Genomic DNA, 54,983 nt, shown 5'->3' with positions numbered 1-54,983 from the left:
CGGCGCGCGCCTGCGTGTAGTAGAACTGCACGGCGGTGGAGTCCTTGAAGGGCTTGGAGAGCTCCATGTCCACACGCTGATCACCGTCGGTGGTGATCACCTTGGTCACGGTCGTGCCCTCGAGCAGCTTCAAGCCCTCTTGGGTGGTGATCGTCTGCGGTGCACTGAGGTTCGAGATCAGCAGGAAGCCGCCGAACAGCAGCAGGCCGATCAGCGCCACGTAGATCAGCGGGTTCCGGGAGACCTTCTTGACATCCATGATCGGATCAGCGTACCGCCCGAACCTGTGGCATCCGCTGGGATTCGCCGTGGGCGGACAGCTCAGCTGTAGACGTGCGGGGCGAGGACGGCGACGTCGCGCAGATTGCGGTAGCGCTCGGCGTAGTCGAGGCCGTAGCCGACCACGAACTCGGTCGGGATGTCGAAGCCGACGTACTTGCAGTCGATGTGCACCTTCGCCGCCTCGGGCTTGCGCAGCAGCGCGAGCACCTCGATCGACTCCGCACCGCGGGACTCGAAGTTCTCCAGCAGCCAGCTGAGGGTGAGGCCGGAGTCGATGATGTCCTCGACGATCAGCACGTGCTTGCCGTGCAGGTCGGTGTCGAGGTCCTTGCGGATCTGCACCACACCACTGGACTTGGTGCTGGCGCCGTAGCTGGACACCGCCATGAAGTCGATCGGCGCGTGCATCGGAAGGGCGCGCGCGAAGTCCGCCATCACGACGAAAGCGCCCTTGAGCACACCGACCAGCAGGAGATCCTTGCCCGCATAGTCGGCGGCGACTCGCGCCGCCAGCTCGTCGAGCTTCTCTCGGATCTGCTCCTCGGTGACGAGGATCTCTGAAAGGTCGTCCTGGATCTCAGCGGCGCGCATGGATCGATTTTAGGCGACGGATGCCGGGCATCCGCACTACTGTGAGCGGTGATGCGGGCGCCCGTCCCGCAAGGGGAGCAGGATATGGACATCAACGACATCCTCAAGCAGGTGCCGATCGACGACATCGCCCAGAAGTTCGGGGTCAGCCCGGATGTGGCCGCGCAGGCCGTGAAGGAGGGCGGCGCAGCGCTGCTCGGCGGACTCGCGAAGAACGCCGAGACCGACGAGGGCTCTGCCGCGATCGAGAAGGCGCTGAGCCGGCACGAGGGCTTCTCCGGGGCATCCTCGGTCGACGACGTCGATCAGGCCGACGGCGAGAAGATCGTGAAGCACGTGTTCGGCGAGAAGGAGACGGATGTCGCGCAGGCGCTGAACGCCTCTGAGAAGACGGCCGGCGGCATCGACTTCGGCAAGCTGCTTCCGGTGCTCGCACCGATCGTGCTCGGGCTCATCGCGAACGCGAACAAGGGCAAGGCCGCGGGCGGCGGTGGCGGCATCGGCGACGTCATCGGCGGTCTGCTCGGGGGCGGAGAGGGCGGCGCTCAGCAGGGCGGCGGCCTCGGCGACATCCTCGGCAACCTCGGGGGTCTGCTCGGCGGCGGCTCGCAGGGCGGCTCCGCCGGCGGCGGTCTCGGCGACATCCTGGGCGGCCTCTTCGGCGGTAAGAAGTAACGAGTTCCCAGCGGCGGTCGGGGCGGATGCTCCGGCCGCCGCTTCGTTCTGCGAGCTCCCGTCGCAATCGAGCACAGTCCGCGGCCGAAACACCGTGCCGAATCGCGACGGGAACAGCGAGCGCGGGCCCCGCGAGACGCTCCCGTCGCAAATAAGCACAGTCCGGGCGCGAAACACTGTGCCGGAATGCGACGGGAACAGCGAGCGCCCGGCCCGCGAGCGCTCCGGTCGCAAACGAGCACAGTCCGGGCGCACAACACTGTGCCGGAATGCGACCGGAACACGGGCGGCGGCTCGCGCGACTCGACTCAACGATTCGCGCTGCGCGGTCAGCGGGCGGTGAAGACGATGCGCCCGCCGGTACGGCGGGCGGCGCAGCCCGGCAGGTCGATCGGGCCCTGCCCGGACCAGTCGGTGACCAGGCGCGCGACCTCGAGGGTCTGGATGCGAGTCAGGCTGACCCCGAACTCGCTGCCGACGACGAGCCGGATGATGCGGTTGCGCAGCGCGGCCGGATTGGCCGCGAGCGCGGCGACGCTCACCGAGATGCCCGCCTCGGCGTGCTCGACGATGTCCTCGATGGTCTCGTGGATCATCTCGTCGAACGCCTCAGCGTCCTCGCGGAGCTGTTCGGCGGTGCGGGCGAGGGCCTCCGCGATCCCCGGTCCGAGTTCGGTCTCGAGCACGGGCAGCACCCGCTCGCGTACGCGTACGCGGGTGAAGCGCGGGTCGACGTTGTGCGGATCGTCCCAGAATTCCAGACCGGATGCCGCGCACGCGGCGCGGGTGGTCTGACGCCGGACGCCCAGCAGCGGGCGCAGCCACACCGTGCCGTCCTCGTCCTCCCGACGCGGCGCCATGCCCTGCAGGCTGGTGGCACCGGAGCCGCGCACCAGTCCCAGCAGCACGGTCTCAGCCTGATCGTCGAGGGTGTGGCCGACGAGCACAGGAGCGTTCTCAAACGCCGCGGCCGCGCGCAGCGCCGCGTGCCGGGCATCCCGTGCCGCGGCCTCCGGTCCGCCGGCGGACTCGACATCGACGCGCACGACCTGCGCCCGGATCCCGAGGCTCTCAGCTGTGGCGGCGGCCCGCGCTGCAGCATCCGCCGATCCTTCCTGTAGACCGTGGTCGACCGTGACGCTGACCACGTCGAGCCCGCGCGAGCGGGCCTCGAAGGCGGTCGCGGCGGCGAGCGCCAGCGAGTCGGCGCCGCCGGAGAGGGCGACGATCACGGTGCCGCTCTCCGGGAGCGTCGCACGCACGGCCCGGCGCACTTCGGCGACGGCGGGGTCGAGGGATCCTTCTGCCACATCCCCACGGTAGTGGCCCGGTCGCCCGGAGTAGGCTTGTGGGCGGCATCCCACCGTCTTCCGGCATCCGCAGATGCCGTCAAAACAAGGAGAGAACGCATGGGCGCACACGACGCCGTCATCGAGATCCCGCGCGGCAGCCGCGTGAAGTACGAGGTCGACCACGAGACCGGTCGGGTGCACCTCGACCGCGTGCTCTACACGACCTTCGGGTACCCGGCCGACTACGGCTACTTCGACGACACCCTCGGCGAGGACGGCGACCCGCTCGACGTGCTGGTCCTGCTCGACCACCCGATCTACCCGGGCGTCGTCGTGAACGTGCGCCCCGTGGCCGTGCTGAAGATGAGCGACGAGGCCGGTGGCGACGACAAGCTCGTGGCAGTGCTGTCGAAGGACCCGCGCTGGGCGCACATCCACGACGTGGACGACCTGCCGCAGCACACCAAGGACGAGATCTCGCACTTCTTCGAGCACTACAAGGACCTCGAGCCCAGCAAGTGGGTCAAGGTCGACGAGTGGGGCAACGCCGCCGAGGCGGAGCGGATCCTGAACGAGGCGATCCAGCGCTTCGCCAACGAGGGTCACTGACCTCTCGCCAGATACGAGAATCCCGCGGACCTCAGGTCCGCGGGATTCTCGTTTGTGCCGGGCGCTCAGACCGAGACGCCGCGCGCCGCCATGAAGGTGATCGGATTGATGGTGCCGCCGTTCTTGTACACCTCGAAGTGCAGGTGGCAGCCGTTGGATGAGCCGGTCGTCCCCGCGTAGGCGATGACCTGACCGGCACGGACCGACTGTCCATAGCGCACGGCCAACCCGCCCGGGCGGATGTGCCCGTAGCCGGTGCCGATGCCGCCGCCGTGGTCGATCTTGACGTAGTAGCCGTAGCCGGAGTGCAACGTGCCGTTCAGCCCCGAGTACACGACTCGACCCGACGAGGCTGCGTAGATCGGAGCGCCGCAGCCGTTCGCGAGGTCGACGCCGCGGTGGAAGCTGGAGCAGCCCGAGCACGGGCTGGGGCGCGGGCCGTAGCCCGAACTGCGGTGTCCGCCGTGCGGACGCACCCAGCCGCTGGAGCTGGGCTTTCCGCCACCGCCACCACCGCCGCCACCGCCGCCCTGAGCGGCGAGACGGGCGGCTTCTTCGCGACGACGCTTCTCCTCCGCTGCCTTGCGGACCCGCTCGCCCTCTTGGTAGGCGGCGACGGTCTTCGTGGTCTGGTCCTGGAGCGCGGCGAGCTGCGCCTGCAACGTGGCGAGGTTCGCTTCGCTCTCTTCGAGCGCGGCCTGAGCGGCGTCCGCTGCCTGCTGCGCCGCGACCATCTTCTGCTCGGCGACCTTCTGCAGGCGGTCGCGCTCGTCGCGCGCGACGCGTGCCCTGTCGCTCAGCGCCTGCGCGGAGTTGCGTGCCGCGACGGCGTTGTCGTACACCGACTGGTTGTACTCGAGGAGCTTGTCCATCGTGCCGAGGCGCGACAGCAGCCCGTCGGCGTTCGCGGCCGATCCGCTGAAGAAGAGCTCGAGGGTGGAGTCTTCACCGCCGTTGCGGTAGAGCTGCGTGGCGACCTGTCCTGCCTTCGCCGACGTCTCCTCGGCGAGCTTGGCCTGCTCCTCGGCCTGAGTCTGCAGATCATCCGCCTGCTGCGCGGCGTCGAAGAAGCTCTGCTGGGCGACGTAGAACTCCTCGCCCGCCTTCTCGGCAGCGGCCCTGGTCTGCGCGACCTTGGTCGTGAGGCCCTGGATCAGGCCCTGGATGCGGGTGACCTCGCCGGCCTTCGCCGCCTGGTTCGCCTTGGCCCTCTGCACGTCGTCCCAGCTCGGGTAGCCGGCAGCGTGTGCTGCGGTCACGCCGGCACCGGCGCCGAAGATGCCGAGCGCGGCGACACTGAGCGCACCGATGGTCAGCGCATTGCGGCGGGTCACGCCGTTCTGCGTCCAGAGGCTGCGTCGCTCGCCAGGAGTCGGAGCGCACCCGCAGTCGGCGTCTGCTGACGCATCGGCGGGGTATCTCTCGTCGTTCACACGGCTCCTTTCGCCGGTTTCACAGCTGCAACACTAACAACATCCGTCACAACTGCAACAGGCGTGCGTGGGCGTCGCGCTCGCTGACAAGTGCCGTCGGGCACGGCTCACCACCTCCTATGGTGCCTCGAAACACGCCCGAGCGACAGAGGGCACGCCCTCGATTCGCGTTTTGGGAAGATCTTCGCTTATGCTTGAGCGTCGGCAAGGAACGCCCCCAAGGCAGACCTTCGGCCCCATCGTTTAGCGGCCTAGGACGCCGCCCTTTCACGGCGGTAGCACGGGTTCGAATCCCGTTGGGGTCACTCATCCGATACAATTGAATAGTTATGGCCCTGTAGCGCAGTTGGTTAGCGTGCCGCCCTGTCACGGCGGAGGTCGCGGGTTCAAGTCCCGTCAGGGTCGCTCCTAGCGATGAGCCTTCTTTCGAGGAGGCTCTTCGTCTAAGACGCGGCAGATCATGATGTGCCGTGAGGCTCTGTAGCTCAGTTGGTAGAGCGTTCGACTGAAAATCGAAAGGTCACCGGATCGATGCCGGTCGGAGCCACAAGGACCGTCGTTACAACGGTCCCAGAAACCCTCGCGTAGCTTCTACATCGCGGGGGTTTTGCTTTCCCCTGGTGAGGAGCGGTTTCTGAGGCGTCCTCCCGGGCTGATCCGGCCCGGCTGCTGAGCAGTCGAAGCCCCGGTCGTTGAGCGAGCGCAGCGAGACGGAACGCGCCGCTGCCAGAGCTTGTGCCGGGATTGTGCCGGGAACTCGGGAAGTGGCCCTTGGTCTCAAGCAATTCTCCAACGGGTCGTTGGCCAATCAGATGTCCAACGAGCCGTTGGACTATTTGTGCAACGACCCATTGCACACGAGCCACTGGCACCGACGGCCGGCGATCTGCGTCGACGCAGGTCAGGACCTGATCTGCGCAGCAAGCTGCTGGACATGGGGCAACGCGCCGGGCAATGCGAAGGCCAGCGGGCTCGCAGGAACACACCCGGCCCCGGCCGAGTCGAGATGTTCGGCGCCCGGGAGCTGTCGAAGTCCTAGTGACACGGGTATAGGCAGTTATAGCGGGATCTAGTGGTTCGCTATAAGTCCCTATAAGTCCCTACATGTCACGGTCACCAATCGTCGCGCTCCCGATGAACAACGGGCTGCGTGTAGTCCTCACACGATCCAGCAAGCTGCTGGACAAGTTGGGCAACAGCTCCGTTGCGCCAACGGCATCGATTCGCGGCGCTGAACGAGTCAACCGTGACGGAGCACCTCATCAGCCGCGCGAGCGGCGGGATCTGCCTCGAATCGCCGAATGCGGTGGGCCCAGACCCGCGCGTCGAGATGCCCGACCCCGTCCCGGATTGCCTGTCTTGCCGTCTCGACCGTAGCCGGCTCGTACGTGTTGTTTTGATCGAAGTAGAAGTCGAGATAGAGCCCCTGATTGAGGTGGAACTTTCCGGTGTTCTGCAGGTACGACCAGATCCGCATCTCGTCGTCTTCCCAGGCAACCCAGACCGCACGCCCGCGGTCATTGCGCACCAGGTAGAGGTTCATGTCGTCATCCTTCCCCAGAGCGTGCTTGCTCCGCACCGCGCTGCAGCGTTTGTACCCGATTAGGACTACAAATGCTGCCTCCGGCCACCGACGTCGGACGCACGAGCAATGCTGAAGTCAACGGAGTAGTTCCGGAAGGAGGAGCCATGCTCACAGTCGCTCAGCCGAAGGTTCGCGCGTGGAACGACGTGGAGTGGCGCGACCGCTACCTGCACATCATTGACGATGACGAGCATGCGGCCGACATGCTGGCCGAGGTATTCTCCGGAGTGGACCAGCGCCACCCATTCGCGCTCTGTGGCGTCAGCCTGGTGTGCTTCGGCCCCAATCGGTCCGCTATGGACGCACAGCCATACTGCCCAGAGTGCCTCGCGCTCTGCGGCCCGGAAGACAGCGCCGGCGAGTATGTGCCGGAGCGCGCGCGACCGGCGCCCACATTTCACATGTGAGGGCGTTTGATCATCGAGACCACTGTCGCGTGATTCGGCATCACCTTGACGCCGAGCGCCTCCGCAATCTCCTGAGGAACGACGTCGGGATCCCTTCGAGTGAAGTAGCACACAGACAGCCTCACGCGGTGTTCTCTTGCAGCCTTCGTTACAGCAGGCTCGAATTCGTATGCCGCTGCCTTTGGATCCGTCCCGCGCACAGCGAACTGCAGTCTCGGCACACCACGGACTGCATCGTTCCCGTCCGCGGCGATCCAAACTGCGAGCACAGCAGCGTCAGCTGCGAGCGACTGCCCGACAAGTTGGGCTTTCTCGGAGCTCATGTCCTGACGTTTTGTCCGCTGCACCTCGAGCACCACAATGTTCATCGTTCTTCTCCTTGCTTCTTTCTCTCGTCTGCTGAAAACAGTTGGTCGAGCGCCCGCCCCGCTCGCACTGCCACATCCGCACGCGCCCTGCTGTATTTCTCAGTGACCTGCATGCTCGAATGCCCAAGCACAGCCTGGACGTCGTTCGCTGCCGCCCCGGCGTCGAACAGCATCGTGGCGAGTGTGTGCCGCAGGTCGTGAATGCGAAGATCCTCTCGATCGAGCTTCACCCTGATCGATTTCCAGTCGACGGCGCGTCTGACGTTGGAGCCATTCAGCTTCCCGCCCCGCGGCCCGGTGAACACGAGTTCCGTGCGGCGCTTCCCCTGCATCGCAACCGTGAGATGGGGCCGCAGCTTGGCGGGAAGCGGCACCGTGCGCTCCTTCCGGCTCTTCGGTGACTGCTCCACAATCTGCCCGGTGCGTCCGGTCGACAGACTGCGCCGGACATGAATCACGCCTGCCGTGAGGTCCACGTCACCGACCTTTAGCGCTGCCCCCTCCCCTGCGCGCATGCCCGTGTATGCGAGAGCCGCGATGTACCGGCGATATACCCCGTCTTCGATGGACGCGATGAGCAGATCGACCTCCTCTGTCGTGAGTGCCCGCGAACGAAGGCTGTGGTGAGCTTCCGGTCGTGGCCGACGGGCGAGGCGCGCCAGATTGAGAGGGATGATCTCAGCACGCATCGCGTTGTCGAGAAGCCGGCTTAGGAACGCGAGGGCGTCAATGCGCGTCGACGCGGAGCCGTCCCATCCGGCAATCGCCGCCTCGATGTCGCCGACGGTGATCGCTTCGAGCTTCTTGTGCCCGAGCCACGGCTTCACCCGCTTTCGCCAAGAGACGTCATATGCGCGGGCCGTCGACGGTCTGACGCTGTCCCGGATCGCTGGCCACGCCTGCGAGTGCCATCCCGAGAGGGTCATTGCGCCGTCAGGCTTGATCCGAGTCTGCGCCTCAGCGCGGAACCGCTTTGCTTCAGACAGCGTCGGCACGAGGAAGCTCCGCTCTCGCCATTCACCATTCAGCCCGATGGCCCAGACCCTGACCTGATACCGATTCCGATCCGCGCGGTAGCGGATGCCCTCTGGGAGAGGCTTGCGCGTCTTCGGATCGAGCCTGGCGTTATTCGAGACCACGAGTGCCGCCAGACTCGAGAAATGCTTCGATCGTCGATGCGCGCCAAAGCATGTGCTTGCCCATGTGAGCATCCGGGAACGGGACTCGCGCCTGCCGCCGCAGCGAGTCGAACGTCGACAGCGGGACCCGGCACCGCGCTGCGACCTCTCGACGAGTCAGGTATGCGTCCAGCTCTTCCAGGTCCGTCGCCGCACCATCGTCGACGAGCTTCATCTGGTCAATCATCCTTCTCTCCTTCCTTTGTGTTGAACTGCACCCGCCGTGCGTCTCTCCACTCCCGAGCCGCCCGTGCAGCATCCATCGCCAGGGCGCGATCGCCTTCGTTGAGCCAGCCCATGCCTGCGAAGCTCCACGAGCCGACGACCAGCACCTCTTCGATCTCGTGCCCTTCCTCGCGCGCTTCCTCGATGATCCGATCGAGTCGCCACCTCCTCCGCGCCTCCCTGAGGGAACCGAGCGTCACCGAATAGCGCCGAGACTTCGACGAGAAGTGTCCTCGGAAGCCGAGCATGTGCGACCACTTGCCAAGGAACGCGTAGGCGCCGTCAGCGTCGTCCTCGGCGATGAGTTCGGCGGTGCCCTTGAGCCGTCTGACGTGCGCCCGTCCGTCTGCCCGCCCATCGAGGTCTTCAGTCGCCTTGGTCGCGTACTTGGCGATGTAGGCGGCCACGGCTCGATCCGACAGAGCCCCGCCCAGCCCCTCCCGACGAACGATCGAACGCACGTCGAGCTGGACGCCCCAACGGAGGATCCGTCGAGTTCCCTCCCCGGGAACCAGAGGAGCTTCGAAGGCTGTGGCGCGCGCGGCAGAGCGGATGGCTGCGATCAGCTCGCGCTCCCCCGCGTCGGCTGGTGGCGGAGGAAATTCTTCCGTTTCGCTCACGCCATCGAGACGGATGATCGCGTGGAAATGCACGGCACCACGCCGCTGAAACTCGGCGACCTTCGCGAACTGAAGCCGGACGTGTTCAGCAGCTACCCGCTGAGTGAGTCCGAGTTCCCGCGCAAGATGGCGCCTGAGCAGGATCGTGAATCGCCGCCAAAGCTCTGGCGCGAAGAACTGCCACACGATGTGCCCGGCATAGTCGTAGCACTCGGCACACATCGGATCCCCAAGAACCGCGTCTCCCTCCGCGTGCTCACAGCGGCATCCACGATCGATGCCATGAGCGCACTTTCCCCGCCGCGAGGATCCAGCTGGCGAATGGACCGCCCCGAACGATGGAGCCGTGAGAGTCAGGAACACCATCGGATGCTCCGCTACGCCCTCGGGCACCCCCTTCATCCCACCGGCTGCACCGGCCATGATCATGTGCCACGTGTCACCCTTGTACTCATGGCTGCATGATTCGCAACGGCGTGCACGGCGATTCCCACACCGGACGTAGGTCAGTCCGTCGGGCTGACGTGACGTCGCAAATTCGCGCAGGACCTCGCCTGTGCCTCCGTCCATCGTCGCCGACGACCCGACGAGACGAACGGGGTTCGAGCAGAACCCGACGCGAGCGGCGCCGGCCATCCACCGATCGAAGTCCGGGCTCCGGAGCCGGGACGCGACGACCTCACCGAGCGTCATCATCCACCACCACCGGGAAGGCACAACCGACAACCCGCACGGCACCATCCACACCGTCGGAGAGCACCGGGCGGCACACTTCGTCATCAAGCCCATCCGCGCGTCGCTGCGTCTGCCAGGCGAGAATCTCGCCATCCGAACACGAGAGGTTGGCGATACGTCCGTACTCCGGAGTACTGCTGACGAACGCGGACTCGTCATATCCCGCTGAGAACGACTGCGAGGCACGATCCCATGTCATGGTCAGGTTGCACGGAACCGGCTTGGGCCCACGCTCCGCGGCGGACACGCGGCTGTCTACGCCCGCGACAGCTGCCCCTACGAGCACGCCTCCCCCGAAGAACGCGATCGCTCCAACAACTCCGGCAATGATCATCGTCGCCTTGACTGACTTGTTCATGACTCCTCCTGCTGTTCGGTGTTCTTCCTGGGACGACGAGTACGAGTGCGCCGCGGAGCAGGTTCTTCTTCCTGAACCGGGACCGTGACAGGCCGCGGATGCGGTGCGAAGTACGCCAGAGCTGCCTCACGGATCTGCTCATCGGGTGCGAACGCTGCGCGAACTCGCTCTGGCGCGGCCCCCGTCTCCGGGAGGACGTAGGCCATTCCCGGAGTGGTCGGCGAGATCTCATGACACAGTGCGCCGGCGGCAACCGCACCCTCACCTAGAACCATCGCGGTCTCGATTCGATCGCGAAGCCTCAGCCCCACGGTCTGGGTGAAGAGTCCGCGCGCCGGGAGCGTCTCCTTCCTCGGGTCCTGCAGACAGGCGAAGAGCACGAAGCCAACCGCCCGCCCCTGAGATGCCAGAGTCGCTATCGCCGCATTCGCACGCCTGAGCATGTCCCTGTCCGTCTCATATGCCGTGAGTGCCGCGAGTTCATCGATGAGTACGATCACCGTCGGACTGTCGATCGATGCCGTGTGCTGCCTGGTGCGCCCGGCAAGCGAGCGCGCCCGAGCCTGCATCTGCTCCACCGCCTCCTCGAGCAGCACAACCGAATGCGCAGCATCGTCGGCGAAGCGGGTCAGCAGGTCACGCCCCATGGCGAGTTCCATGCCGCCCTTGCGGTCGATCCCCCAGACCTCGATGAGGCCCTGATGGATTGGCTGGGCCAGCCCCAGGAGGAGCCCCCAGACCAGTGATGCCTTGCCGCTGCCGGACGAGCCTGCGACGAGCGTGTGAGGACCGATCGGCATACGCCACTCCGCTCCACTCTCGGTGACGCCCATGAGCACGGTCTTCCCGTCCCATGCGCCTCCGAGTGGGAACGAGAAGGGCTGCCCGAGAACGTCGACGTACTCGACGCTCAGGGCGAGCGCCCCGATGCGATCGCCCAGGACCGTCACTCGAACCGCGCCGAGGGCCTGCGCGATGTGACCAGTTGCAGCTACAAGGTCTTCCCGGACCAGCCCCGCAGGAAGGACGACAGGCACCACGCATGACCATTCGGACCACACCGGCCGGCCCACACCTGCGACGACGGGATTGCCCGCGAGATCCCGCACCTCGAGACGAAGGTTGCGCGCGAGCCCCGTCCAGTTCTCGCGAATCCATTTCGACGTGCGTGCCTGCCACCGCTTGTGCGCAATCTGGTCGAAGTGTCGAACCGCGATGATCCTGCGGACGATGGCAGCGACGGGGATCGACACGATCAGCAGATTCATCACCTGTCCGACGCCCGGGATCATTCCCACGAAGGAAAGCAGGATCACCGCGAGGAGAACCCACTTTCCGACCCGCCACAGCTTCGGGATCTCCCACGCCCAGTACTCACGCTCGGCAGTCCAGGACCAGTTCATCACTCACCGCCGCGGGGCTTGCCGGCAGGCTTCATCTCGCTCGCCCGGAGCGAGAACGCGACACGGGGGCGCCCGCCCGTCTCCTTCACGTAGGGCGTGACCGAGAGGCCCTCGAACATCACCGGGCGGAAGGGCAGTCCGTTCGCTTCCGGCGGTGCGGTCGGCTGCGAGATGCTCGCGATCTTGACCGTGACCTCGTTCTGACCCTTGCGAGCTTCGGGATCCGCGTCGATGACGCGCACCTGCCACAGCGGCTTGCCGCTCGACTTGTCTGCGTCCTGGCCCTGCCGCTGGCCGTCGTCCGACCACTTCACGACGGCTTCGACCTCGCCCACCATGTACGCGCCACGCGGGAAGTAGGCCTCGAAGCTCACCGGGATTCCTGACTGAAGTGCCATCTTGCTCCTCCTTCGTCGTTGTTGACGACATCAGGATCTACCGCAATCCCTTCATTGTCAAGTTTTCTTTATGGCATACGTACTCTTGAACCTGACACTTATAAACGCATGCCCTACACTGAACCTGCACGGGAGGTAGTGATGGCAGACGTCCAGTGGGGCGAAGTTCCAGAGAGCGTGCGGATCGTGATTGACGCACTACGCGCCAACATCGCGCACCACGCTGCAGCCCTGGAGGCGATTACTTGGCCTCGGGGTGCCCACGACATCGACGATGAGCTCACGGAGACCCTTCAGCAAACTGAAGCAGTCCTGCAGGCGTCAAAAGACCTTCGGTCGTTCCTGACCGCTTATGCTCATCGCTTCCATCAGCCACGCCCGACCATGGCGAACGTGGCTCGCGCCCAGAACGCGAGTCCTCAGGCTGTTTCGAGCCGGTACTCGAAGTCGACCGTAGAAGGAATTGCCGCGCTGAGGGAGTTCGAGAAGGCAGCGGCTGCTGGACGTACCCCCATCAATGACTCGCCTCAGTGGACAACGCTGACTGCCGCTATAGCGACGGGAATCCCGTCGCTCGCCCGCGCCATCTCGGAGAACGACACTGCGGCATACCTCGCCGACGAGATCGACAGCGGACTCCTCACGACAACCGATCCCGAGGACCCTCGGGCCATTGCGAGCAGGCTGCTCGCAGAGCTTGGCGCCGTGGAGCCCAACGACCTGTGAGAACTTTCTCTACTCCTTCAAGGCCGGCCTCCGGCCGGCGGCGCGATGGTCAGCTCGCCCATCTGCGGTGCGTCCGGTCCTCGCTTCGCTGCGGTCCGGGCGCTCCTCGCCGGCCGATCCGCCCGTCGCGCGACGGAGGCGAGTCCCATTCGCTCTCATGACCCGATTGATGAGGAAAACTTGCCGAACTTCGCCGCCGATCAGACGGTCTACACGACGCCTTGGGGCACTCAGCTCCACGGCGACTCGCTCGACTTGCTGGACAGTCTCGCTGACAGCAGCGTTGACCTGATCATCACGAGCCCACCGTTCGCGCTGCAGCGGAAGAAGGCCTACGGCAACGAGGATCAGGATGCATATGTTGACTGGCTAGCCCAGTTTGGCGAAGCGGCGAAGCGGGTCCTAAAGGACACAGGCAGTCTCGTCATCGACATCGGAAACGCATACCGGAAGGGAAGTCCCACCCGGTCCCTATACCCATACCGCGTCCTACTGAAGTTTGTGGACGAACTCGGATACCACCTCGCAGAAGAGTTCTTCTGGTACAACCCGGCGAAGCTTCCCAGTCCCCTGGAGTGGGTCAACAAGCGTCGCATCAGAGTCAAGGACGCAGTCAACACTGTGTGGTGGTTCTCAAAGACAGAGTGGCCGCAAGCGGACGTCAATCGTGTTCTTCAGCCGTACTCCAAGAACATGGAGAAGCTGCTAAAGGATCCGGAGAAGTACTATAAGACTTCGCTGCGCCCGAGCGAACACGAGATCTCGAAGCATTTCGGCAATGACAATGGCGGCGCAATCCCGCCGAATCTGCTGCAAATCTCCAACACCGAGTCGAACACGAACTATCTACGCCTTTGCCGTGAGCTCGCGATCAAGTCGCATCCGGCCCGATTTCCCAACGATCTTCCAAAGTTCTTCATAGAGTTTCTCACGACTCCCGGCGATGTCGTCGTGGACATTTTTTCAGGATCGAACACCACTGGGATGGTTGCAGAGCAACTGGGGCGCAAATGGTACTCGTTCGAGCTCAACCGTGATTACGCTGCCCTGTCTATTATGCGCTTTTTGCCTTCAATCCCAGCTAAAGCGGCGCTGAGGTTATATGAGAAGGCTCGAGAGAACGCCGTCTCACTGCCGTCAGAGGCGCGAGCTCTCGTTCCCGACGCGATACAGTCCGCGGAACAATCATTCAGGCACGCCGAGAAGGAACTGCACGCCGCCGAAGTGCAGAGGAAGCTCAAGTTTGAGCACATCGAAGAACTTGAACATAGAGCAGAGAAGGAGCAAGCCACCGCAGTCGGCACCGGCCGCGAACTTGTGGCCGCTATGCAAAGTGCGGGCGAGGAGGCCGCGCTAGCGATGGAGCGACAGTCCATCGCAATGAAGCGGATCAAGCTCGAAGCGAAGGCATTGGCCACGGCTCACGCGGCAGCTGCTGCGCTGGACAATTTCTATGGCCCTGCAGTCGTGACCTTGCCCGACGGACAAACAGACTGAGTGACCGCGATGACCTCCATGGATGGTTCGTCCCACCCGCCGCTGGTTCCGCCGGGAATGTTCGACCCGACTGTGCAGAGATCACGAGTGACCGAAGGCACGAAACGAGCGAATCAGCTATTTGCGTCCGGCCTTGAGCACTACGCCGCCTCGGCGACCGCTCACCTGACCGACAAGAAGCCGTTCGATATTCCGATGCTGTCACCCTTTCCACCGTTGCTCCGGGTCTATATGTTCACATTGACGACGCATCCATCAGAGCGGCAGGAAGGAGCGTACCGAATCCAGATCACCCTTCCGCAGCAGCGTCGGCATTTCGATACCACCGACGATCCTTTCCTCATCCTGGCCGGGTATGAGCCGAATCTCGAAGTGTTTGCCTTGTGGGACGCCCTGGCTCATGATGAGGGGCAAGGCATCACTCACTCCAAGGGTGTGCAGATTCGCGAGGAAACGTTGTTAACAGCATTGTCGCAGGGGGTCGCGTGTCAGCGGAGGACGCTCCGGCGCAGCGGAGACACCGAGACAGTCGTTGCGGCGCGGCCAGACGCGCTACCGGAGGCCCTCGAACTCCGGTGGCAGTTGTCGCTCGAACGTTTGACTTCGTGATGTCCGAGGGATGGGGATCTTCCGGGTGGACCCCGGAACCCGAGTATGCCAGCGATCGCGATGACATCCTCAACGACTTCTATATGCATGCACTTGCGGAATCAGTCACGTACGACCGGATTACGGGCTTCTTCGCCAGCAGTGCGTTGTCGCTGTATTGGGGAGCAATGCCGGGCTTCGTGGATCGCGGGGGAAAGATTCGCATTCTATGCTCGCCCCGCATCACCGAGGAGGACGCCGACGGCATCGAGCGCGGCTATGGAGCGCGTGATGATGATTCTCTGGCGGCAACGCTACGAGCGGAATTCCAGACGCTGCTCGTCAACGACCAGCTGCGTAAGCCTGCACTCGCACTAGCTGCACTCATTTCCGAGAACATACTGGAAGTTCGACTTGCTCGTGTAGCAGGTGCATCTGTCGATGACCGCCGGATGTTCCACGACAAGGTTGGGCTCTTCAGCGACACGCACGGTCAACGCATCGGGTTTCGCGGATCGATGAACGAGACGCGGTACGGCATTGCCTCAGACGGCAACATCGAGTCCTTCGATGCGTGGACGAGCTGGACCGGGCACAACGACAGCGTCCGTGTTCAGCGATCCGCGGAACGCTTCGAGAAGCTTTGGAGCGGCTGCAGCAATGGAGTAGAGGTCTTGGCTCTTCCTGCCCCGTTCCGCCACTGGCTCGAGTCTCAGTCGAGGAATGTGCGCTGGCGAGAGCTGGCAGTTGAGGTATCAACCGATGCCGAGCAAGATCCTGTAATCCGAACAGCCCCCGATGGGCGGCCGCTGCGAGAGCAACAGATCACCGGTTTGGAGCTGTGGGCAGAGCACGGACATCGTGGAATCCTGGCTCATGCCACTGGCTCCGGAAAGACGGTGACCGGCATTACTGCGATTGCCCACCACACCGGGCCGGCGCTCGTCGTCGCACCCTCCAGGCTCGTCGCGAGACAGTGGAAGGAACAGCTTGAGGAGACCGGCCGACGGGTGCATCTGTGCGGTGACGGCGAGACGACATGGAAGACCCGGCTGAGGACCTGGCTCTCACTGCCCGCGACCGAACGCGTAGTCGTCGCGCTCGCACCAACAGCCACGCAGGAGAGCTTTATCAACCAAGCATCCCGCGCAGACAATCTCCTCCTGGTGGGAGATGAGGTCCATCGCCTCGGCGCTGCATCGTTTCGGAAGATCCTGGCGATCGATGCAGCCGCGAGGCTTGGCCTATCCGCGACACCGGAGCGTGCCGGTGACCCGGAAGGCACGTCTGCTGTACTCGACTACTTCGGTGGTGTGATCCACCGCTACACACTCAGGGATGCGCTGAAGGCCGGTGCGCTCTGCGACTACTTGTACTACCCACAGCTAGTGAGACTTTCTCCTCAAGAGCAGGAAGATTGGGACAAATTCAGCAAGAGAATCGGCCAGTTGGTTGCGCAGTCGCACGGCGCCTCCGGTGGCCCAACCGCGAGCCAGCTTGAGCAGATACGCATGATGACGATGCAGCGAGCTCGGATCGCAAAGAAGGCGGCTGCAAAGACTCCTCTGGCACAGGCTGTCGTCGTCAAGCATTACGACCGAGGGCAACGCTGGCTCGTCTATTGCGATGACAAAGAGCAGATGGACGACGTCACCACCGGCCTACGGGGCGCCGGCATCGATGCATACCAGTATTACTCGGATATGCCAGCGGACAAGGCTGCGACGTTGCGTCACTTCGACGAGAACGGCGGCGTGATCGTTTCAATTAAATGTCTTGACGAAGGCGTGGACATACCGAACGCCGATCATGCTCTGATCCTTGCCTCATCTAGAAACCCACGTGAGTTTATCCAGCGGAGAGGACGCGTGCTCCGGAAAGCGGACGGGAAGAATGTCGCGACCATATACGATGCAATCCTGCAACCCGACAGTTTGGATGAAACCTCCGGGATATCGTTGCTGAAGGGAGAACTTGCGCGCGCCGGTGGCTTCGCTCGGGATGCTCTGAACAGCGACGCGAGAGACCCATTGGAGCGGCTAGTTGTAGGACTTGGCGGCGATCTTGAGGCACTCTATGAGTATCTGGACAGCGGCGAAGAGACGGACGACTGACGGAGTACGAGAGCCGGCCCAGTAAGACTCAACCATCCACGTAACAGGAGGGCGAAGCATGCGAGACAGTCTCGCCGACGTTGTCGAGTCGGTGCGTTCAGAGTTCTTTGGTCACATCGATCCGGAGCTCGTGTATCAGATCGTGGAGATCGAGAGGCGACTCGTTGAGAACCGCCCACGAGCTCAGGAGGGCGTTGCTCGCGCCATCCAACAGCACCTGTCCGGGAGCGCCGACGTTTGAAGTACCGGCACCTGACAGTTGAGAATTTCCTTGTTTTCAAGGGGGAGCAGCACCTCAGCATTCCTGACAAGGACGGCGTCGTTGTCGTGTACGGCCGCAACGGGAAGGGTAAGACGTCACTGCTGAACGCCTTCCGCTGGGTATGGAGCGGCCAGGTTCGGAAACGCAGCACGAGACCACTACCCATCGAAGACATCACGAACAGCGTCGCGCTGCAGGAAGCGCACGGCGGCTCAGTGCGCTGCCGCGTCCGGTTGGAATTCGAAACTGACGGCGCGGAATGGGATCTCACTCGCTCACTCACCCACGCTGGCGGCGAGTATTCCCAGGAGCTGATCCTTCGGAAGAACTCGGTTGCGCTCAGCGCGGCCGATGCAGAGCGGCAGCTCGCCGAACTCATGCCGCGCGAGATTGAGCAGTTCTTCCTGTTCGACGGTGAGCTGCTGGACCAATACGAGAAACTTCTTGACGATGACAGCACCGCTGGTGCGACACTCCGCGAGGACATCGAGCGCATCCTAGGGCTTCCGATCCTGGAGCACGCCGCCCAGGACAGCGCTCGAGTAGGCGAGGATGCCGGCAAGGAGATCGCCAAGGCTGCGCAGCGCGACTCCAAGACGAAGGTTCTCGGCGACGCACTGATTACAGAGCAGAATCGCCTTGCGACCTTCCGCAAGAACTATGAGGCGGAAGACGCGAAGGCCAAGGACTTCGAAGCGGAGGCTCGCAAACTCGAGCAGCAGGTGGCGGAGCAGTCCGGAAAGCTCCAGATCAAGGCACTTCGAGACGAGACCCGCAATAGCTTGCTGGATGCTGAGCGGGAGCATGCCGAGACCCGAGAGAGGTTCCAGGGCCTTCTCGCGGACTCATGGCGGGCTGTGCTCGTCGAGCCGATCGAGGCACGCTTGGACCAGAGCCAGATTGAACTCGACTCGTTGGAAGAGGAGCTTGACGATCTAAGGTTCGCGGCAAGCCTCGCGCGCCACTACGACGCGTCCTCGGGCGTGTGCCCCGTATGTGAGTCGCATTTGGGTGCAGAGAACCGTGCGGCCGTGGAGAGCCACCTCAAGGCGCATGGTTCAAATGACCTGATGTCTGCCGAGGACAAGTTGGTCGACCTCAAGGCGAACCTGAAACGCCTCCGTCACTCGCGACGCGGTCATGAAGTCCGTGCCGAGATCAGGACAGTGGAGGACAGCTATCTGAAGCTGCAGCAGCAGATTGAGGACTACAAAGAGGATCTCGACGACTATGACGACAAACTCAAGGGTCACGATGACGACCTGAACGAGTTGGTGCAGCGGACGAAGAACGTCGAGATCCAACTGAATCGCGCGCGAGACGAGTACCGGAAGCAACGCGACCAGTATGAGCAGGCCAAACAGAACATTGCGAAGCTGGATGAGCGTATCCGGCTGCTTGGTGGAGCCGGCCAGGCTGACCAAGATGTCTATATCCGCCAACGCCTGGCCGAGGACCTTTCCAAACTCTTCGAGCAGGCTGTGGTCACCTATCGGGACCAGCTCAAGGAAAACGTTCAACAGAAGGCTACGGAACTGTTCCTGGCTATGCGGTCAGAGCAAGACTTCGTGAAGCTGACGATCAACGAGTCCTACGGACTGAGAATCCTCGACAGTCAAGGCGAACCAGTGAAACACCGCAGTGCTGGCTATGAGCACCTGGTTGCGCTATCCCTGTTGGGAGGTCTGCAAGCGAGCTCCCCAATCAGTGGCCCGCTTGTGATGGATTCGCCGTTCGGGCGCCTCGACGAGCACCACGTTGATGATGTCGTGAAAAACGTCGACAAGCTCACCTCACAGGTATTCCTCCTCGTCACTGAGCGCGAGCTGCCTCGCGAGACCGCGCGTGATCTGCTCCGAGGTCGCATGCTGGCAGAGTTCGAACTACGGCGTGGCGCATCTGCTCACGAGACAAACCTTCAGGAGCTACACAGTGTCTGACACATCCTCGACTCGAGGGCGTGTGAACATCGCCCTGACCGGCAAGGCGGAACTCGCGAGAGACGAAGTTCACGAGCGTTTTCCCTTCAAGGAAAAGCAGCAAATCGTCCGTCTCGGTCTTTCCTATGCCATGCGCCTGAAGCTCGAGCCCATCCGTGGTGCTGGGTTCGGTCGAGCGGGCGACGGACAGAACATGAACGTGGGCTCGTTCGACCCGAGCGGGGAACTGCTTGACTTGGTGCGAGCCTTCTACCCGGATGCGGAGGATCCAGCGGAAGTCGCCGAGACGCTCATGAGCCTTGGGCTTGTACAGCTTGCAGCCGACCTAAGGAACAGCACAGTCACGCGGATCACCGACATCCTGTACGCCGGTGATGGAGATTGACGGAGCGCCTCGGGATGAGCTGCTGTGCATCCTCGCCAACCCGCCTGCAGGATCTGGGGAAAGAACCCTTGCCCGACTGGAATTAGCTCGCGGCATCCTTGGCTTCCAAGTTGCGCGGATCGGTAACTTGTTTGCGTTCCCTTCTGCAGACGTCACAGCTATCTCGGATCTCGGCGCGGAACCCGACGGATGGCTGACCGCGCGCGAACACCTGGATACAGCGCTCTCGTCGTCTGACGGAGTGCTGCTTGCGTATGGTGTGGCAGTACCGACCGGAGCAGCCCGGACCCACCACAGAGCCCAGATACAGTGGCTCCACGAGCGGATACTCGAGAGTGAGCGCCCCGTCTTTCAGGTCGGCGATGGACCACGCCACCCGTCGCGATGGCAACGGTGGACGGCGCGACACTACCCGGCGTCACCGTTTCTTGAAGCCTTGGGGGCGTCGCTTGCGATGATTCAGCTCATCCCGGGAGTACCTTCGCAGTCGCGCCCTGCTGTGCCGGCAACTAGTGATCCGTTCCCACCGGTGCACCAGAGCGACGTCCCGGTTGGCACGGTGATGCTCCCGATTGGCTAGATTTGGCTTCATCAGCACTTTGAGTCCAGGAGAGCGGCACCATCAGAGCATCTTCCAATACCTTGCTGGGGTTCGCGGTCCTGAAGGCCAACTTCAACGCCAACGCACCGAGCTACCTCGACAGCTTCCAACCGTTTATTCTGTCGGTCCTTGCCGAATCGAACCGACCGTACCTACAGCGGGAGGAGATCGCTGGGGTGATCCACGATAGTTTCGGCATCGACATCCCAAATCTGGTGATCAAGTCGCTCCTTCGGGCCATGTCAAAGCAGAAGCTCACCGAGCCCGTCGGATCCACAGCTGTCCAGATCACAGCCAAGGGCCTTGAATCGGCACCGGCTCTCCAGCAGCAGGTTGCGCAGTACAACCAGCGCCAGACTGACCTCGTCGCGACGTTTGAGGCCTTCGTTGCCGATCGGTTCCCGGGACAGCTTGACTCCATCGCAGTTCCTGTATCGACTCTGCTTGCAAGTTACTTCGAACGCCATGCCGCACCGCTCCTCAATGAGGGCCTTCGAAATCGAAAGGGAAGTACCCCATCTGCACACGATGGCACCGACTACGTCGTCGCCGCCTTTGTGACTGACCTCGCCTCCCGGGATCACGTGAGATTCGCCTATGTCGTCGAGGCAGCCAAGGGAGCGATGCTCTCCGCCGTGCTGCTGCTTGATACATCTGAGCTCAAGAACTCACTAAACAACTTGACGCTTGTGCTCGATACGCCGGTCCTGATGGACGCCCTTGGATTCCATGGCGAAGTTGCCGAGATCGCGACTAATCAACTGATCACGCTGGCGACTGAACAATCTGCGCAGGTGGCTACCTTCGACCACAGCGTGAGCGAGCTGGACGGGATCCTTGAACATGTTGAACAGGCGCTCCGCAAGGGCGCTCGCAGTCGGTCGACGTCGGCTGGATTCCTTCACTTTGTCGAGATTGGCGCGACGCCGGCCGACCTCATGCTGATTCGCGGCAAGCTTCACGAACTTCTGCGTCAGGCCGGAATCGAGGTGATTCCGCGTCCCGATGGGTACTACCAGTACGGACTTGACGAGACAAAGCTCGAAAATCTCATCCAGTCGAAGGTCCGATATTTTCAGGATGCCGCTCGCGTCAACGACGTGATCTCGCTGTCATCTACTCACCGTCTGCGGAAGGGCGCACGCAGCCGAACGCTCGAGTTGTGTCGCGCGGTCCTTGTCACAACCAACGTGAATCTCGTATTGGGTGCGATCGAGTTTGACGATCGCGGGGGGAGCTTCCCGCTAGCTGCGATGACGGACTCAGTCGCGAGCGTCCTCTGGGTACGGAGTCCTGCGGCCGCCCCCGATGCTCCACGAGAAATGCTTCTTGCCGCAGCTTATGCCGGCATGCAGCCCAACCCGGTCGTTTGGACAAAATACCTTGACGAGGTCGACGCCCTCGAGCAGTCCAACTCTGTGACCGCTGACGAAGCCGTCATCCTCCGGACCAGTCGAATCAGCCGCGAAGCGTTGATGGAAGAGACTCTTGGCATTAGCGAGTCGGTGAGCCCAGAGTCGCCATTGACGGTCCTGGAACGCGTGCGAAGTGACGCCACCGCGCCGCTCGAGGAACAGCTGCGAGAACTTGAGACACGTGCAGCTCATGCCGACACTGCCGCAGACAGCGCGTCCGCCGACTGGCTAAGGCAGGTCAGCGCTCGTGAGGCTGCAGAATCTGACCGGGATAAGGCTCGAGCGGCTGCCGCAGACGCAGAGGCGCAGCTCGCGCAAGCCCGCGATGCGGAACAGGCCAAGCTCACAAACATTCGGAATCAATCGAATCGCGTTGCACATCGAACGCGCGCAATCCTTGTTGGGATCGTTCGCATCGCGGGGATCTTGGCTACAATTTGGGCGCTAATCGTGTTCCTCCAGCTTCCTGACCCCAGCGAACGTACCGGTGTCATCATTGTCGGCGCTGCTGGTCTCGTGGCCGCGCTCGCGCTTTTCCTGCCACCGGCTGGCAAATCCCTTGATGCGTGCGAACGAGCTCTCGCTCGGCGAGTCGAACGACGACGTCTGCGATACCTCGGGTATGAACCGGGATCAAACTGGCCGCCTGCAGGAGATCCGTCACGTCCATGAGTGTGCCGGTTCTGTGCCGGTAGCTCCGCTGAAACCACCCTCAACCAGCCGCGACCAACGATGACAAGATCCGCGTAATTATGCGGCAAGCGGCGACCAACGAGCACCCACTACCCCGCCGCATCCAACTGAAAATCGAAAGGTCACCGGATCGATGCCGGTCGGAGCCACAAGGGTGATCGTTACAATCACCCCAGGAACCCTCGCGTAGCTTCTACATCGCGGGGGTTTCGTCTTGTCCGGGTGCGGGGCGGTCGAAGGATGCCTGCAGGGCCTCGATCACGACCGTGCGCTCACGTCGCGCCATCCAGCGGTAGATCGGTGTCGCCAGGCGGGAGAGTCCGTACACCCGCATCCGAGCGTGGTGACGCACCCGCGTGGACCGCTGGCTGATGGCCTCGAGCCGGTACCCGGGCCACCCCTCGGACTTGAGCTTCCCCTTCGAGGTCGCATCCCACCAGTGGAAGACGATCGCGGTGGGCCGCACGTACTCGGTGACATCGCCCGGCACGTCACCCGCGGATGTCTCATCGAAGTAGGTCGTGCCGGGGCCGACCGGCCCCGGCGAGGTCAGCCGTGTCCGGCGCAGCAGGCTCCCACGCGACGGCATCCATTCCCCGTACCCGTCGATGTCGGCAAGTCGGTCGAACACCTGCTCGATCGGCGCCTCGACCACCCGAACCAGCTCGAACTCGATGACGCTCATGGGGTCATCGTCCTCCCGCAGCAAGCTCGGTGCAACGGCTCGTGAGGCCATGGGATCGACGGAGCGACGGCGGGTCCCTCTGACGCCACGCTGCCGGCATCCCGGTCGCGAACGTCGTCGGCCGATCAGTCGTCGGTCTCGAAGGCGAGGGTGTTCCCGTCAGGGTCCTGCACCCAGGCGATGCGGCCACCACCCGCACGGGGATAGATCCCCCGATCGTCCTCACCGAAGGCCTCGTAACGGGCGAATTCCGCACCCGCCGCGGTCAACTCGGTGACCAGCGCATCGAGATCGTCGACGTACCAGGTGGCGACCGTCGAGCGCGTCGCTCCCGCCAAGGGCGTCTCGAACACGTTGAGCATGGTCCCCTCGCCGCAGGCGTAGAACCGGGAGCCGCCTTCGATGTCGGCACTCGGACCGATGCCTTCCGGCACGAGACCCAGCACCTCCTCGTAGAACGACGCGGACCGTGTGATGTCCGTCACCCCGATCGAAGCCCTGACCGGGTAGTCACCCAGCTTCATGACGCCACCCTCCTCCTCCTCAGACCTGACCGCCCCAGACCTCGGGGAACTGCGACGAGACGCCGGTCTTCCTGCCCTCGGCGTCGTAGGTGTAGAAGCCCTCACCGTCGGCGATGCCGGTCTTGCCGTTGTCGATGCCGCGCTTCAGCACCTCGATGAACGGGCTGGGCTGCGGGTTGTTCGCCTGGATGTTGTACGCGACGTTGAAGCCGACCACGTCGTAGATCTCGAACGGACCCTGCGGCGAACCCGTCGCCTTGCGCCAGATGCCGTCGATGTCGTCGACCGAGCCGATGCCGTTCACATACAGTCGCGCGCCGGCGTCGAGGAACGGGATGAGCAGGCCGTTCAGCAGATAGCCGGGCGACTCCTTCCGCACCCGATAGGGCACCAAGCCGATCTCGGTCGCGAATTCGACGAGGGCGTCCATCACGGCGGGGTCCGTTCCCGGGTGCCCCATCACCTCGCCCGTGTTCGCACGCCAGACCATGTTCGCGAAGTGCAGAGTGCCGAGCCGGTCCGGGCGTCCGGTCGCGTCGGCGAAGGTGCTCGGCATGAGCGACGACGTGTTGGTCGCGAAGATCGCCCCGGCGGGAGCCGCCTCTCCCACCTGCGCCCCAGACCTTCTTCTTCAGCTCCAGGTTCTCCGGAACAGCTTCGACGACGACGTCCGCATCGCCGACCGCCTCGGCGAGCACCGTCGTCGTGCTGATGCGACCGATCGCGGCGTCGAACTTCTCGTCGCTGAAGTCGGGGAGGTCGGTGCGGTAGTGCCCGCGCATCCATTCCCATCGCGCCGGCAGCTTCGCGAGGATCTCGTCAGAGATGTCGTAGGCCCGCACGTCCTTGCCGTGATACGCCGCCTGCATGATGATCTGCGATCCCAGCACTCCGGTGCCGAGCACTGCCACGTTCTGCATGTTCTCCACGTTCCGTCCCTTTCGTCCGTCACTGAGCACAACGTCTCACGCGAGCATCGTATGCCGCAGGCCGGGGCGCTGCCAGGGTGGGCGACCGGAGGAATAGGCTGGATCGGATGGGCAGACGGACGACGCAGAACACCCGTGCCCGCCGAGCCTCGGGCGTCGTCAGCGTCGTCGTGATTGTGCTCCTGCTCGTCGCTGCGCTGGCTTCCGGCGTCCTCGACCAGGAGACGGATGCCGCGCCCGCACCGACCGTCCCGACCGCGTCACCCATCCCGACCGCGCCGCAATCCTCGGCCCCGGCCCCAGGCTCCGCCCTCGATCTGCTCGCAACGCTCCCCATCAAAGGCCGCGCTGCGAAGACCGGGTACGACCGCGCCCAGTTCGGCCCGCGCTGGCAGGACGTCGATCACAACGGATGCGACACCCGCAACGACGTCCTCGGCGCGCAGCTCACCGGCCCCGTCCTCGACGGCCGCTGCAAGGTCACCGCGGGCACGCTTCACGATCCGTACACCGGGACGACGATCGCCTTCGTCCGGGGCCAGGGCACCTCGGAACTGGTGCAGATCGACCATGTCGTCGCCCTCAGCGACGCGTGGCAGAAGGGCGCGCAGTCGCTGACCCCGGAGCAGCGGGCGGCGTTCGCCAACGACCCGCTGAACCTGCTCGCCGTCGACGGGGCCGCGAACTCGCGGAAGCGCGACGGCGACGCCGCGACCTGGCTGCCGAAGAACAAGGACTTCCGCTGCGAGTACGTCGGCCGGCAGGTCGCCGTGAAGACGAAGTACGCCCTGTGGGTCACGCAGGCGGAGCACGACTCCATCGCGCACGTGCTCGGAACGTGCCCGGAGAAGCGGATGCCGACTTAAGTAGGGGTCTGGTCGATACCGGCGGCCGATTCCCGGCTCGCGCACGCTCGCGAACATGGAGTCATGACACTTTCGAACCCCGTCCTCAACTCCGTGGCATTCCGTGGACCGGCACGTGTCGGCGGGACGGCCGCCGGTCGCATCAACGACGTCGCACCGGCCGTCGCATCCGGTCACCGGATGACCTTCGCCGGCGCCGTCGGGCGCACCGCCGTCCTGTTCGCCGTGCTGCTGGCCACCGCCGTCGGCGGCTGGGAATGGACCCGGATCACCGGCACCGGCCTCGCCGGAATGATCCCGTGGATCGTGGGCGGCGCCGCGGCGATCGTCCTGGGGATCACGGTCGGCGTGACCTCGCGGACGCGCGTACGCCCCGGGCTCATCGTCGCCTTCGCAGCTGTCGAGGGCATGGTCGTGGGTTCGGTCTCGGCCTGGTTCGACCACCGCTACCCGGGAGTGGTCCTGCAGGCGGTGCTCGCGACGCTCGTGGTGACCGGCATCACGCTCCTGCTGTCGGCGACCGGCCTGGTGCGCGCGAACCGTCGCGCCACCCGCGTGTGGATCGTGGCCATGATCGGCTACGTGCTCTTCACCGCGGTCGACGCCCTGCTCGCGTGGACGGGCATCGTGCCCGACGCCTTCGGTACGCACGGACAGCAGCTGTTCGGCCTGCCGCTCGCGTATCTCATCGGGGCGTTCGTCGTCGTCATGGCCGCCTACGCGCTGATCCGCGACTTCGATGCGATCCGCGAGGGCGTCCGCAGCGGCGTCCCGAGCGACCGTGCATGGCTGGGCGCCTTCGGAGTGATGGTCACGATCGTCTGGCTCTACCTGGAGGTACTCCGAATCCTGGGTCGCGCCCGCAGCTGACCGAGCGATACGGCGGATGCCGCCCCCGAGAACTCTCGGGAGCGGCATCCGCCGTCAGCACGACCGGTCCGATCAGCCGCATCCGCTTCGCGACGCGGGGCGGCGGCCCCCAGCCGGGGGCGTCCCCGTGGCGGCACGCGCGAGAAGGAACTCCGCGAAGGGCTTGGCGACCTCCGGGCCGCCGAGTCCTTCGAGAAAGAGGAACTGCCCCTGCGGGTTCACCTCCAGCCAGTACGGCACGCCACCGTCGGCCGCGGGCTTCAGATCGGAGATCCCCATCTCGAGCCCCAGCTCGACGTTGAGAGCGGCGAGACGAGCGGCGGTGTCAGCGTCGATCTCGGCGGTGCCGATCGTCGGGTTCGAGTCTGTTCGCCAATCCATCATCGGCGACTTCACGGTTCCGCAGATGACGGTTGACCCCCAGGTGCAGGCACGCAGGTGATCTTCACCCGGCACGAGTTCCTGATAGATCGCAGGCGAGAGAGCGAGCACGTCATCGCCGGGTAATCCCTCCGACGTCACCACGCCCGCCCGGAGTGGGACATCGATCGGACTTGCGACCGGCTTGGTAACCATGCGCCCACCGACCCGCTCGCAGAAGTTCCGGATCTCATCAGGAACCTGACTGACCAGGGTGGCTGGAACTCTCAACCCGACCTTCACTGCTGCGCACAACTGGACGAGCTTGAACTCCGCGCTCCGCGTCGCGTCCGGATCGCTCACCCAGATGCCCCGGAAACCGGACCGCACCAGACCGACGACCGCATCCCGACTCTCGTTGGAGACGACCTCGCGGGCAGCGGCGTCCCGCACGCGCTCTGGGACCCGGGGCTTGCCCACGCGCCGCCACCACATGAGATCGAGATCACCGATCGCGATGACACCGTCATCAGCACGAAGGCGCGCGCTCTCCGGGTGGGCCGGGTCGAAGCTGATGCCGCCGTCGGTCGGGACGCGGTCGGCATAAATCAGCGACACACGCCCGCCGGCCTGCTTGATCCAGTACGCCACCAACTCGGCGTGCAGGTCACCGACCTGAGTCAGGATACCGATGTGAGGCAAGTCAGCAGCCGTTGCCCCAGTAGTCGCAGTCGTCCCAGCCGCCTGGCGAGCCGGAGACCGTGGCACAGCCTGGCTTTGCAGCCATGCGCGCATCGATCTCGATGCCGACTTTCGTGCGCATCGCCTCTTCCCACTCGGCCAGCCCGTCCTGACCGACGAATTCCATCCACTCGGCCTTGAAGTTCCACACGGTGGGCACCAGGTCGCCGACCTCCGGCTCCTCCGCGAGGACGTACCGTCGTCCCGGCGTGTTGTCGATCCGCGGAGGACGTACGAATCCGTTGTCGATGGCCATGATGAATCCCTTCACTCGGGGGCATCCGAGTCGGCACACTGACCGGCTCAGCAACCCAGGAACGAGGAACCAGATCCTCGATATGGCCGACCATGGCCGAGCCGCACATCGAAGTCAACGGATCCCGGCCTGCATAGGGGCGAACGACGGGGCATAGGGGAACTGGCCGCACACCCCCGTGCCACACTGGCTGTCATGCCCCAGACGACCGATGATCCGCGCGAGGCGCGACGCGCACCCGAGACGCTCGACGTGTTCCAGCAGACCGAGGGGCACCCTCAGTTCCGTGTGGACGTCGAGCGCCTCCGCTTCTCGCCGTACTACTCCCGTCTCTCCGCCGTCACGCAGGTGATCTCGCAGACCGGCGCCGGACTCGCGGTGCACAACCGCCTCACGCACTCGATCAAGGTCGCCGCTGTCGCCCGCGCCATCGCGACGCACCTGTCCGCCCGGGACGACGAGGCCGGCCGCACGGCGGCCGAACTCGGCGGCGCGCACCCGGTCGTGGTGCAGGCAGCGGCAGCCGCACACGATCTCGGGCATCCGCCGTTCGGCCACCTCGGCGAGCAGACCCTCGACCGACTGGCACGCAGCCGCTTCGGCCTGTCGGAGGGGTTCGAGGGCAATGCGCAGACGTTCCGCATCATCACCCGACTCGACGAGCACGATCGCCCCGGTGTCGGCCTCAACCTCACCGCCGCGGTGCGCGCCGCCGTGCTGAAGTACCCGTGGCTGCGCGGAGAGGGCGGGCCGCGGCGCGGCGGCGCGGGCAAGTTCAACTTCTACGCGATCGACGAAGAGGACGCCCGCGAGGCACTGTCTGCCTACCCCCTGATCGAACGGGGTCAGCAGACCGTCGAGTGCTCGATCATGGATCTCTCCGACGACATCGCCTATTCGCTGCACGACCTCGACGACTTCTACCGCGCCGGTCTGCTGAACGCGGTGACGCTGTCGGCGGAGTTCCGCGGCTGGCATCGCGATCTCGCGCGGCTGCGCACGGTCGACGCGGCGGCGCTGCGCGCCGACGCCCGCACCCCGGGACACTCGCTGGAACTGCTCTGGCGGCGCCTGCAGGAGAAGGATGCCTGGATCGCCGACCCCGACGCGTTCAGCGAGGCCGTCGTCCGGGTCAAGGCGGAGATCATCGACGGGCTGCTCTCCGAGCCGTTCGACGGATCGCTGGCCACCGAGCGCGCGCTCGCCCGGTTCACCACCGAGTGGATCGCCCGGCTGCAGTCCTCGGTCGAAGTGCACCGGCATCCCGACATCCGATCCGGGCACGTCAGCCTCGACCGCCGCGCCTGGCACGAGGTCGCGGTGCTGAAGTTCCTGCACGAGCGATTCATCCTGGAGCGCCCCGACCTCACGGTCTATCAGCGCGGGCAGGCGACCGTGCTGGAGCGGCTGGTCGACGGGTTCGCGGCGTGGCTCGACGACCCCGCCGACGCCCGACGCGCCCCGCGTCGGCTGATCGACCTGGTCGAGCTCGCGCAGGACGACCATCGGCGCCTCGGCGGTCCGGGGACAGCCGCCGACCGCGACCGGCTGGCCCGAGGCCGCGGCATCATCGACTACGTCGCCTCCCTCACCGACGCGCAGGCCGGCTCACTCGACGCACTGCTCGCCGGCCAGACCGAGCGGCTCTGGGAAGCCGGGCAGGGGCTGTAGCGGCGCGTTCCTCCCGTTTCGAATGCGCTCAGACCGCGCGCTCGACGGGCTGTCGCAGGATCGTTCGCAGCTTCTCGGGTGCCGACCGGCGCGGATCGCCGAGGTAGATCTCGTGGTGCCGCCCCGTCATGCGCAGCCCGTTCTCGGGGATGAACAGGTTGTGCAGCTCATCGAGCACCGGCGCCTCGGCGTCATACGGGCCGACGTGCAGTGTCTGCACGCTGAGACCCTCGTCGTAGATCTCGAAGCGGACGGCGTCGAGGGCATCGGTCGCGCTGGCTCGGGCCGTCTCTCTCGCCGCCTCGACGTGCTCGGCGGTGATCCAGTCCGGCACCATGATCATCGCGGTCCAGTCCCATCGGCTCTTGTCCCTGGCACTCGTGAACACGTCCATGTCGTCGGCAGTCCAGAGCGCCTCGAGCGGCATCACCGTGTGGTCGCGGCCGAGCTCGCGCTTGCTGAAGAACTTCAGCTTGTACGCCAGCGGATACAGCGCGCCGACGGCGTCGCGGTACTCCGGCGCGGTGTTCGGATCACCGTGACCGTCGACCATCAGGAAGCTCAGCGGCGGCACGGTGATCAGGTCGACCCTGCCCCGCGCTGCGCGATAGCTCTCGATCTGCTTCTTCAGATCGACGGCGGGCATGCCGACCTCAACTCACGCGGAAGGTCGCATCGAGCGCGCCGTCGGTCAGCATCACGTCGATCGACGAGCGCGGTGCGCCCGCGTACTTGCGCTCCATCTCGGCGCTGATCGCCTGCTGCACCTCGTCGTCGGCGGCGATCGGGGTCAGCGTGATGTCCTCCCGCGGAAGCTCGAGCGCTGCGGCGCGGTCGACCTCGGCGATCGCGCCATCGCCCAGGGCGAAGGCCACCGGCCGTCCGGCGCGCACATGGCGGCACCACCATCCGGTCTCGCCGTAGGCCGAACGGATGTACGGCACGCCGTTGACCACCATCGACCAGATCGGCGTCGCGAGCGAATCGCCGTTCTGCTTGCGGGTCACGATCGCGACCACCTCGGTCTCGTCCAGCAGAGTCACCAGCTCATCGGATGCCATGGACTCGACGCTACCGCTGTCGTGCAGGTGCGTGCAGGCACAGGAACGACCGCGCGATCGAAAACGCCGCTACACAGGCACCCGCGCGCGCACGTGCAGACACGACCGCGCGGTCGAAAAAGCACCCCACCGCGGCATCCCGCCGACGAAAACGACCACGCGGTCGAAACGCCGCCCCACCGGCACCCGCGCGCGCACGTGCAGAAACGACCACGCGGTCGAAAAAGCACCCCACCGCAGCATCCCACCGACGAAAACGACCACGCGGTCGAAAACGCACCACACCGGCACCCCGCGCGCGCACGTGCAGAAACGACCACGCGGTCGAAAAAGCACCCCACCGCAGCATCCCACCGACGAAAACGACCACGCGGTCGAAAACGCACCACACCGGCACCCACGCGCGCACGTGCAGAAACGACCGCGCGGTCGAAAAAGCACCCCACCGCAGCATCCCACCGACGAAAACGACCGCGCGGTCGAAAACGCCGCCCCACCTGCACCCGCGCGCGCACGTGCAGAAACGACCGCGCGGTCGAAAGCGCCCGCCGCGAACGTGCGGGAGGTGCGCTTTCGACCGCGCGAAGGGTTGCTCGCTCAGCCGTTGAAGCTGTCCGGGTGCGGGCCGGTGCGGCCGTCGCGCTCGAGACCGTCGATCGCGGCGAGCTCGTCGGCGGTCAGCTCGAAGTCGAACACGTCGATGTTCTCGGCGATGCGCGACGGGGTCACCGACTTCGGGATCACGACGCGCCCCTGCTGCAGGTGCCAGCGCAGCACGACCTGCGCCGCGCTCTTGCCGTGTGCGGCGGCGGCGCTCAGCACCGCGTCGTCGCCGAGCACGGCGCCCTGCGCGAGCGGGCTCCACGCCTCGGTCACGATGCCGCGGGCCTCGTTCGCCGCGACCACCGCGCGGTTCTGCAGTGCAGGGTGCAGCTCGATCTGGTTCACGGCCGGAACCACCCTGCCGTCACCGGCGATGCGCTCGAGGTGCGCGGGCTCGAAGTTCGAGACGCCGATCGCGCGGACGCGACCGTCAGCGTACAGCTTCTCGAGCGCGCGCCAGGTCTCGGGGTACAGGCCGCTCGCGGGGGTGGGCCAGTGCACCAGGAACAGGTCGAGGTACTCCAGTCCGAGTCGCTCGAGCGCTTCGTCGTAGGCGCGCAGCGCGTTGTCGTAGCCGTGGTCGCTGACCCACACCTTCGACGTGACGAACAGCTCCTCGCGGGGCAGACCGGACTCGGCGATCGCGCGGCCGACCCCCGCCTCGTTGCCGTAGACGGCGGCGGTGTCGATGCTGCGGTAACCGGCCTGCAGCGCCGCACTGACGGCGGCGGTGGTCTCGGCATCCGGCACCTGGAAGACGCCGAAGCCGAGCTGCGGCATCCGGATACCGTTGTTGAGGGTGATCTCGGGAATCTGAGCGTTCATGAGCTCTCTCTTTCTTCGGTGAGAAACACGTCCCGGCGCGAGAAACGGCGTGAGACGGCGTTTCTCGGGCGCGGAGGCGTTTCTCGCGGGTTTGGGTCAGGCGGGGATGGCGGCCGACGCCACGGAAGGGGTCGAGGTGGCGGTTGCGTGAGTGCGCACCGCAAGCGCGGCGGCGACGATCATCACGGCAAGGGCGACGGCGGTGAACGCGGCGCCGATCCAGATCGGCGAGGTGTAGCCCAGTCCCGCGGCGATGCCCAGACCGCCTGCCCAGGCGCCGAGCGCGTTGCCGACGTTGAAGGCGCCGATGTTCGCGCCGGACGCCAGGGTGGGAGCGCCACCGGCGTAGTTCATGATGCGGCTCTGCAGGCCCGGCACGGTGCCGAACCCAAAACCGCCCATGAGGGGCAGGATGATCGCGGTCGCGACTGCAGACCCGGCCAGCAGCCCGAACGCGACGAGGACGACGGTCAGCGCTCCGAGGAAGGCGACGATCGTGCCGTCGATCGAGCGGTCGGCCAGGCGACCGCCGGCCCAGTTGCCCACCACGAGCCCCGCGCCGAAGAGGACGAGCAGCCACGGCACGGCGGATGCCGCGAAGCCGGACACCCCGGTCAGCGTGTACGCGATGTAGGTGAAGGCGCCGAACATGCCGCCGAAGCCCAGCACGGTCACGACGAGCGACAGCCAGACCTGGCCCGAGCGGAACGCGCTCAGTTCGCGACGCAGGCTGACCTGCACCTCACCCTCGCGGCTGCCCGGCACCAGGAAGAGGATGCCGAGGAAGGCGACGACACCGATGATCGAGATCGCCCAGAAGGTGGAGCGCCAGCCGAGCTGCTGGCCGAGGAAGGTGCCGAACGGCACGCCGAGCACGTTGGCCGTGGTGAGGCCGGTGAACATGATCGCGATGGCGCGGGCCTTCTTGGCGGGCTCCACGAGGCCGGTCGCGACGACCGAGCCGATTCCGAAGAACGCACCGTGGCAGAGGGCGGCGATGATGCGGCCGGAGAGGGCCGTGCCGTAGTCGGGGGCGACCGCCGTGAGCCCGTTGCCGACGATAAACAGCACCACGAGGCCCAGCAGCACGGGCTTGCGCGGCAGGCGGACCGTCGCGGCGGTGATGCCGAGGGCGCCCACCACGACAGCGAGGGCATACCCCGAGATGAGCCAGCCCGCCGTGGCCTCGGTGACTCCGAAGTCGGCCGCCACCTCGGGCAGCAGCCCCATGATGACGAACTCCGTGAGTCCGATGCCGAACGCTCCGATGGCGAGAGCGAGAAGTCCGAGTGGCATCCGATGCCTCCTGGGTGGTGAACTGATAAAGTAGTTGCAAACGCGGGATATTGCGTTGATGAACACAATCATTGCACACGCAATTAACCAGCGCAAGCAACTACTTTTGGAGGCATGATGGGCATCGCCGATGACGCCGTCGAGATCCGCGCCCGAGGCTGGCGCACCCTCGCCGCCCTGCACAACCTCATAGACGCGGAACTGGAGCGGGCGCTGAGCGCCGAGGGGCTCTCGGTCGTCGAGTACACCGTCCTCGACGCGCTGAACCGCCAGGACGGCTGGCACATGCGCATGCAGCAGCTCGCCCGCGCCACGGCGCTGAGCCCGAGCGCCACCACGCGCCTGGTCACGCGGCTCGAGGACCGGGGCCTGCTCACCCGCATCCTGTGCGTGGACGACCGTCGCGGCATCTACACCGAGCTCACCGCCGCCGGGCAGGAGCTCTACGAGAGGGTGCATCCGATCCACGACGAGACGCTCGAGCGCGTGCTCGGCGAGGCTGCGGAGCAGCCCGAGCTCGCCCCCGTCGTGCACGCCCTGCACGACACCACCGCCGCCGTCTGACCTCTCCGACCAGTAAGGAACCCCGCATGCGCGCCGCCGTCTACGACCGCTTCACCCGCGACTTCGACGACCTCGTCGTGCGCGATGTCCCCGAGCCCAAGGTGTCTCCGGCATCCGTCCTCATCGAGGTGCGCGCCGCCGGCGTGAACCCGGTGGACTGGAAGCTCATGGCCGGCGGACTCGACGCGATCATGCCGACGATGTTCCCCGTGACCCCCGGCTGGGATGTCGCGGGCGTGGTCGTCGCGGTCGGCATGGACACCCCGGAGTTCCAGGTCGGCGACGAGGTGCTGGCCTACGCCCGCCCCGACGTCGTCGGCGGCGGCACGTTCGCCGAGCGGGTGGATGTTCCGGTCCGCGCGGTCGCGCACAAGCCGGCTTCCCTGACCTGGGAGCAGGCCGGCGCGCTCCCCCTCGCCGGCGGCACCGCGCTGCGCGCGATCGACGCCCTCGGCGACATCGACGGCCGCACGGTGCTCATCCACGGTGCGGCCGGCGGAGTGGGCAGCTTCGCCGCGCAGATCGCCGTCGCCCGCGGCGCCAGCGTGATCGGCACGGCATCCGAGCGCAATCACGACCACCTGCGCGGTTACGGCGTGGAGCCCGTCGTCTACGGTGACGGACTCGCCGACCGCGTGCTCGCACTGGCCGGGGGCCCGGTCGACGCGGTCGCCGACTTCGTGGGTGGACAGCTCGACACGACGCTCGCGGTGCTCCGCGACGGCGGAATGCAGGTGTCGGTCGCGGATCCTGCGGTGGTCGCGCACGGCGGCCGGCACATCTGGGTGCGCCCCGACGGCGCCGAGACCGCCCGCCTCGCCGCCATGGTCGACGAGGGAACACTCAAGGTCGAGATCGCCGGCACCTTCGGACTCGACCAGGTCGCCGACGCCTTCCGCGCCAGCGCCTCGGGCCACACCCGCGGCAAGCTCGTCATCGTCCCGTAGCGCGCATCCGCGAGCCGGCACGGGGGATGCTGCGCGGCATCCCTCCGGCAAAATCGACCACGCGGTCGAAAACGCACCCCTGCGCCGCGCCTCGCCTGCGAAACCGACCGCGCGGTCGAAAACGCACCCGCCCCGGCACCGACGCCGAGACCCCGCCTGAACAACAGGCGGGGTCTCGGCGACAGGGAGCGGTACTGGTCAGGCAGCGATCTGCGCGCGCACCTTCCGGCCGGCGAGCAGCACGTACAGGCCGATCGAGACGAGCAGGCCCAACGGCACGGACAGGTCGAGACCGCCGAGAGCCGCACCCCACGGCCCGACCCACACCGTCGTCGACAGGAACATCGCGGTGACGAAGCCGCCGACGACCACCGAGACCAGCCCGGCGACGCCGAACCCGCCGAGGTACCAGAACATGCCGCCCGGACGCTCGTCGAACAGATCCTCCCCGTGGTAGCGGTTGCGGCGCAGCACGATGTCGGCCACGTAGACGCCCATCGTCGGCACCGAGATGATCAGCAGGAACTGCAGCATGAGGTTGACGGCGCTGATCAGATCGGACGCCAGCACGAGCACGATCGTGAACGCGCAGCCGAGCGCGCCGATGAGGATCGCCGAGGGGATGCGGCGGATCGGCACGCCGATCGACTGCAGCGCCATGCTCGCCGTGTAGGTGGTCATGCCGTTCAGGGAGATGCAGTTCACCAGCACACCGAGCACGAACAGCGGGGCCAGCCAGACCGGCAGGTTCTCGAGCAGGGCGTACTCGATGCCGTTCTCGAGGGTCTCGGGGCCGACCGTGCCGCCGAGCACGACACCGAAGGCGGTGATGAGCACCGCCGGGAACAGCTGCCCCAGCGCCGTCGCGCCGATGATGCCGGAGGCCTTCGTCTCACGCGGCAGGTAGCGGGCCATGTCGGCGCTGTTGCTGAAGGACAGCGGCGACGACGCCATCAGCGCGAACGCGATCGTGAGGCTCGCCCACAGCGGCAGTCCGCTGAGCGGCTCGGGCTGGGCGAAGCTCCAGTCCAGGCTCGGGGCGATGAAGCCGATCACCAGCGCGAAGATCACGAACAGGGCGATCGAGATCGCCATGTAGGCCTTGAGGATGAGTGCGTGCCCGTAGACGGCGACGAGCACGGTGATCGCCGAGACCACGACGGCCACGAGGATCGACGCCATGATCGGGTCGGGGAAGCCCCAGCGCACCAGCAGCTCCCCGCCGATGAACGACGCGGCCACCCAGTTCAGGGCGAGGAAGACCCCCGAGATGAACCAGCCGTAGAAGGCGATGACGATCTTGTTGCCGTGGATGCCGTAGATCGCGCGCTGCACCACCGAGCCGGATGTGCCGGCGGCGGGTCCGGAGATCGCGACGATTCCCGGCAGCACCGCCAGCACGCCGGACACCAGGACGACCAGCAGCGCCTGCCAGATCTCGAGGCCGAGGAAGAGGGTGAGCGACGCGCCGACGGTGATGTTCAGCACGCTGACACCGGGCGCCGACCACACGAAGAACAGATCGCGGGCCCTGCCGTGCCGCTGGGTCTCGTCGATGAGCTCGATACCCCGGGTCTCGGGGGTGTTCGCCGCGTCGACGAACTCGATTCCGTGATCCTGCGCGCCGCGCAGGGTCGGTGTTGCGGATGCTTCGGACATGAGGGTCCTTCCAGGACGGGCACCCTCCTGCGTCGCTGCAGGGGGCGTTCGGGTTTCAGAGGGTGGGAGGGGTCAGGGTCGCCGGTAAGCGGCGTCGCCGTGCACCAGGGTGAGGAGCACGGCGCCGGTGAGCAGGTCGTCGGCCGGGGCGGTCAGCGGATCGATGTCGAGCACGGCGACGTTCGCGAAGAAGCCGGGGGCGATCCGCCCGTAGGCGTCGTCGATCGCGCCGACGTGCGCTGCACCGGAGGTCGCCGCGGCGAGCGCCTGGGCCGCGGTGAACGCACGCTCCGGGTGGTACGGCGGCAGATCGCGGTCGATCGAGGACCGCCCCGACATCGCGATGAACAGGTTGTGCAACGCCTCGTGGGGTGCCGTGGGGGCGTCGGTGCCCAGCGCGACCGGAACGTCGACGTCGCGGAACCACTTCCACGGGAAGCCGTCCTCGGCGCGCTGGTCGCCGAGCACCGCCATCCAGTTGTCCAGGATGGCGGGGTCGCAGTGCACCGGCTGCATGGATGCGGCGACGCCGTGCTCCCGCATCCGTGCGACGGTCTCGGGGGCCACAGACTCGAGGTGCTCGATGCGGGGACGCCGGCCGGTGTCGGTGCCGTTCGCCTGCTCGCAGGCCGCGACGAGGTCGACGGCCAGGGCGCTCGCGGCGTCGCCGATGGCATGCATCGCGAGCTGCAGACCGGCGCGGTCCGCGGCGATCGCGACCGGCGTCGCGGCCTCACGGCTCCAGATCGGGTCGGCGTTGGACCCGTCCGCGTAGGGGCGCACCATGGCGGCGGTGCAGGCGTCGATCACGCCGTCGAGGATGAACTTCACGCCGACGACCTTCAGCCACGGCGTGCCGGTGGCGGCGAGCTCGTCGCGCAGCTGCACCGCACGCTCCACCTGGGCGAGATCCGCCGCGGGGTCACCGGTGGAGCTCAGCCACCAATGCGCGGTCACCGGGAAGGGCAGCCGCCCGTCGCGGTCGAGCCGGCGCCGGAGGGCGGCCATCGACTGCTCGGTCATGCCCATGTCGGCCGCGCCGGTCACCCCGGCAGCCAGATACGCGTCGAAGGCGAGGTCGAGGTGCGCGTCGACCTCCTCCTCGGTGCGGATGCCGTCGAGGTAGTCGGCGAGCAGGTCCATCGCGGCGGTCTCGAGCAGGAACCCGGTGGCGTCGCCGTTCTCGTCGCGGACGACCTCGCCCCCGATCGGGTCGACGGTGTCGCGGTCGATGCCGGCGGCGCGCAGCGCCGCCGTGTTCACCCACGTGCTGTGCAGGTCGTTCGCGTCGAGGAACACCGGGATGTCGTCGATGACCGCGTCGATCATCGCGGCGGTGGGCTGAGTGACGCCCTCGGGCAGGGCGTCGAACAGCCAGCTGACGCCCTCGATGATCGTGGCGTCCGGGTTCGCCGCGCGCGCCTCGAGCAGCCGCTGCTGGATCTGCTCGACCGAGGTGCAGTCGCGCAGCTGCACCTTCCCCTGCGCGTGGCCGAACATCGCCAGGTGGGCGTGGGCCTCGATGACGCCGGGCATCGCGAACGCCCCGTCGAGGTCGACGACCGCGGCATCCGTCCCGGCGGCGGCGCGCACGTCGTCCTCGGTGCCGACGGCGAGGATGCGTTCGCCGCGCACGGCGAACGCGGACTGCAGCGGGGCATCCGCCAGTCCGTCGAAGACGACGGCGTTGCGGTAGACGGTGGTGGTCTCGGTCATGGCGATCCCCTTCGATCGGGTCAGAGTGCGAGCGCGAGATGCGGGCGGGTGGTGTTCTCGGCCGGAGTGCCGTCGAGCACGTCGGCGCGACGGCCGGCGGGGTCGAGCACGACGGTCGCGAGGCTGGCCCAGCGCTGTCCCATCGGCAGCGCCAGGTCGGGCACGCAGGTCACCGGCGGCTCGCCGTCGCCGGTCACGAGTGCGGCGCGCAGCTGCTCGGCGTCCGCCGGGGCGGCTCCCTGCGTGAGCCGGTCGCGCAGGAAGTCCCAGCGCTGACCGGAATCGGGCTGGTACAGCCACGTCTTCTCATCGGCGGCCGGCTCCGCGGTGAGGAAGTGGTTCGTGCGCAGCCAGGTGCCCTCGGTGATCGCGGGCGCCTCGAACACACCCTCCGGGCTGATGTCGAGCAGCACGGCCTCGCCCTGCTCGTCGAAGAGCGCGAAGGATCCCGAGCTCGTGACCGGCGCCTCGCGCACCAGCTCGACGGCGTGCGCGGCGCTGGTCGCCTCCTCGAGCACGAGGGCGGCGAGCACGTGCATCGGGATGCCCTCGGGCCGGTCGGCCCGATGTCCGAGGATGTTGAAGTGCAGCGCGACGCCGGCGCTGTTCACTCCGATCTTGCCGAGGATGCCGCACTCGGTGAGCCCGGCGTAGTCGTGGGCGCCGCCGCGGGAGACGATCGTGTGCCAGTACGGCGCGATCTCCATGTGCCAGTCCCAGGTCTGCACTCCCATGGTGTGCACGTGGCCTTCGGCGTCGCGGATGGAGCGCACGATGGTCGAGCACTCCCCCGGCGGCACGGCGACGCTGCGGGACAGGATCTCGGTGCGGCCGTTCAGCGCCGCGATGCGCCAGAGTTCGGCATCCGCGCCGGCGGCGATGCCCTCGATCTGGGCGCGCAGCGCCGGGCGGTGGGCGCCGATCGCGTCGAGCAGCCGCTCGGCGTCCTCACGGACGACGTTCTCGTCGATGCCGCCGAGGCGGAACAGCCGGTCGTAGGCGTCGATGGTGCCGGGCAGGGTCTCGCGCAGCTGACGGCCGCGCTCGGCTCCGCGCGCGAAGGGATCGGCGTCGGCGACGGTGATCTGCAGGCGCTGATCGGGGCGGGGGAATGGCGCTGTCATGAGAGTTCCTCTCCGTCGTGCGGGAGCGCCGGAGTGCGCGGCGGTGCGGTCCGGCGCGCGCCGGTGGCCTCGAACGCCGCGGCGAGGCGCAGCAGCGCGGTGTCGTCCCACCCGCGTCCGGCGAAGGTCAGACCCACCGGCATCCGGATGTCGGCCAGCGTGCCCATCGGCACGGTGACCGTGGGAATGCCGAGATGGCGGATGGCGAGGTTGCCGTTCGCGACCCACACGCCGTTGCGCCATCCGGCGTCGGCGGATGCCGGGTTCACGTCCATGTCGGCGGGGCCGATGTCGGCGACCGCCGGGAAGATCACGGCGTCGAGGCCGAGGCCGTCCATCCATTCCCCGAGATCGAGCCGCCGGGTCTCCTCCAGTCCGCGCACCCCCTCTTCGAGGAACGGGATGTCGGTGAACGCGGCGTGCGGGCGCTCGCGCACGAACGCCGGGTACTCGGCGATGTCGTCGTCGAAGCCGGTGTAGCGGTCGGGCAGTGAACCCTCCGGCTGCGGGAAGATGCGGGCGCCGTCGACGAGTTCGAGCCGGTCCAGCGCCGGGTCGCCGTTCGCGCGCAGGAAGTCGTCCCAGGCCCAGGCCGAGAGATCCTCGATCTCGGAGCGCAGGAACCGCTCGCTGATCAGGCCCCTGGTCTTCAGGGTCGGAGCGCCGGCGCGGTCGCCCTCGTAGTTCGTCACCACGGGGAAGTCGACCTCGACGACCTCGGCGCCCGCGGCTTCGAGGTCGCGGCGGGCCTGCTCCCAGAGGGCGATGACGGATGCCCGGGTCTCGATGCGCTCGCCCGTGGGACCGCCGATGGTCGTGCCGGTGCCGGCATCCGGATCGGCGTTGATGTACATCCTCGGCACGCCGAGACGGCGTCCCCGTAGAGGTCCGCTGCCGTCCGCCAATGCCGGGTACGACTCGGGCCGAACCTCGGATGCGGCGGGAATGCGCACCCACGGCTGCGCTCGCCAGAAGTCTCCCCGCACGTCGACGTCGTCGGCGACGATGACGTCGAGCACCTCGAACAGGTCGGCCATGCTGCGGGTGTGCGGCACGACCACGTCCATCGTCGGAACGAGCGGCCAGTTGCCGCGCACCGAGATGACGCCGCGCGAGGGCGTGTACGCGCAGAGGGCGTTGTTCGACGCCGGCGCCCGCCCGCTCGACCAGGTCTCCTCGCCGAGGCCGAAGGCGGCGAAGCTCGCCGCCGTCGCGGTGCCCGAGCCGTTCGACGAACCGGATCCGAAGGCGCTGGTCAGCCAGTCCGCGTTGTAGGGGCTCTCGGCGCGGCCGTACACGCCGCGCTGCATGCCGCCGTTGGCCATCGGGGGCATGTTCGTCAGGCCCAGGCAGATCGCGCCGGCGGCGCGCAGCCGCTCGATCGTGAACGCGTCGCGCTGCGCGACGAGGTCGGCGAAGGCCGGGGATCCGGATGCCGCGGTGAGGCCGGCGACGAGGTAGCTGTCCTTCGCCGTGTACGGGATGCCGTCCAGTGGCCCCCGGGTCTCGCCGGCGGCGCGACGGGCGTCGGAGGCCGCGGCTTCGGCGCGCGCCTCGGGGTTGCGCACGACGACCGCGTTGAGAGCAGTCTCGGTGCCGGGTCCGTCGAAGGCGTCGATGCGTGCGAGGTAGGCGTCGACGAGGTCGACGGCGGTGACGCTGCCACGCTCGAGGGCGGCGCGGAGCTCGGCGATGGATGCCTCGACGACGTCAAACATGGGGCCCGCCCTTGGCCGGAGTCAGCGGGTCCTGAGCGAGCGGAGCGAGACGAAGGGCGCTCAGGAACCGGGAGTGGCTCGGCACCGCCGGCTGCTGCTGGGTGATGCAGTGGATGCCGCCGCCGCGGGCGAAGATCGGACGGGCGTCGACGGTCACGACGCGGCGTCCGGGGTAGGCGTCTTCGAGGATGCCTCGCGCCCGGGCATCCGCTTCGGGTTCGCCGAAGCCGCAGGCGATGACCCCGCCGTTGACGACGAGGTGATTGACGTAGCTGTAGTCGACGAACTCGCCGCCCGCGCGGAGCGCGGCCGGCGCGGGCAGGTCGATGATCTCGAAGGAGCGGCCGGCGGCATCCGTCTGCCGGGCGAGGTGCTCGCGCAGCTCGCGGGTCACGGCGTGGTCGGGATGGCCGGCGTCCTGCTGGGAGTGCAGCAGCAGGCGGCCGGGCGAGGGGATGGTGGCGACGATGTCGACGTGACCGTTGGTGCCGAGCTCTTCGTAGTCGGCGGTCAGGCCGCGCGGCAGCCAGACGACCTTCTGGGCACCGATCGTGCGGGCGAACTCGGCCTCGACGCGCGACCTGTCGGCGAGCGGGTTGCGGTTCGGGTCGAGCTGCACCGTCTCGGTTGCGAGCACGGTGCCCTCGCCGTCGACGTGGATCCCGCCGCCCTCGTTCACCAGCAGGCTGGAGACCAGCTCGGCGCCGACCTGTCCGGCGACGATGCGGGCGTGCTGCGCGGCCTTCTGCCACTCCGCCCAGGCCGGTGCACCCCAGCCGTTGAAGATCCAGTCGACGGCGCCGATCACGCCCGGCCGCTCGTCGTCGACGACGAAGGTGGGTCCGGAGTCGCGCAGCCAGAACTCGTCCACGGGGGCCTCGACGATCTCGACGGCGCTGCCGAGCATGCGGCGAGCGCGGTCAGTCTCGGTCGGGTCGACGAGCATCGTGACCGGCTCGAACTCGGCGACGGCGAGGGCGGTGTCGGCCCAGGCGCGGTAGCCGCTCTCCTGGTGCGCGGTGCCCTCACCCAGGGTCACGCCGGCGCTCGGGAACGCCATCCAGGTGCGCTCGTGCGGGTCGCCCTCATGCGGCATCCGCCATCCCATGCTGTCCTCCTCGACGTATTGATCATGCGATCAATAACTGGGGACGACAGTAGTAGGCTGACCGCATCATGTCAACCGCCGAACGCCCTCGCGCCCGACGCAAGGCTCCGCAGGAGCGCGCCGCAGAGATCGCGGCCGCCGCACGCGCCCTCGCTCTCGAGTCCGGGATCAGCGCCGTCACCCTGCGCGCCGTGGCCACCCGCGCCGGGGTCACCCCCGCACTCGTCGCGCACTACTCCGACGGCATGGACCGACTCGTCGCCGACGTCTTCCAGCGGATCGTCGCCGACGAGCGCCGCGAGGTGGCCGCGCTCGTCGCCGTTCCCGACAGCGCCGCGGCGAGCATGGACGTGCTGCTCGACACCATGATCGACGCCTCCCGCGACGACGTCACCCTGATCTGGGTCGAGGCGTGGGCGCACGGCCTGCGCAACGAGCCGCTCGCGCAGGCGGTGCGCGCCGAGATGGACGGCTGGCGCGACCTCATCCGTTCGGTGATCCAGCGCGGCGTCGACTCCGGTGAGTTCCGCACGCCGGATGCGACGGCCGCCGCCTGGCAGATCCTGGGCATGGTCGACGGGCTGAACGCGCAGAGCCTGGTGCGCTGGGGCGACTCACAGACCCGCGGCTCCATGCTGCACGCCGCCGTCGCCGGCGTGCTCGGCGCCGCCTGACCCCCGGTTTCGGGCGGAGCGGTCTCAGTGCCGCACGGGCCGCCGGAGCACCAGCACGACGACCACGGCGACGAGGATCACCGTCGTCAGGGCGACAGGAAGCGGCAGCATGGCGTCGATCAGCACCAGCACGGCTCCGCCCGGCACGACGAGGTTCACCACGCGGTCGGCGTTCGCCCGGATCGCGACCCACCAGATCGCCAGCAGGAAGACGGCGATCGGGATCGCCACGGCGAACGATGCGATGAGAGGGTCGACGTGCCCCTCGCCCGTGAGCAGGTCGATCTGCAGCTCGATCCCGACCGAGAACGCGGCAGCCGCGGCCAGCACGAAGTAGTGCGCATATCCGTAGTTGAACGAGCTGCGCATCGTCGTGATGGCCCTGTGGTGCGGCGGCCAGAAGTAGATCCACCACATCGACGCCGCCGAGATCAGCGTGAGCACGGCGATCGAGATCAGCGGCACCAGAGACTCCACCTCGTCGAGCGCACCGATCACCGCGTTCGCCGAGGCGAGGATCGTCTCGCCCAGCACGATCAGCGTGAACAGCGAGTACCGCTCGGTGATGTGGTGCGGATGCCACGGTGTCGTGTTCTGCGACTCCGCGAGCAGCGGCACGGCCAGCTCGAGCGCCACCAGTACGACGAACACGCCGACCCGCCACGCGGACGGCACGAACAGGAACAGCACCCACAGCACCTGGACGACGGCGATGCCCCCGGCGTAGAAGAGCGCAGTGCGCCGGTATTCCGCAGCGGAACGCGCGGCGCGCAGCCACTGCGCGACCATCGCGACGCGCATCACGATGTAGCCGATGACCAGCAGCAGAAAGGAGTGCTCGCTGAAGGCACGCGGGATTCCGGCGGCGAGCACGAGCACGCCGCTCATCTGCACGATGGTCAGCACCCGGTACAGCCAGTCGTCGGTGTCGAACGACGTCGCGAACCAGGTGAAGTTCATCCACGCCCACCAGATCGCGAAGAAGACCATGAGATAGCTGACGATGCCGTCCAGCAGATGCCCTTCGAACAGAGCATGATGCAGCTGCGCCGACGCGATGCTCACCGCGACCACGAACACGAGGTCGAAGAACAGTTCCAGCGAGCTGGCTGCACGGTGCGGCTGAGAGGGGTCTCGCGGCAGCATCCTGCTCAGCCGCAACCGGGTCGTCGTGGTGTCGCTCACGGCGACAGAGTAGCGGCACGCGGCCCCGGCGCGCACCGTCCGGGACTACAGCTCGCCGGGCCGCATGACCTCGGCGTCGATGGCGCGGATGATCCTCTGGCCGGCGGTGTCCGTCGACGGCTCCACGATCTTGGCATCCACCCGGCGCCGGCGCGGCGCGTAGACGACCAGCGCGTGGAACAGGAACCGCGCGAAGAACGCGACCACGAGCGAGAGCGCGGTCGCCAGCACGCTGGAGATGTGCCAGCTCTCGACCATGAGCGCCATCACCGGGATGCGCACGGCCGCCTCGACGTTGTTGAACGCGAAGGACGCCGCGAACCGCGCCCACACCCCGCGCGCATCCGCCCTCAGATCGGCGAACACGAACCGCTCCTGCAGCAGGAAGTTGCCGATGATCGTGGCCTCGGCGCCGATGATCGCCGCCCAGACGTACGGCATCCCCGCCCGGGTCAGCGCCCACATGATGCCGATGTTCGCGACCGCGCCGAGCAGGCCGATCAGCGCGAACAGGCTCATCTTGCCGAACCGCAGCCGCGCGAGGTGCGCGATGAACGTCGCACCCTGCCGCAGCGACGCCTTCGACGTGCCGTGCCGCCGCTCGCCGAACGACATCGGCACCTCGGCGATGCGCACGTCGGAGCGCACGAGGATCTCGAGCAGGATCTTGAATCCCTGCGGGCGCAGGCCGTCCAGGTCGAGGCTCCGCCGGTCGACGAGGAAGTAGCCGGTCATCGGGTCGGTGCTGCGCCACAGCCGGCGCGGGAACATCGCCTTGGTGAGCCAGGTCGCCGCCCGCGAGACGCCGAACCGCAGGGCGGTTCCGAGGCCGCCGTGGTCGCCGCCGCCGACGTACCGCGAGGCCGCCACGACATCGGCATCGCCCTTCTCGTGTCGCGCGACGAGCTCGGGGAGCAGTTCGGGCGGATGCTGCAGATCGCCGTCCATCACGATGCAGACGTCGTGCGATGCCTGCTGCAGGCCGAGCACGACGGCGCCGCCGAGGCCACCGGTGTTGTGCTCGCGATGGATGCCGCGCACCGGGATCCGCGCGGATGCCGCGACCCGCTCGACCTCGGCGATCGTGCCGTCTGAACTGTCGTCGATGAAGAGGATCTCGGCGTCTCGGCCTTCGAGTGCGCGCGCGGTGCGCTCGACGAGCTCCGCGACGTTGTCGCGCTCGTTGAACGTCGGCACGATCACCGTGACGGCTTCAGCCACCAGCGTCCTCTCCACTCGCGCGGCCATACGATGATCCATCGTGTCACGCCTTCCTGTGGCGCGCCTCTCCCAGCGCCCGCCCTGCCGCACGGCCTTACGCTGGAGACATGACGACTCCCGCTTCCGACAGCATCACCATGTTCGGCGCCGACTGGTGCCGCGACTGCATCCGCACCAAGAAGCAGCTCGACGAGCTGGGCATCGAATACACCTACGTCGACCTGGTCGCAGACCCGGCCGCTGCGGACGTCGCCAAGGAGATCTCGGGCCGCACCAACATCCCCGTGGTCCTGTACCCGGATGCCTCGCACCACGTCGAGCCGTCGAACGCCGACGTCGAGTCGAAGCTGCGCGAGCTCTCGCTGATCTGACGCCCCCCGGGAGCGATCACCCCGACCTCCGTTTTCGACCACGCGGTCGAAAACGCATCGCAATCACGTCGCGGACATGCAGAACCGACCACGCGGTCGAAAACGCATCCGGTACCGACGCCGCGCCGCGGACCTGCGAAATCGACCACGCGGTCGAAAACGCTTCGCAATCGCGTCGCGAGCATGCAGGACCGACCACGTGGTCGAAAACGCACGTAGCCCCGGCCGTCGAGCAACGGCGCTCGGCTGCCGTCCGCTGAGACGCGGTCTCACAACAGGCGGGACGGCATAGGCTGAGACGACGCCACCGAAGGAGACGACGATGACTTCTGCCGCGACTGCGAAGAAGGCCGCCCCCGCGGCATCCGCCCTCGATGACACGGAACGCGGGCGACTGGATGCCGCGATCCGCGACCTGCAGGCGGGGTCTCGCACCTGGGCGGCGCTGAGCGTCGCGCAGCGCGCGACGCTGCTGCGCGCCGTGCGCACCAGCACCGCGGCGAACGTCGAGGACTGGGCGCTCGTCGCCGCCGAGTCCAAGGGCCTGAACGCCGCCCATCCGCTGCGCGGTGAGGAGTGGCTGAGCGGCCCGTACAGCGTGCTCGGCGCGCTGGACGCCTACATCGACACGCTCACGAAGCTCGCCGAGGGCCGCGGTGCACTCGACGGCATCCGGCTCGGTCGCGCACCCGGTGGCCGGGTCGCGGTCGACGCATTCCCGCTGACCGGTATGGACAGGTTCCTGCTCCAGGGCTTCACCGGGCAGGTCTGGCTCGAGCCGGGCATCACTCCCAACGCCGCGCGCCGCGATGCCGGCCTCGGCCAGCTCTCCCCCGGTGAGAACGGCGGCGTCGGCCTGGTGCTCGGCGCCGGCAACATCACCTCGATCCCCGTGCTCGACGTGCTGTACGAACTGCTCGCACACAACCGGGTCGCACTGCTGAAGGTCAACCCGACGCAGGACGCCCTCGTGCCGGTGTACGAGCGGGCGTTCGCGCCGCTCATCGAGCCCGGGTTCCTGCGCATCGTGAAGGGCGGGCCCGCCGCCGGTGCGTACCTGACCGGACACGACCACCTCGTGCACGTGCACATCACCGGCTCCGCGGCGACCTTCGACGCGATCGTGTGGGGCCCGGGAGCGAACGGAAAGCGCCGTCGCCGCGAGAACCGCCCCCAGCTGAAGAAGCCCATCACGGCCGAGCTCGGAGGCGTCTCCCCGATCATCGTCGTGCCCGGGCAGTGGTCCGACGCGGACATCACCTTCCAGGCCGAGCACATCGCCACCATGCGGCTGCAGAACTGCGGCCACAACTGCATCGCCGGTCAGGTCGTGCTGATGTCGGCCGACTGGCCGCAGAAGGAGCAGTTCCGCGCCGCGCTGCGCCGTGCGTACGCCGCCGCTCCGGATCGTCCGATCTGGTACCCGAACTCGGATGCCCGGATGTCGCAGGCCGCCGGGGACTACCCCGACGCGCTGCAGCTCGCCGACCGCCTGCTGATCGAGATCGACGGCGATGACGACCCGACGGCGCTGGAGAACACCGAGTACTTCGCTCCCGTGCTGGGGGTGGAGGAGCTGCCCGGCCTCGGCCAGGACTTCCTCGACGGGGCCGTAGCCCACGCGAATGAGAAGCTGCAGGGCACGCTCGGCGCGAACGTGATCATCGACCCGGCGACCGAGAAGAGCCTCGGCAGCGGCTTCGGGCGCGCGATCGCCGCGCTGCACTACGGCTCGATCGCGGTGAACACCTGGACCGCGTTCGGGTTCATCACCCCGACCATGACCTGGGGCGCTTTCCCGGGCAACACGATCCAGGACGTCGGCAGCGGCCTCGGCGTCGTGCACAACGCCCTGCTGCTCGACGGCGTGGAGCGCTCGGTCGTGCGCGGGCCGTTCCGCCCGTTCCCGCGCTCGCTGCCGTTCGTGAACGGCGGTGGCCGCGTCACGATCCTGCCGAAGCCCCCGTGGTTCGTCTCGGCGCGCACCGCAGCGACGGTGAGCGAGGGCCTCACCCGCTTCCGCGCGAACGGCGGCATCGGCACTCTCGTGAAGACGCTGCTCGCGGCGCTGCGCGCCTGAGATCAGGGGCGACGTCCTTCGTCTCGTCGCTGCGCTCCTCGCTCAGGATGCGAAGTTGAGCTCCTCGGGTCCTGAGCGAGCGCAGCGAGACGAAGGGCGCCCACTCAGGACCCGGGCGGGGGCTCACTCAGAACCCGGGTGAAGGGCATCAGGGGCGGAAGCCGTCGGTGGCGGCGCGCAGCGCCGCGGCGATGCCGGGCTCCGATGCCGAGTGGCCGGCGTCGTCCACGATCACGAACTCCGCCTCGGGCCAGGCCGTGTGCAGGTCCCAGGCCGTCATCATCGGTGTGCACACGTCGTGCCGGCCCTGCACGATCACGGCCGGGATGTGCCGGATCGCGTCGACGCCCGCGATGAGCTGCCCCTCCTGCATCCATCCGCCGTGCAGGAAGTAGTGATTCTCGATGCGGGCGAACGCCGTCGCGTGCTCCGGCTCGATCGCGGTGGCGATGTGCGCGGCATCCGGACGCAGGGTCACCGTCGAGGCCTCCCATCTGGTCCAGGCGACCGCCGCCGGCACGTGCACGGCGGGATCGGGGTCGCTGAGCCTACGGTGGTAAGCCTCGATCAGGCGGTTGCGCTCGAGCACAGGGATCGGCGCGAGGTAGTCCTCCCACAGGTCGGGGAAGATCGCCGAGGCGCCGCCCTCGTAGAACCACTCCAGCTCGTGCCTGCGCAGCGTGAAGATGCCGCGCAGCACCAGCTCGGTCACCGACTCGGGATGCGTCTGCGCGTAGGCCAGGGCCAGCGTGCTGCCCCAGGAGCCCCCGAACACCTGCCACGCCGGGATGCCGAGGTTGCGTCGCAGCAGCTCGATGTCGGCGACCAGGTGCCAGGTGGTGTTGAACCGCAGGTCGGCGGCGGGGTCGCTCACATGCGGCGTGCTGCGCCCGCATCCGCGCTGGTCGAACAGCACGATCCGGTAGACCTCCGGGTCGAAGAACCGCCGCTGCCAGGCCGAGGTCCCGCTGCCCGGACCGCCATGCAGGAACACGACCGGCTTGCCGTCGGGGTTGCCGCTCTGCTCCCAGTGGATGCGATTGCCGTCGCCCACGATGAGCTCGCCGGTCCCGTACGGTTCGATCGGCGGATACAGCGCGTCCAGATCCATCCTTCAACCCCCCGGTCGTTCGGACTGCGTTCCCTCAACCTAACCAGAAGTCAGAGCCTGTCCCCCGGCACCGAGAAGGTGTCGCAGACGCCGAGGCCGTTCTTGTAGCCGTCGGCGAACCACGCCTGGCGCTGCTCGCTGGTGCCGTGCGTGAAGCTCTCCGGGTTCACGAAGCCGGACTGCTGCTGGATGTGGTCGTCGCCGACGGTGAAGGCCGCGTTCAGCGCATCCCTGATCTGCGCCTCGGTCGGCTTCTCCAGGTACGGGTTGCCGTTGTCGTCCTCGAGCTCGGTGACGTCGCCCAGCCAGGCGCCCGCATAGCAGTCGGCCTGCAGCTCCATGCGCACGCCGTTGCTCTCCGGCCCGGTGCCGCCCGTCGGATACTGGTCCATCGTCCCGGTGATGTTCTGGATGTGATGACCCCATTCGTGCCCCACGATGTACAGCTGGGCGAGTTCCTCGGCGGATGCCCCGAACTGCTGCCTCATCAGCTGGAAGAACGTCGGATCGATGTAGACACCCTGCTCGGGCGGGCAGTAGAACGGACCGACCGCGTTCGACGCGGTGCCGCACTGGGTGGGCGTCTGCCCGTCGACGACGGTCATCGTCGGCTCGACGTACCCGTCGACGTGCTGGGCCCAGTAGTCGTTGAGCACGACCTCGGCGCCCGCCATGCGGCAGTCGTCGTTCGTGTTCGCGTCCTCGCCGGTCTTGCACTCGGTCAGCGTACCGCCGTCGGATGCCGCGGGCTGCTGCTCCCCGCCGGGCAGTCCGCCGACCAGACCGGACAGGTCGATGCCGAACAGCGGCCCCGCGAGCAGGGCGAGGATCGCGACGATGCCGACGGCGCCGCCGCCGGCGATGGCCGTCGTCCGCCCCCGCCTGCGCGTCTTGTTGCCGGAGATGTCGGCATCCGGATTGAACGTCATGCAGAAAACGTACCCCGCACCGCGCGTCACGCATACGTCATAGGCTCGATCCATGGCGACCACCATCACTCTCACCGGAGCCGGCGGACAGATCGGCTATGCACTGCTCTTCCGCATCGCGGCGGGCGACATGCTCGGTCCGGACGAGCACGTCCGGCTGCGGCTGCTGGAGATCCCGCAGGGGCTGAAGGCGGCCGAGGGAGCGGCTCTCGAACTGCAGGATGCCGCCTTCGAGCTGCTCGACGACGTCGAGGTCACCGATGATGCGGCGGTCGGATTCGACGGAGCGAACCTCGCCCTTCTCGTCGGCGCCCGGCCGCGCGGCCCGGGCATGGAGCGCGGCGACCTGCTCGCGGCGAACGGCGGGATCTTCGCTCCCCAGGGCCGCGCGATCGCCGCGCACGCGGCATCCGACGTGCGTGTGAGCGTGGTGGGCAACCCGGCCAACACGAACGCGCTGATCGCCGCCGCGGCCGCCGACGGCGTACCCGCCGAGCAGTTCAGCGCCCTCACCCGGCTCGACGAGAACCGGGCTCGGGCGCAGCTCGCCGCAGCGCTCGACGCCCCTGTGGCCGACATCCGCGGTGTGACGATCTGGGGCAACCACTCGGCGACCCAGTACCCCGACATCTCGCACGCGACCGTCGCAGGGCGCCCCGCTGCCGACGCCCTCGCCGAGCGCGTCGGCGACGTGGACGCGTGGCTGGACAGCGAGTTCATCCCCCGGGTCGCGAAGCGCGGCGCCGAGATCATCGAGGTGCGCGGCTCCTCCTCCGTGGCCTCCGCGGCGAGCGCGACCATCGATCACGTGCGCGACTGGGTGCAGGGGGCGGAATGGACCAGCGCAGCCGTGGTGTCCCGCGGGGAGTACGGCGTGCCCGAGGGGCTCGTGTCGTCGTTCCCGGTGCGCTCCGCCGGCGGACGCTGGCAGATCATCGAGGGGCTGGAGATCGACGAGCGCTCGCGCACGCGCATCGACGCTTCGGTCGCAGAACTCATCGACGAGCGTGAGGCCGTGCGCACCCTGGGACTGCTCTGACCGGCAGCCCTTCGTCGCGGGAGTCAGGCAGAATAGGGGGAGGAGGTACGGCGATGGACGACGTGACGAGAACCCCCGGGCGACCGGCGGCGATCGAGGAAGCGCTGACCAGCCCGCTGAACCTGCCGCACGCGGCCGCACAGTGCCCGAAGTGCTTCACCGAGCTGCAGCAGAACGACAACTGGTGGTCGGCCCGCCCTGACGGCGCGCGACTGGTCGGGCTGGTCGTAAGCCGCGAAGGCATGCCGTCGGTCGTGGAGCAGCGCGACGATCTGGCCCGTTTCGGGGTGCCGATCGAGGGGTTCCGGCATCCGGCTCCCGAGATCCTGGAGAGCTGGGGCAACCGGCTCACCCGTCTGATCGACACGCTGAACCCCGGGGATGTGCTCGTCGTCGCGACGATCCACGCCCTTGGTCGCGACATCGACGAGGAGACCCGCACGGTCGCCGAGCTGCGCCGCCGCGGCATCATGGTGAAGGTGCTGAACCACCACGCCCGTCACCTCGCCGACGCGGGGCGCTGAGCGCCTGCAGATCAGCTCCTGGCGGCGAACAGTTCGTCACGCAGCGACGGCGGATGCTCCGCGCGGAAGTACGACGCCGCGACGAACTCGTCGAACAGCGCGCACATCATGTTCTCCAGCTCGCCCAGCGGCGTGGAGAGGCGCACCATCAGCATCTGCTTGGTTCCGGGAACAGGGATCCAGTAGTCGGCGACGAGCCGCAGCGTGCCGTCGGCCTCACTGCCGTCCTGCACGGGCTCGACCCGATGCGTGCGCAACGCGGGACCTGCGGGTCCGCGCACCTCGACCATCGAGGCGTGCGCTGCCGGGTCGAGCTGCTTCAGCCCCTCGGCCATGACCTTCAGCACGGTCTGCGGTGCGGTGCCGATCGCGGGGCTCATGCGCAGATCGGCCGGCTCGAAAACGAGCAGCGTCACCGGCAGCGGCGTCCCGGCGGCGATCTCGGTCGCGAACATGATGGCGCGCACGTCGCCCTGCGCGCCGGCCGCGACGGCCTCCTCGAGCTGGCGGCGCACCCGAGCACGTTCGGGGGCGCGGTCGTCGGCGACGCCGACGGCGTCCTTCGCGATCCGGCGGACGGATGCCGCGGTGGCGTCCCCGCCCGCGAGGTCGACCGAGTACCAGCGCCCCGGCAGGCGGAAGCGCAGTTCAGGACTGGTCATTCGGGTTCCTTCCCGTCGCCGTAGCGGTCGGACATGCCGGTGAGCGTGACACCGCCCTGCCCCGCGTCCGTGGCGCTGAGCGGGCTGAGCTCCTCGGCTGCGGCGCGCAGGTCGACGGGCTCGCCGTCGGGCGTCGAAGTACCGGCGATCAGCCTGATCGAGTTCGGCTCCCACGGCAGCGTCTGCCAGATCGTCTCCACGGCAGCATCCAGCTCTTCAGCGGTGAACGGCTCCGCGGAGTCGGTGACGAACGACAGCCCGAGTGCCCAGCCGAAGCCGTTGCGCCACCGCTCGGGATCCTCCACTGCCACGATCCGCGGCACGGCGTCGGTCACGGCGGACGACACGTCGCCGTAGTCCGCCGGCTCCTTCTCCATCCTGAACTCTCTGGCCAGAGCGCCGCAGCCGACGAGGGCGCCGCCCAGAAGTGCACCCACCAGCGTCACGGCGAGGAGGCGTCGGCTGACGCGCGATCCCGCAGGGGTCACTCCGGCGCCGTCCAGGCGCCGTAGCGGGACTTCATGCCGGTCACGCTGACGCCGCCTTGGCCGGCGTTCGTGACCGAGAGCGGATCGAGTTCCGAGGCTGCCGCCCTGAGATCGACCGGATCCTCACCGTCGTCCGTCGTGACTCCGGCCACCAGCTTGATGGTTCCCGGCTCCCACGGCAGAGTCAGCCAGATCGTCTCGATGACCGTATCGAGTTCGTCACTCGTGAACGGCTTCGCCGAGTCGGTGACGAGCCCGACGCTGAGCCGGTATCCGAAACCGTCACGCGATCGCTCCAGGCTGTCCACCTCCACGACCCGCGGCACGGCCTTCGTCACGGCAGCCGACACATCCCCGTAGTCCACAGTCGTCTCCTCCGATTGGCCGCCGTTCGGCGCCGACCCCGGGAAACCACACCCGGTCAGTCCGCCGCCGAGCAGCACACCCGTCAATGCGACGGCGAGCAGGCGTCGTCCTCCCGCGCTCCATCGCTGCATGCTCATTCGCTCCAGTGGTAGTACGAGATGTCCGTGTACCCATCATCGTTGAAGAAGTTGGCGAGATCGGGATGATTCGCCTGGACCTCCGCGAGATGCTGTTGATAGGTGTCGGAATACGCGCTGGCGCTGTGCGCGCCGACATCCACACCGAGGACGGGGTCCGGGTTCGGCGGGTCGACCCGGATCGATGTCCAGTTCGATCCGTGATCGATGCTGTCGAAGTCACCGGTGATGGCGTCCAGTCGCGGCACCGGATCTCCGTTGTGCTGCACGGACACCACGTCGATGTCGTCCGGAATGGGCATGTGGTCGATCGGCGCTCCCGCAGCGACCACCGCCTGCCAGTTGTAGTCGGAGTTGTAGGCGGCGAGATGTCCCGCCATGATGCCGCCCTGGCTGAATCCCACGAGCATCACCGGGTCGTCCGGGCCGATCCCCGCCTGATCCATCGCCTCGAGCACGGCGCGCTCGTACTGGGTCTGCAGCGCCGGCGTCAGCATCAGGGCGAGATTGCTGTCGAGATCGTTCACGGCGCCCTGATCGCCGAACCGCGACAGCCACTCCTGCGTGCTCGGCAGGGTGACGGTGTAGTACCAGCCGTCCGGGCCGAGCACCTTCGTGATCTTCACGACGCTGTCCTCGGCCTTGCCGAGCTCGTCGACCTCGCCCGCCCCGTCGAGGACGTTCGCGAGGCTGGGATCGTCGGGGATCTCCTTCCTCTTCGCGTCCTTGTACGGGTCTGTCTCGCTCACCTTCGGCGTGTCCCCCGTCACGTCGGACAGCACGCTCCAGATGAGGAATGCGGCGAGGACGCCGGCGATGATCGCACCGATGATCAGGCCGATCGTGCCGAACAGCGCTCCGATCGCGACGATGAGCAGCAGGACGACGAGGGCTCCCAGGATCGCGACAATGGTGTCCGCGATCTTCTTGAGCAGGTTGACGACGTCCTCGAGGAAGTCGCCGATCCAGTCCGCGATGCCGGCGAGGAAGTCACCGATGTCGGAGAAGAAGTCGCCGACCTTGTCCCAGAAGCCTTCGTTCGTGGAGTCGATCGCCGCGTCGATCCTGCGGATCGCCGTCTCGGCTGCGGCATCCATCGCCTCGCGCGCGGCGTCGATCCGCGCCCGGGCGGATCCGACGGCGGCCTGAGCGTCGTCCGCGGCTCGCTGGGCGCCCGGCACCTGGTCGGTGAGCGACGGCGCCGGCTCGTCGGCGGCGTTCACCTGGTCGTTCAGGTCTTCGAGCGCGCGGTCGGCGCGGCTCTGCGCGACGAGTGCGTCGTCGAGGTCGTCCTGCGCGCGATGCGCATCCTCGTGCGCGGCGGTGAGGGCGACGGCGTACTCGGTGATCGCGTCGGCGGTGCCCTTGTAGCGCGGATGGATCCGCTCCAGGTCCGAGGAGATCTGCTCGTTCTGCTCGTAGAGCGCCTGGACGGCCTTGCCCTCGTCGTCGGCGACGATGCCGCGCAGCTCCTGGATGACGGTGAGGATGACCTCCGCAGAGGCGACGAGGCCTGCGGCACGGGAGGTCAGTTCGGCCGGCTGGCCGGGAAGCACGCTCATGATCTAGCCCTCCCCTTCCTGCGCCATCTTGTCGTCGAGGTCGCGGAAGGTGTCGACGATCGCCTGCATGAAGTCGGCCTGCGAACGCAGGTTGTCGCGCAGCTCCTCGCGCGCGATGTCCCACTTGCCGCCGAAGTCCTCGATCTTGTTCGCGAGGCCGCCGTGGCCGGTGAGTTCGCCGAGGTCGTCCGCGAACTCCTCCGCGTCGTCGAAGGTCGTCGCCAGTCCCCTGGCGGTGTGTGCCGTGGACTCCAACCGGTCGAGGTCCATCCTGACGTCGGTCATGTCACCGCTCCGTCCGCTTCGCCGCGCGCCGCAGCAGTTCACCGAGCGCGGCATCCGCCGCCTGCACCTCGGCGCGCAGCGCCGCGGCATCCTCCGGCGTCTCGGGCACGCGCACACACAGCCCGTCGAGCGCCTCCCTCAGCCTGTCATCCGTCATACCGCTCACTCCCCCTCGAATGCGACGAACGGCCGGCGCTGTCAAGCACCGGCCGCCCGTGCGGAAACCCGTTCGGCTCAGCTGCCGGCGAGCTGCTGATCCAGATCCTGGATCGCACGCATCATGCCCAGCAGCGCCTCCGACATGTCGTTGATGCCGTCCACAGCACCCTTCAGACCCGTCGTGAGCTCACCGTAGCCCTCACCGAACTTGCCCGACGCGTGCTGCGTCTTGAAGTCCTCACCCAGCAGGTTGTCCACCTGCCCCTTCAGGGCGTCCAGCTGACCCT

General features: G+C 67.1%; 57 protein-coding genes, 3 tRNA genes and 1 pseudogene (1 of these 61 running past the window's edge). 23 read left to right on the top strand and 38 right to left on the bottom strand.

The genetic code is table 11. The annotated features are described in order from the left end of the window. On the bottom strand, positions 1-259 hold the 5' end (the start) of the coding sequence (gene ftsH, locus DY023_RS04115) for an ATP-dependent zinc metalloprotease FtsH (protein WP_116241081.1). Its footprint begins 1,736 nt before the window's first position; the window shows 259 of its 1,995 coding nt (coding positions 1-259); the start codon lies at positions 257-259; its stop codon lies beyond the left edge, outside the window. Positions 260-321: 62 nt separating this feature from the next. Beyond that, entirely contained in the window at positions 322-873 is a 552-nt protein-coding gene (gene hpt, locus DY023_RS04110) for a hypoxanthine phosphoribosyltransferase (RefSeq protein ID WP_116241080.1), read from the bottom strand. Between the two features lie 84 nt (positions 874-957). On the opposite strand from hpt, the gene DY023_RS18355 reads away from it, so the two are divergent. Next, positions 958-1,548 carry a DUF937 domain-containing protein gene (locus DY023_RS18355; RefSeq protein ID WP_116241079.1) on the top strand — a complete coding sequence of 197 codons (591 nt, stop codon included), beginning with the start codon at positions 958-960 and terminating at the stop codon, positions 1,546-1,548. Positions 1,549-1,877: 329 nt separating this feature from the next. Here DY023_RS18355 and tilS read toward each other — a convergent pair whose 3' ends face one another. Further along, positions 1,878-2,858, bottom strand: coding sequence for a tRNA lysidine(34) synthetase TilS (gene tilS, locus DY023_RS04100; RefSeq protein WP_116241078.1), 981 nt, complete (start codon positions 2,856-2,858; stop codon positions 1,878-1,880). A gap of 99 nt (positions 2,859-2,957) precedes the next feature. On the opposite strand from tilS, the gene ppa reads away from it, so the two are divergent. Then, positions 2,958-3,449 carry an inorganic diphosphatase gene (ppa, locus tag DY023_RS04095; protein ID WP_116241077.1) on the top strand — a complete coding sequence of 164 codons (492 nt, stop codon included), beginning with the start codon at positions 2,958-2,960 and terminating at the stop codon, positions 3,447-3,449. Positions 3,450-3,514: 65 nt separating this feature from the next. Here the strand turns inward: ppa and DY023_RS04090 are convergent, their stop codons facing one another. Further along, positions 3,515-4,882, bottom strand: a complete 1,368-nt coding sequence (locus DY023_RS04090; RefSeq protein ID WP_116241076.1) for a M23 family metallopeptidase — start codon at positions 4,880-4,882, stop codon at positions 3,515-3,517. Between the two features lie 232 nt (positions 4,883-5,114). On the opposite strand from DY023_RS04090, the gene DY023_RS04085 reads away from it, so the two are divergent. The 3 genes from DY023_RS04085 (at position 5,115) to DY023_RS04075 (ending at position 5,429) form a co-directional block, all read left to right on the top strand. Beyond that, positions 5,115-5,187, top strand: a tRNA-Glu gene (locus tag DY023_RS04085). Between the two features lie 26 nt (positions 5,188-5,213). Next, positions 5,214-5,287, top strand: a tRNA-Asp gene (locus DY023_RS04080). 69 nt (positions 5,288-5,356) lie between these two features. Continuing rightward, positions 5,357-5,429 (top strand) — tRNA-Phe (locus DY023_RS04075). 693 nt (positions 5,430-6,122) lie between these two features. Here the strand turns inward: DY023_RS04075 and DY023_RS04070 are convergent. After that, a complete protein-coding gene (locus DY023_RS04070; protein ID WP_116241075.1) occupies positions 6,123-6,425 on the bottom strand; it encodes a hypothetical protein in 303 nt (100 codons plus the stop codon). A gap of 146 nt (positions 6,426-6,571) precedes the next feature. Between DY023_RS04070 and DY023_RS04065 the strand changes: the two genes are divergently transcribed. Then, positions 6,572-6,874 (top strand): hypothetical protein, encoded by a 303-nt coding sequence (locus DY023_RS04065; protein ID WP_116241074.1) that lies wholly within the window; start codon positions 6,572-6,574, stop codon positions 6,872-6,874. On the opposite strand, the gene DY023_RS04060 is transcribed toward DY023_RS04065, so the two are convergent. Genes DY023_RS04060 through DY023_RS04035 form a run of 7 tightly spaced genes read right to left on the bottom strand, consistent with a single transcriptional unit; the run spans position 6,865 to position 12,159 of the window. Further along, positions 6,865-7,242, bottom strand: a complete 378-nt coding sequence (locus DY023_RS04060; RefSeq protein WP_116241073.1) for a hypothetical protein — start codon at positions 7,240-7,242, stop codon at positions 6,865-6,867. The genes DY023_RS04065 and DY023_RS04060 overlap by 10 nt on opposite strands. After that, positions 7,239-8,381, bottom strand: a complete 1,143-nt coding sequence (locus DY023_RS04055; RefSeq protein ID WP_181905717.1) for a tyrosine-type recombinase/integrase — start codon at positions 8,379-8,381, stop codon at positions 7,239-7,241. Before DY023_RS04055 ends, DY023_RS04060 begins: the two co-directional genes overlap by 4 nt. Beyond that, positions 8,368-8,607, bottom strand: coding sequence for a helix-turn-helix transcriptional regulator (locus tag DY023_RS17915; protein ID WP_181905716.1), 240 nt, complete (start codon positions 8,605-8,607; stop codon positions 8,368-8,370). Before DY023_RS17915 ends, DY023_RS04055 begins: the two co-directional genes overlap by 14 nt. Next, complete coding sequence (locus DY023_RS04050; protein WP_342770980.1) at positions 8,600-9,958, bottom strand: replication initiator; 1,359 nt, start codon at positions 9,956-9,958, stop codon at positions 8,600-8,602. The genes DY023_RS17915 and DY023_RS04050 overlap by 8 nt, the downstream gene beginning before the upstream one ends. Beyond that, positions 9,945-10,358, bottom strand: coding sequence for a hypothetical protein (locus DY023_RS04045; RefSeq protein ID WP_116241070.1), 414 nt, complete (start codon positions 10,356-10,358; stop codon positions 9,945-9,947). Before DY023_RS04045 ends, DY023_RS04050 begins: the two co-directional genes overlap by 14 nt. After that, a complete protein-coding gene (locus DY023_RS04040) occupies positions 10,355-11,761 on the bottom strand; it encodes an FtsK/SpoIIIE domain-containing protein (protein ID WP_116241069.1) in 1,407 nt (468 codons plus the stop codon). The genes DY023_RS04045 and DY023_RS04040 overlap by 4 nt, the downstream gene beginning before the upstream one ends. After that, complete coding sequence (locus DY023_RS04035; protein WP_116241068.1) at positions 11,761-12,159, bottom strand: plasmid replication, integration and excision activator; 399 nt, start codon at positions 12,157-12,159, stop codon at positions 11,761-11,763. Before DY023_RS04035 ends, DY023_RS04040 begins: the two co-directional genes overlap by 1 nt. A gap of 141 nt (positions 12,160-12,300) precedes the next feature. On the opposite strand from DY023_RS04035, the gene DY023_RS04030 reads away from it, so the two are divergent. From DY023_RS04030 to DY023_RS03995, 7 genes are all read left to right on the top strand, one after another. Further along, complete coding sequence (locus tag DY023_RS04030; RefSeq protein WP_116241067.1) at positions 12,301-12,885, top strand: hypothetical protein; 585 nt, start codon at positions 12,301-12,303, stop codon at positions 12,883-12,885. Between the two features lie 180 nt (positions 12,886-13,065). Then, a complete protein-coding gene (locus DY023_RS04025) occupies positions 13,066-14,382 on the top strand; it encodes a DNA methyltransferase (protein ID WP_245958582.1) in 1,317 nt (438 codons plus the stop codon). A gap of 9 nt (positions 14,383-14,391) precedes the next feature. Beyond that, positions 14,392-14,991 (top strand): hypothetical protein, encoded by a 600-nt coding sequence (locus tag DY023_RS04020; RefSeq protein WP_342770983.1) that lies wholly within the window; start codon positions 14,392-14,394, stop codon positions 14,989-14,991. Beyond that, entirely contained in the window at positions 14,991-17,084 is a 2,094-nt protein-coding gene (locus tag DY023_RS04015) for a DEAD/DEAH box helicase family protein (protein ID WP_245958585.1), read from the top strand. The genes DY023_RS04020 and DY023_RS04015 overlap by 1 nt, the downstream gene beginning before the upstream one ends. Positions 17,085-17,321: 237 nt before the next feature. Further along, the gene (locus DY023_RS04005; protein WP_116241062.1) at positions 17,322-19,286 is read left to right on the top strand and encodes an AAA family ATPase; all 1,965 of its coding nucleotides are present in this window, start codon (positions 17,322-17,324) and stop codon (positions 19,284-19,286) included. Positions 19,287-19,308: 22 nt separating this feature from the next. Continuing rightward, positions 19,309-19,671, top strand: coding sequence for a hypothetical protein (locus DY023_RS04000; protein WP_116241061.1), 363 nt, complete (start codon positions 19,309-19,311; stop codon positions 19,669-19,671). A 642-nt stretch (positions 19,672-20,313) separates the two neighbouring features. Beyond that, the gene (locus DY023_RS03995; protein WP_181905715.1) at positions 20,314-22,359 is read left to right on the top strand and encodes a winged-helix domain-containing protein; all 2,046 of its coding nucleotides are present in this window, start codon (positions 20,314-20,316) and stop codon (positions 22,357-22,359) included. Between the two features lie 214 nt (positions 22,360-22,573). On the opposite strand, the gene DY023_RS03990 is transcribed toward DY023_RS03995, so the two are convergent. The 4 genes and pseudogenes from DY023_RS03990 to DY023_RS18350 all read right to left on the bottom strand — a co-directional run. Continuing rightward, a complete protein-coding gene (locus DY023_RS03990; RefSeq protein ID WP_116241059.1) occupies positions 22,574-23,065 on the bottom strand; it encodes an SRPBCC family protein in 492 nt (163 codons plus the stop codon). A gap of 125 nt (positions 23,066-23,190) precedes the next feature. Continuing rightward, on the bottom strand, positions 23,191-23,589 hold the full coding sequence (locus tag DY023_RS03985) for a VOC family protein (protein WP_116241058.1): 399 nt from the start codon (positions 23,587-23,589) through the stop codon (positions 23,191-23,193). 19 nt (positions 23,590-23,608) lie between these two features. Next, complete coding sequence (locus tag DY023_RS18205; RefSeq protein WP_281271903.1) at positions 23,609-24,145, bottom strand: 3-hydroxyacyl-CoA dehydrogenase family protein; 537 nt, start codon at positions 24,143-24,145, stop codon at positions 23,609-23,611. Positions 24,146-24,266: 121 nt separating this feature from the next. Next, positions 24,267-24,458, bottom strand: a pseudogene (locus tag DY023_RS18350) (3-hydroxyacyl-CoA dehydrogenase); the annotation flags it as partial. Positions 24,459-24,625: 167 nt separating this feature from the next. Here DY023_RS18350 and DY023_RS03975 point away from each other — a divergent pair. Both DY023_RS03975 and DY023_RS03970 read left to right on the top strand, forming a co-directional pair. After that, positions 24,626-25,384, top strand: a complete 759-nt coding sequence (locus tag DY023_RS03975; RefSeq protein WP_116241057.1) for a GmrSD restriction endonuclease domain-containing protein — start codon at positions 24,626-24,628, stop codon at positions 25,382-25,384. A gap of 63 nt (positions 25,385-25,447) precedes the next feature. Next, positions 25,448-26,254, top strand: coding sequence for a Bax inhibitor-1/YccA family protein (locus DY023_RS03970; RefSeq protein ID WP_116241056.1), 807 nt, complete (start codon positions 25,448-25,450; stop codon positions 26,252-26,254). Positions 26,255-26,326: 72 nt separating this feature from the next. On the opposite strand, the gene DY023_RS03965 is transcribed toward DY023_RS03970, so the two are convergent. Both DY023_RS03965 and DY023_RS03960 read right to left on the bottom strand, forming a co-directional pair. Next, the gene (locus tag DY023_RS03965) at positions 26,327-27,409 is read right to left on the bottom strand and encodes an ATP-grasp domain-containing protein (protein ID WP_147303256.1); all 1,083 of its coding nucleotides are present in this window, start codon (positions 27,407-27,409) and stop codon (positions 26,327-26,329) included. Continuing rightward, positions 27,318-27,611: a hypothetical protein gene (locus tag DY023_RS03960; protein ID WP_147303255.1), complete on the bottom strand. Its 294-nt coding sequence runs from the start codon at positions 27,609-27,611 to the stop codon at positions 27,318-27,320. The genes DY023_RS03965 and DY023_RS03960 overlap by 92 nt, the downstream gene beginning before the upstream one ends. 195 nt (positions 27,612-27,806) lie before the next feature. On the opposite strand from DY023_RS03960, the gene DY023_RS03955 reads away from it, so the two are divergent. Next, positions 27,807-29,282: a deoxyguanosinetriphosphate triphosphohydrolase family protein gene (locus DY023_RS03955; RefSeq protein WP_116241053.1), complete on the top strand. Its 1,476-nt coding sequence runs from the start codon at positions 27,807-27,809 to the stop codon at positions 29,280-29,282. A gap of 28 nt (positions 29,283-29,310) precedes the next feature. Here DY023_RS03955 and DY023_RS03950 read toward each other — a convergent pair whose 3' ends face one another. The 4 genes from DY023_RS03950 to DY023_RS03935 all read right to left on the bottom strand — a co-directional run bounded on the left by DY023_RS03950 (position 29,311) and on the right by DY023_RS03935 (position 33,067). Beyond that, entirely contained in the window at positions 29,311-29,928 is a 618-nt protein-coding gene (locus DY023_RS03950; RefSeq protein ID WP_116241052.1) for a GyrI-like domain-containing protein, read from the bottom strand. 7 nt (positions 29,929-29,935) lie between these two features. Next, on the bottom strand, positions 29,936-30,343 hold the full coding sequence (locus DY023_RS03945) for a DUF2255 family protein (protein ID WP_116241051.1): 408 nt from the start codon (positions 30,341-30,343) through the stop codon (positions 29,936-29,938). 597 nt (positions 30,344-30,940) lie between these two features. Beyond that, positions 30,941-31,771, bottom strand: a complete 831-nt coding sequence (locus tag DY023_RS03940) for an aldo/keto reductase (protein WP_116241050.1) — start codon at positions 31,769-31,771, stop codon at positions 30,941-30,943. Between the two features lie 96 nt (positions 31,772-31,867). After that, positions 31,868-33,067 carry an MFS transporter gene (locus DY023_RS03935; protein WP_116241049.1) on the bottom strand — a complete coding sequence of 400 codons (1,200 nt, stop codon included), beginning with the start codon at positions 33,065-33,067 and terminating at the stop codon, positions 31,868-31,870. A gap of 117 nt (positions 33,068-33,184) precedes the next feature. Between DY023_RS03935 and DY023_RS03930 the strand changes: the two genes are divergently transcribed. Continuing rightward, positions 33,185-33,631: a MarR family winged helix-turn-helix transcriptional regulator gene (locus DY023_RS03930; protein WP_116241048.1), complete on the top strand. Its 447-nt coding sequence runs from the start codon at positions 33,185-33,187 to the stop codon at positions 33,629-33,631. Positions 33,632-33,657: 26 nt separating this feature from the next. Beyond that, a complete protein-coding gene (locus DY023_RS03925) occupies positions 33,658-34,578 on the top strand; it encodes an NADP-dependent oxidoreductase (protein WP_116241047.1) in 921 nt (306 codons plus the stop codon). A gap of 198 nt (positions 34,579-34,776) precedes the next feature. On the opposite strand, the gene DY023_RS03920 is transcribed toward DY023_RS03925, so the two are convergent. The 5 genes from DY023_RS03920 to DY023_RS03900 all read right to left on the bottom strand — a co-directional run bounded on the left by DY023_RS03920 (position 34,777) and on the right by DY023_RS03900 (position 41,903). Then, positions 34,777-36,237, bottom strand: coding sequence for a purine-cytosine permease family protein (locus DY023_RS03920; RefSeq protein ID WP_116241046.1), 1,461 nt, complete (start codon positions 36,235-36,237; stop codon positions 34,777-34,779). 72 nt (positions 36,238-36,309) lie between these two features. Next, entirely contained in the window at positions 36,310-37,953 is a 1,644-nt protein-coding gene (locus DY023_RS03915) for an amidohydrolase (protein WP_116241045.1), read from the bottom strand. A 20-nt stretch (positions 37,954-37,973) separates the two neighbouring features. Then, complete coding sequence (locus DY023_RS03910) at positions 37,974-39,077, bottom strand: C45 family autoproteolytic acyltransferase/hydrolase (protein WP_116241044.1); 1,104 nt, start codon at positions 39,075-39,077, stop codon at positions 37,974-37,976. Next, positions 39,074-40,795, bottom strand: a complete 1,722-nt coding sequence (locus DY023_RS03905) for an amidase (protein ID WP_116241043.1) — start codon at positions 40,793-40,795, stop codon at positions 39,074-39,076. Before DY023_RS03905 ends, DY023_RS03910 begins: the two co-directional genes overlap by 4 nt. Further along, positions 40,788-41,903, bottom strand: a complete 1,116-nt coding sequence (locus tag DY023_RS03900) for an agmatine deiminase family protein (RefSeq protein WP_116241042.1) — start codon at positions 41,901-41,903, stop codon at positions 40,788-40,790. Before DY023_RS03900 ends, DY023_RS03905 begins: the two co-directional genes overlap by 8 nt. A 68-nt stretch (positions 41,904-41,971) precedes the next feature. Between DY023_RS03900 and DY023_RS03895 the strand changes: the two genes are divergently transcribed. Then, positions 41,972-42,577 (top strand): TetR/AcrR family transcriptional regulator, encoded by a 606-nt coding sequence (locus DY023_RS03895; RefSeq protein ID WP_116241041.1) that lies wholly within the window; start codon positions 41,972-41,974, stop codon positions 42,575-42,577. 24 nt (positions 42,578-42,601) lie between these two features. On the opposite strand, the gene DY023_RS03890 is transcribed toward DY023_RS03895, so the two are convergent. Continuing rightward, a complete protein-coding gene (locus tag DY023_RS03890) occupies positions 42,602-43,723 on the bottom strand; it encodes a low temperature requirement protein A (RefSeq protein ID WP_116241040.1) in 1,122 nt (373 codons plus the stop codon). An 84-nt stretch (positions 43,724-43,807) separates the two neighbouring features. Beyond that, positions 43,808-45,022: a glycosyltransferase gene (locus DY023_RS03885; protein WP_116241039.1), complete on the bottom strand. Its 1,215-nt coding sequence runs from the start codon at positions 45,020-45,022 to the stop codon at positions 43,808-43,810. Between the two features lie 68 nt (positions 45,023-45,090). Here DY023_RS03885 and DY023_RS03880 point away from each other — a divergent pair, with 68 nt between their 5' ends. After that, positions 45,091-45,354: a glutaredoxin family protein gene (locus tag DY023_RS03880; protein WP_116241038.1), complete on the top strand. Its 264-nt coding sequence runs from the start codon at positions 45,091-45,093 to the stop codon at positions 45,352-45,354. A gap of 322 nt (positions 45,355-45,676) precedes the next feature. Continuing rightward, on the top strand, positions 45,677-47,434 hold the full coding sequence (locus DY023_RS03875) for an aldehyde dehydrogenase family protein (RefSeq protein WP_116241037.1): 1,758 nt from the start codon (positions 45,677-45,679) through the stop codon (positions 47,432-47,434). 148 nt (positions 47,435-47,582) lie between these two features. On the opposite strand, the gene pip is transcribed toward DY023_RS03875, so the two are convergent. Both pip and ypfJ read right to left on the bottom strand, forming a co-directional pair. Continuing rightward, entirely contained in the window at positions 47,583-48,545 is a 963-nt protein-coding gene (pip, locus tag DY023_RS03870; protein WP_181905714.1) for a prolyl aminopeptidase, read from the bottom strand. Positions 48,546-48,595: 50 nt separating this feature from the next. Continuing rightward, the gene (gene ypfJ, locus DY023_RS03865; protein ID WP_116241086.1) at positions 48,596-49,474 is read right to left on the bottom strand and encodes a KPN_02809 family neutral zinc metallopeptidase; all 879 of its coding nucleotides are present in this window, start codon (positions 49,472-49,474) and stop codon (positions 48,596-48,598) included. A gap of 52 nt (positions 49,475-49,526) precedes the next feature. Between ypfJ and DY023_RS03860 the strand changes: the two genes are divergently transcribed. Next, the gene (locus DY023_RS03860; protein WP_116241036.1) at positions 49,527-50,513 is read left to right on the top strand and encodes a malate dehydrogenase; all 987 of its coding nucleotides are present in this window, start codon (positions 49,527-49,529) and stop codon (positions 50,511-50,513) included. Between the two features lie 53 nt (positions 50,514-50,566). Then, positions 50,567-51,037, top strand: a complete 471-nt coding sequence (locus DY023_RS03855; protein ID WP_116241035.1) for a recombinase family protein — start codon at positions 50,567-50,569, stop codon at positions 51,035-51,037. An 11-nt stretch (positions 51,038-51,048) separates the two neighbouring features. On the opposite strand, the gene DY023_RS03850 is transcribed toward DY023_RS03855, so the two are convergent. The 7 genes from DY023_RS03850 to DY023_RS03825 form a co-directional block, all read right to left on the bottom strand. Beyond that, the gene (locus tag DY023_RS03850) at positions 51,049-51,699 is read right to left on the bottom strand and encodes a hypothetical protein (RefSeq protein WP_116241034.1); all 651 of its coding nucleotides are present in this window, start codon (positions 51,697-51,699) and stop codon (positions 51,049-51,051) included. Further along, positions 51,696-52,076, bottom strand: coding sequence for a hypothetical protein (locus tag DY023_RS03845; RefSeq protein ID WP_147303254.1), 381 nt, complete (start codon positions 52,074-52,076; stop codon positions 51,696-51,698). The genes DY023_RS03850 and DY023_RS03845 overlap by 4 nt, the downstream gene beginning before the upstream one ends. Before the next feature lie 107 nt (positions 52,077-52,183). Beyond that, positions 52,184-52,690, bottom strand: a complete 507-nt coding sequence (locus DY023_RS03840; RefSeq protein ID WP_147303253.1) for a hypothetical protein — start codon at positions 52,688-52,690, stop codon at positions 52,184-52,186. Further along, positions 52,687-54,252, bottom strand: coding sequence for an alpha/beta hydrolase family protein (locus DY023_RS03835; protein WP_116241031.1), 1,566 nt, complete (start codon positions 54,250-54,252; stop codon positions 52,687-52,689). Before DY023_RS03835 ends, DY023_RS03840 begins: the two co-directional genes overlap by 4 nt. Before the next feature lie 3 nt (positions 54,253-54,255). Continuing rightward, entirely contained in the window at positions 54,256-54,537 is a 282-nt protein-coding gene (locus DY023_RS03830; RefSeq protein WP_116241030.1) for a hypothetical protein, read from the bottom strand. A gap of 1 nt (position 54,538) precedes the next feature. Beyond that, positions 54,539-54,694, bottom strand: coding sequence for a hypothetical protein (locus tag DY023_RS17910; protein WP_181905713.1), 156 nt, complete (start codon positions 54,692-54,694; stop codon positions 54,539-54,541). A 77-nt stretch (positions 54,695-54,771) separates the two neighbouring features. Next, positions 54,772-54,983, bottom strand: a 212-nt coding sequence (locus tag DY023_RS03825; RefSeq protein WP_116241029.1) for a hypothetical protein, incomplete at its 5' end; no start/stop codon positions are given.

The sequence above is a fragment of the Microbacterium bovistercoris genome (genome assembly GCF_003387575.1).
GTDB classification, from domain to species: domain Bacteria; phylum Actinomycetota; class Actinomycetes; order Actinomycetales; family Microbacteriaceae; genus Microbacterium; species Microbacterium bovistercoris.
Note: the sequence above shows the minus strand (reverse complement) of the source record. Positions and strands in the feature narration are given on the sequence as shown.

What these genes read in the sequence shown, in the direction of transcription:
- hpt (WP_116241080.1), bottom strand. Translation starts at nt 873, where the DNA reads ATGCGCGCCGCTGAGATCCAGGACGACCTTTCAGAGATCCTCGTCACC.
- DY023_RS18355 (WP_116241079.1), top strand. Translation starts at nt 958, where the DNA reads ATGGACATCAACGACATCCTCAAGCAGGTGCCGATCGACGACATCGCC.
- ppa (WP_116241077.1), top strand. Translation starts at nt 2,958, where the DNA reads ATGGGCGCACACGACGCCGTCATCGAGATCCCGCGCGGCAGCCGCGTG.
- DY023_RS04070 (WP_116241075.1), bottom strand. Translation starts at nt 6,425, where the DNA reads ATGAACCTCTACCTGGTGCGCAATGACCGCGGGCGTGCGGTCTGGGTT.
- DY023_RS04065 (WP_116241074.1), top strand. Translation starts at nt 6,572, where the DNA reads ATGCTCACAGTCGCTCAGCCGAAGGTTCGCGCGTGGAACGACGTGGAG.
- DY023_RS04060 (WP_116241073.1), bottom strand. Translation starts at nt 7,242, where the DNA reads ATGAACATTGTGGTGCTCGAGGTGCAGCGGACAAAACGTCAGGACATG.
- DY023_RS17915 (WP_181905716.1), bottom strand. Translation starts at nt 8,607, where the DNA reads ATGATTGACCAGATGAAGCTCGTCGACGATGGTGCGGCGACGGACCTG.
- DY023_RS04050 (WP_342770980.1), bottom strand. Translation starts at nt 9,958, where the DNA reads ATGACGCTCGGTGAGGTCGTCGCGTCCCGGCTCCGGAGCCCGGACTTC.
- DY023_RS04045 (WP_116241070.1), bottom strand. Translation starts at nt 10,358, where the DNA reads ATGAACAAGTCAGTCAAGGCGACGATGATCATTGCCGGAGTTGTTGGA.
- DY023_RS04040 (WP_116241069.1), bottom strand. Translation starts at nt 11,761, where the DNA reads ATGAACTGGTCCTGGACTGCCGAGCGTGAGTACTGGGCGTGGGAGATC.
- DY023_RS04035 (WP_116241068.1), bottom strand. Translation starts at nt 12,159, where the DNA reads ATGGCACTTCAGTCAGGAATCCCGGTGAGCTTCGAGGCCTACTTCCCG.
- DY023_RS04030 (WP_116241067.1), top strand. Translation starts at nt 12,301, where the DNA reads ATGGCAGACGTCCAGTGGGGCGAAGTTCCAGAGAGCGTGCGGATCGTG.
- DY023_RS04020 (WP_342770983.1), top strand. Translation starts at nt 14,392, where the DNA reads ATGACCTCCATGGATGGTTCGTCCCACCCGCCGCTGGTTCCGCCGGGA.
- DY023_RS04015 (WP_245958585.1), top strand. Translation starts at nt 14,991, where the DNA reads ATGTCCGAGGGATGGGGATCTTCCGGGTGGACCCCGGAACCCGAGTAT.
- DY023_RS03990 (WP_116241059.1), bottom strand. Translation starts at nt 23,065, where the DNA reads ATGAGCGTCATCGAGTTCGAGCTGGTTCGGGTGGTCGAGGCGCCGATC.
- DY023_RS03985 (WP_116241058.1), bottom strand. Translation starts at nt 23,589, where the DNA reads ATGAAGCTGGGTGACTACCCGGTCAGGGCTTCGATCGGGGTGACGGAC.
- DY023_RS18205 (WP_281271903.1), bottom strand. Translation starts at nt 24,145, where the DNA reads ATGCCGAGCACCTTCGCCGACGCGACCGGACGCCCGGACCGGCTCGGC.
- DY023_RS03975 (WP_116241057.1), top strand. Translation starts at nt 24,626, where the DNA reads ATGGGCAGACGGACGACGCAGAACACCCGTGCCCGCCGAGCCTCGGGC.
- DY023_RS03970 (WP_116241056.1), top strand. Translation starts at nt 25,448, where the DNA reads ATGACACTTTCGAACCCCGTCCTCAACTCCGTGGCATTCCGTGGACCG.
- DY023_RS03965 (WP_147303256.1), bottom strand. Translation starts at nt 27,409, where the DNA reads ATGCGCGCATGGCTGCAAAGCCAGGCTGTGCCACGGTCTCCGGCTCGC.
- DY023_RS03960 (WP_147303255.1), bottom strand. Translation starts at nt 27,611, where the DNA reads ATGGCCATCGACAACGGATTCGTACGTCCTCCGCGGATCGACAACACG.
- DY023_RS03955 (WP_116241053.1), top strand. Translation starts at nt 27,807, where the DNA reads ATGCCCCAGACGACCGATGATCCGCGCGAGGCGCGACGCGCACCCGAG.
- DY023_RS03950 (WP_116241052.1), bottom strand. Translation starts at nt 29,928, where the DNA reads ATGCCCGCCGTCGATCTGAAGAAGCAGATCGAGAGCTATCGCGCAGCG.
- DY023_RS03945 (WP_116241051.1), bottom strand. Translation starts at nt 30,343, where the DNA reads ATGGCATCCGATGAGCTGGTGACTCTGCTGGACGAGACCGAGGTGGTC.
- DY023_RS03940 (WP_116241050.1), bottom strand. Translation starts at nt 31,771, where the DNA reads ATGAACGCTCAGATTCCCGAGATCACCCTCAACAACGGTATCCGGATG.
- DY023_RS03935 (WP_116241049.1), bottom strand. Translation starts at nt 33,067, where the DNA reads ATGCCACTCGGACTTCTCGCTCTCGCCATCGGAGCGTTCGGCATCGGA.
- DY023_RS03930 (WP_116241048.1), top strand. Translation starts at nt 33,185, where the DNA reads ATGGGCATCGCCGATGACGCCGTCGAGATCCGCGCCCGAGGCTGGCGC.
- DY023_RS03925 (WP_116241047.1), top strand. Translation starts at nt 33,658, where the DNA reads ATGCGCGCCGCCGTCTACGACCGCTTCACCCGCGACTTCGACGACCTC.
- DY023_RS03920 (WP_116241046.1), bottom strand. Translation starts at nt 36,237, where the DNA reads ATGTCCGAAGCATCCGCAACACCGACCCTGCGCGGCGCGCAGGATCAC.
- DY023_RS03915 (WP_116241045.1), bottom strand. Translation starts at nt 37,953, where the DNA reads ATGACCGAGACCACCACCGTCTACCGCAACGCCGTCGTCTTCGACGGA.
- DY023_RS03910 (WP_116241044.1), bottom strand. Translation starts at nt 39,077, where the DNA reads ATGACAGCGCCATTCCCCCGCCCCGATCAGCGCCTGCAGATCACCGTC.
- DY023_RS03905 (WP_116241043.1), bottom strand. Translation starts at nt 40,795, where the DNA reads ATGTTTGACGTCGTCGAGGCATCCATCGCCGAGCTCCGCGCCGCCCTC.
- DY023_RS03900 (WP_116241042.1), bottom strand. Translation starts at nt 41,903, where the DNA reads ATGGGATGGCGGATGCCGCATGAGGGCGACCCGCACGAGCGCACCTGG.
- DY023_RS03895 (WP_116241041.1), top strand. Translation starts at nt 41,972, where the DNA reads ATGTCAACCGCCGAACGCCCTCGCGCCCGACGCAAGGCTCCGCAGGAG.
- DY023_RS03890 (WP_116241040.1), bottom strand. Translation starts at nt 43,723, where the DNA reads ATGCTGCCGCGAGACCCCTCTCAGCCGCACCGTGCAGCCAGCTCGCTG.
- DY023_RS03885 (WP_116241039.1), bottom strand. Translation starts at nt 45,022, where the DNA reads ATGGATCATCGTATGGCCGCGCGAGTGGAGAGGACGCTGGTGGCTGAA.
- DY023_RS03880 (WP_116241038.1), top strand. Translation starts at nt 45,091, where the DNA reads ATGACGACTCCCGCTTCCGACAGCATCACCATGTTCGGCGCCGACTGG.
- DY023_RS03875 (WP_116241037.1), top strand. Translation starts at nt 45,677, where the DNA reads ATGACTTCTGCCGCGACTGCGAAGAAGGCCGCCCCCGCGGCATCCGCC.
- pip (WP_181905714.1), bottom strand. Translation starts at nt 48,545, where the DNA reads ATGGATCTGGACGCGCTGTATCCGCCGATCGAACCGTACGGGACCGGC.
- ypfJ (WP_116241086.1), bottom strand. Translation starts at nt 49,474, where the DNA reads ATGACGTTCAATCCGGATGCCGACATCTCCGGCAACAAGACGCGCAGG.
- DY023_RS03860 (WP_116241036.1), top strand. Translation starts at nt 49,527, where the DNA reads ATGGCGACCACCATCACTCTCACCGGAGCCGGCGGACAGATCGGCTAT.
- DY023_RS03855 (WP_116241035.1), top strand. Translation starts at nt 50,567, where the DNA reads ATGGACGACGTGACGAGAACCCCCGGGCGACCGGCGGCGATCGAGGAA.
- DY023_RS03850 (WP_116241034.1), bottom strand. Translation starts at nt 51,699, where the DNA reads ATGACCAGTCCTGAACTGCGCTTCCGCCTGCCGGGGCGCTGGTACTCG.
- DY023_RS03845 (WP_147303254.1), bottom strand. Translation starts at nt 52,076, where the DNA reads ATGGAGAAGGAGCCGGCGGACTACGGCGACGTGTCGTCCGCCGTGACC.
- DY023_RS03840 (WP_147303253.1), bottom strand. Translation starts at nt 52,690, where the DNA reads ATGAGCATGCAGCGATGGAGCGCGGGAGGACGACGCCTGCTCGCCGTC.
- DY023_RS03835 (WP_116241031.1), bottom strand. Translation starts at nt 54,252, where the DNA reads ATGAGCGTGCTTCCCGGCCAGCCGGCCGAACTGACCTCCCGTGCCGCA.
- DY023_RS03830 (WP_116241030.1), bottom strand. Translation starts at nt 54,537, where the DNA reads ATGACCGACGTCAGGATGGACCTCGACCGGTTGGAGTCCACGGCACAC.
- DY023_RS17910 (WP_181905713.1), bottom strand. Translation starts at nt 54,694, where the DNA reads ATGACGGATGACAGGCTGAGGGAGGCGCTCGACGGGCTGTGTGTGCGC.